This window comes from Shewanella vaxholmensis (assembly GCF_031932135.1).
GTDB lineage: Bacteria > Pseudomonadota > Gammaproteobacteria > Enterobacterales > Shewanellaceae > Shewanella > Shewanella hafniensis.
In genome coordinates this window covers 1-57,671 of record NZ_JAUOEV010000023.1, presented here as the reverse complement: position 1 = coordinate 57,671, position 57,671 = coordinate 1, and the positions used below count along the sequence as shown (strand labels likewise).

The following is a 57,671-nucleotide window of genomic DNA, read 5'->3' as shown; positions in this document are numbered from 1 at the left end:
GATGACGTTGAAGCCGTAGCAGCCGATTTTAGCGGTGTCGTGATTGGTGAAGTGGTGGAGTGTGGTCAGCATCCCGATGCCGATAAACTGCGCGTGACCAAAATCAACGTAGGTGGTAGCGAACTTATCGATATCGTCTGCGGTGCACCAAACTGCCGTCAGGGTCTTAAAGTGGCCGTGGCTATGGTTGGCGCCGTATTACCTGGTGATTTCAAAATCAAGAAAGCTAAGCTGCGTGGCATGCCATCAGAAGGCATGTTGTGCTCGTACAGTGAGCTTGGCATCAACGTCGAAAGCGATGGCATTATCGAATTGCCATTGGACGCGCCGCTTGGCACTGACATCCGTGATTATCTGCAACTTAACGATGCCGTTATCGATGTGGATTTAACCGCTAACCGTGCCGATTGCTTAGGCATGGCAGGCCTTGCCCGTGAAGTGGGCGTGTTAAACCGCCAAGCCGTGGTTGAGCCACAGTGGCAAGCCGTCACGCCAACGACAGATGCACAGGTCACGATTAACGTTAAGGCGCCAGCCGCTTGTCCACGTTACTTAGGCCGTGTGGTTAAAAACGTCAATGTGAAAGCGCCTACGCCATTATGGATGCAGGAAAAACTGCGCCGTAGCGGTATTCGCTCTATCGATCCTATCGTTGATATCACTAACTTTGTGTTGATTGAATTCGGTCAACCTATGCACGCTTTCGATCTTGCCAAGTTAACGGGCGATATCCAAGTGCGTTTAGGCACTGGCGAAGAGAAAATCACCCTGCTTGATGGCAGCGAAGTCACTATTCCCAGCGATACCTTAGTGATCGCCGATGATGCGCGTCCATTAGCCCTTGCAGGCGTGTTTGGCGGCGAATACTCAGGCGTGAGCGACACGACCCAAGACATACTGCTTGAATGTGCGTTCTTCGCGCCTCTTGCCATTATGGGTAAGTCACGTCGTTTAGGTTTGCACACAGACTCATCACACCGCTTTGAGCGTGGCGTTGACCCTGAGATGCAACACAAGGTTATCGACCGTGCGACCCGCTTAGTGCTGGATATTTGTGGCGGTGAAGCGGGCCCTGTAGTTGAGGCTAAATCAGAGGCTGATTTACCCAAACCAGCACAAATCGTGTTACGTCGTAGCAAGTTAGATAAAATCCTCGGTCACCATGTACCTGATAGCGATGTGGCTGAAATCCTCACGCGTTTAGGTTTTGCTGTCGTTGCAGCAGAGGGAAGCTGGCAGGTCACCACTGCGACTTATCGTTTCGATATGGCGATTGAAGAAGATTTGATTGAAGAAGTGGCGCGTATTTACGGTTATAACAATATCCCGAATATCGCGCCTGTTGCTGCGCTGCGTATGTCAGATCATAAAGAATCTAACTTAAGCCTAAAACGCGTGCGTGCCTTATTGGTCGCTCGCGGCTTCCAAGAAGCGGTAACCTACAGCTTTGTCGATCCCAAATTGCAAAATCTGGTTCACCCTGGTTTAGACGCTATGGTGTTACCAAACCCAATTTCCAGTGAAATGTCGGCCATGCGCCTGTCAATGTTCACCGGTTTATTGGCCGCAGTTGGCTATAACCAAAGTCGTCAACAGAGTCGCGTGAGACTTTTTGAAACTGGCCTGCGCTTTGTTCCTGATATCAATGCAGAATCCGGTGTAAGACAGCAAGCAATGCTCGCTTGTGTCATTACTGGGCTCCAAAATGATGAACATTGGGCTATGGAATCGAAAACTGTTGATTTTTTCGACCTTAAAGGTGATTTAGAAGCAATTATCGGCTTGACAGTTTCCGCATCAGAATTTAGCTTTAGAGGAGCGACGCATTCTGCTCTCCATCCGGGGCAATGTGCTGAAATATTGAGAAATGATCGAGTGATCGGTCATATAGGTGCAATCCATCCTAGTTTGGAGAAGCCTTTTGGACTCAATGGTAAAACCATCGTTTTTGAGTTGGAATTGGATGCTTTATTGCATACCAGTTTGCCGCTAGCCCAAGCTGTATCTAAGTTTCCAGCTAATCGTCGTGACATCGCAGTCGTAGTAGATGAGAGTGTATCTGCAGGTGATGTAATGAAATTGATAAGAAAAGTTGGCGAAAATCAGTTGGTTGGCATAAACTTGTTCGATGTATACTTAGGTAAAGGTGTTGAACCCGGCAAGAAGAGCCTGGCGATAGCACTTACATTACAAGACACTACTCGTACGCTTGAGGAAAAAGAGATTGCTGAGACCGTTGGTTCAGTCGTTTCTGCCCTTAAGTCCGAGTTCAACGCATCGTTGAGGGATTAAAGTATGGCACTTACCAAAGCCGAAATGGCAGAACATCTTTTTGAAACACTCGGAATGAACAAACGTGTCGCCAAAGAGATGGTTGAGTCGTTCTTTGAAGAGATTCGGGGCGCACTTGAAAGTGGTGAGCAGGTCAAGTTATCTGGCTTTGGCAACTTTGACCTTAGGGACAAGAATCAAAGACCGGGAAGGAACCCAAAAACAGGCGAAGATATCCCAATTTCTGCTCGTCGTGTCGTGACTTTCCGTCCCGGCCAAAAGCTGAAAACTCGTGTAGAAGCAGCAAACACGGGTAAGTAATTTCGTTTGTTTGATGGGAAAGCCACTCCTTAGAGAGTGGCTTTCCTGTTTATTTTTTTGTGCAATATCTCCATTATTTCTATCCACTGTCTGAGGTGAATTCTTTGTCAAGACAGCCCAAACATTTTGACCGTCGTTTTAAACCCGCCTTATTACACCCTAAATACTGGGCCACTTGGTTGGCGATTGGTCTATTAGTGATTTTCGGACTCATGCCCGCATGGCTGCGTGATCCCATTGCAAGATTATTGGCAAGATTAGTGATGCCGATTGCCAAAAAACCTATTCGCGTTGCAAGAGCCAACTTAATAGCTTGTTTTCCTGATAAGTCAGCCGCGGAGATCGAAGTATTAATCCGTGAGAACGTACAAAACTTTGTTTTGGTTTTGTTAGCACAGGGCGATTTGCTGGTGCGCTCAAAAGCGCATTTGCGTCGTCGAGTGAATTTAATCGGTTTTGAGCATGTGACGAAAGCACAAGCGGCGGGGCAACCGATCATTTTCATCATGCCCCATGTGTGGCCAATCGATTATGCTGGTTTACGCCTTAACCTTGAGTTGCCTATGGTGACTATGGCCAAAGCCCACAAAAACGGCTTATTCAATTGGTTTAGTAATCGTGTGCGTAGCAGCTGTGGTGGCCATGTGTATATGCGTGAGGCGGGGATTCGGGCGTTGTTAGCTGAGCTTAAGCGTGGTAACAGTTTCTTTTATCTACCCGACGAAGATTTAGGCCCAGAACAAAGCGTGTTTGCGCCATTTTTAGGCACAGTGAAAGCAACGCTGCCTGTCGTTGGGCGTTTAGCACAGGCGGGTAATGCCCAAGTGCTACCTGTAAAGATTGGTTACAACCAAGCGACACGTCAGTTTGATCTCACTGTGATGACGGCGGTTGCGCCCGAAGATATGGTTGGCAAAGAAAACGAGGCGTTGGCGCTGAACAAAGTGGTCGAGCAAGTTATATTAGCTTACCCAGAGCAATATATGTGGTTCCTACGGGTGCTCAAAACGCGCCCAGAGGGTGAAGCTTCTATCTACAGCTGATGTAGCGTGACTGAAAGTAGTGTGGTTTAAAATGGCTTTGAGCGCTGATTGCTCAAAGCCATTTTTTTGAGGAATATTCTTGCTGATAGGACTCTTTATTGATTGAAATCTTTATCGACTCTGCTGTTGTTAACAATGCAGATTACAAATGAAGGATTTAATCTTCCTCCTGCTCCATTTCAAGTTGCATCAGTAGCATATCTTCACCATCGAGTACGCGGGTGCGATAGCTTTGACACGCAGGGCAGATGACCGTGCGCTCACTCAGTACGGATTCAGTCTGGCAGTCTTGGCAAAGTATCACTAGCGGCTGAATTTGCATATTGAGTAGGGCTTCTTTGCAAATCCCATCGAGCTTAAACGTATCGAAGGCCGTTTGTAGCAGGCTAGGTTCAACTCCGCTCATGACGCCTAGTTTGATATCCACTCGGGTGATTTTATCGGCATGATTAGCCAGCGCGTGCTGCTCGCATTGCTCAATCAAGGCACTCACAATTGAATATTCGTGCATCAGCAAATCCTTGGCAGCAGTTCACCCTGGGGAAGATCGAGATAACGCTTGGTATTCCAAGGCGTTCTTAGCACGACTTTCCCTACGAGTTCATCACTCACAGTGCCGATTATCGCTGCATGCTCACAGTGGCCAAAGCGTTGCATGATTTCGAGCGCACCTAAAGCGATGTCGTTGGGGACGGCGAGGATGAAAGTACCTTCGTTGGCAAGATCCATGGCTTCGAAACCATAGAGTTCGCACAGACCTTTGACTTCATCGCTGACGGGAATACTGGCCTCATTCACTGTGATGCCGACATTGGAGGCGACGGCCCATTCGTTGAGCACTGCCGATAAGCCGCCGCGAGTCGCATCTCGCATCGCATGAATGGGAATATTGGCGGCAATCAATTGCTCGACTATCGGCCAGAGCGTGGCGCAGTCACTTTGTAATGCTGATTCGAGCGTGAGTCCTTCACGCGCCATTAAAATCGCTGCGCCGTGGCAACCAATATCACGGGAAACAATAATGGCATCGCCCACTGCAATGTTTGCCGCTGAGATATTCGGACGCAAGATGCGACCAATGCCTGAGGTATTAATAAATAAACCATCGGCGCAGCCCTTGGGTACGACTTTAGTGTCGCCGCAGACAATCCGCGCGCCACTTTGTTTGAGCTCTTTTGCCATGCTGCGGACAATAGCCGTTAAATCATTGATAGAAAAGCCTTCTTCGATGATCACGCTACAGCTCAGATATTGAGGCTCTGCGCCCATCATAGCGAGATCGTTGACTGTGCCTGCGATGGCGAGTTTGCCGATATCGCCGCCGGCAAAAAACAAAGGTGAAACGGTAAAAGAGTCAGTGGTAAAGGCGTTGGCGCCGTGCAAATCGAGTTTGGCAGCGTCTTCTTCGCAACGAAGGATTGGATTATCAAACTCGGCAAAAAAAAGATCACGGATCAGTTTATTCATTTCTTTGCCGCCACCGCCGTGGCTGAGTTGAATGGATTTATCTTTTAGCGTATCAGCCATGATGTGGCTCCTTGATATCGATACCTTGATAGCGGTAATAGGCGTTACATGCACCTTCGGAGCTGACCATGCAGCTGCCTAAGGGCGTTTCTGGATTGCAGCCGCGGCCAAAAACTTTACAGTCCTTTGGTTTAGCAAGCCCGCGAAGAATATCGCCACACTGGCAGGCTTTATGATCGTCAATTTCCTTCACGGGTAAGCAGTCTTTAAAGCGCAGTTCGGCGTCCCTGTGGGCATATTCGGGTTTGAGCTGCAGCGCTGAATTGGGGATAGGACCGAGGCCGCGCCAGCGAAATTGTGGTCTGACATTGAAGAATTGATTCACTTTGGCCTGCGCCGTGAGGTTACCGTCTTCCGATACCGCGCGGCTGTATTGGATATCGAGCTCCGCTTTGCCCGCGGCTTTTTGGCGCACAATCCGTAAAATCGACTCCATCACATCAACGGGTTCAAATCCTGCGACAACCACGGGCGTGCCATAGTTTTCGACTGTGCTGCGATAGATTTTGGCGCCGCTGATCACGCTCACATGGGCGGGGCCAATAAAGGCATTCACTCTGGCTTTCGGGTCGTGCATCACGGCATCAATAGCGGGGGGCACTAATACATGATTGATATGGAATAACAGATTTTCGAGTTTTTCGTGCTCGGCCAGCTGCAATAAAATCGCCGTCATTGGGGTTGAGGTTTCAAAGCCGATGGCAAAGAACACTACGGTTTTATCGGGATTGTCGCGGGCAATTTTGAGCGTATCTAAAGGATCATAAATCGGTCGAATATCGCAGCCTTTCGCCCTAAAGCTGGCTAAGGAACCCTTAGAGCCGGGCACACGGATCATATCGCCTAGCGTGACTAAGATGACATTTTCTTGGGAGGCCAGCGCCGCCGCTTGGTCAATGCGCTCTTTCGGCATAATGCACACAGGACAACCTGGACCGTGGATAAACTCAATATTATCAGGCAGTAAATCCAGTAAGCCGTATTTCATAATAGTGTGAGTATGACCGCCACAGACTTCCATGATATTGATTGGTTGCTTAACTAATTTAGCGGTTAACTGAATATCCCGCGCTAAATTGGTAATCGTTTGGGGATCGCGAAAGCCTTGATAGAGGTGTTTTAGTTCAAGCATGTTCTTTCCTCGGTGCACTCGATAGGGGGCGCGCCTTGCTACTCAATTTTGCACTGTTGATAGTCAGTGTATGGCTTCGTTTTCGAGTTTAGTGACGATTTCTTGGTATAGGTCAATGCTTAGCTGCGCATCTTCCTTATCAATTTTGTTCATCACAAAGCCAATATGGATCAGCACATAGTCGCCAATCTCCAGTGGCTCATTCATCAAATGACTGCTGACATCGCGGCGCACGCCTAAGGTATCGACCGTGACGCTCTGGCGCTCAATATCGACCGCCACCACTTGGGATGGTATGGACAAGCACATTATTGTGCACCTCGAATATTGTCTTTAAGCCAAGCGGCCACAGCCTGCATGGAGCCGCCATCTTTGATGGAGACTTCAATGATTTGAGTTGCTGGATTGAGTTTTTTAAGCTGTGCTCTGGCTTCGTCCAGCTTGAAATCAAAATAGGGCAGTAGATCGCACTTAGTGATAAACACTACATCGGCACGGCGGAACATCACGGGATATTTCTCAATCTTATCATCGCCTTCTGGCACTGACAGCAGCACGATATTTTTGTGGGTACCTACATCATAACTCGCTGGGCAGACAAGATTACCGACGTTTTCGACAAAGCAAATATCCAGCCCTTCAAGTGGCAGATGATGTAGGGCGCCGTGCACCATAAAGGCGTCAAGGTGACAGGCGCTGCCCGTTTGAATTTGATAGGCTGTAATGCCTTTCGCGATTAAGCGGTCGGCATCGCGGGAGGTTTCTAAGTCGCCTTCGATCACCGCATAGTTGAGCTTGGTGTATTCTTTGAGATTTTCTAAAAGGGTTGTTTTACCGCTGCCTGGGCTACTCATGATGTTGAAGGCCGTGATGTTATGTGTCTCAAAGTGGGCGCGGTTATGTCCAGCTTCGATATCATTTTTATCTAAAATTTTGTTGATCACTGACAAGGTTTTTTTATCGTTTAACTGAGGATTGGTGTGTAACTCTTGATGGCTATGCTCATGAGTATGTGAATGGTCATGATTATGCTCATGGCTATGGGCATGCGCGCCTAGATGATCATGATCGTGGCGGGTAAGGGAGCAGCCGCAGTCTTTACACATTTTACCTCTCCTTGAATTGGCAGAGTACGAGGACTTTGCCTGACGAATTGTGAATGCTGATATACGGATCGTTAATTTGGTTACGCTAATGTTGAGTGTGATACAAATTGCGCTGCAGATCTTTGATGTTCGTCAGGTTTATGGGGATAAAAAATGACCGCGCGATATTCGTCGGTCATTTAGTGTGATCGTCTATAACAGGTAGAGGTTCAGACTCAGTTGAGCAACAGTCATCTATTGAAAGGTGATAACTACTTTTGGTGGATTACTCGCAAGAACAAAGGTGCAGCAACAGAGTTTACTGGTATAAAGCATTGAATATAAGAATATTATTCAGGTTCTCCTGTTCGGTTATGTCATGAATTAGAGATGGTTTTTAACCGTTAAATTCACTATGCCATTACACATCAGCAAATTCTTATCAATATTTCAAAAATAATACACGGAGAAAGCTTAAGATCTAAAAATTAATTCAAAAGTATAATGTATCAATGCGTGATTATTCTGTTTATTAGGGTGAGGATTTGAGTCCAAGATAAATCTACAGGAGAGGCTTTCTTAGTTATTTGATTGATATTGTGCTAATTTTGATAATTGAATTTGGTAATTAAATTCCTTCTGTTCAATCTCATGTTTATTAATGTGTTTTAAGCGAATATGTTCAGTTTAAAAACTATGTTATTTACTTATTTCGTATTATTGACTCTGCCTCGTTCGAGCCTAAAATTACTCAGGTTAGGATATATTTAACATGGAATAGTGAGGTTTTTTAAATGCAAGAAATGATAAAAAATGTGTATGGTGATACCACTGCCGTTGAGTTCAAACCAGAAATTCCGTTTGATCTTGGTGGAGATCAACCGCTTGACTGTATTTCTGCTTACCACATTACGGAGCCAGTATCACATTGGTTGTATGTTACCGAAGGATTTAAGCAATTTGGCTTTGAGCTGACTTTTCGTTTGAAATCAAATGATGAAACAGCGCCAGAATGGCCTATTTCAATGCTAAATGGACTTGCTACTTACGTATTCACACAAGAAAGACATCTTACAGTCGGTGAGATGATTGACTTCAAAAGACCATTAGTCAATCAGCCAGATTGTTTTCTTACAACCTTGATGATGACTGCAGAGCCAAAACTTAAAAGTGCTGATGAGTCGGTTAAAATTTTACAAATCGTGCCTATTACCCCTGATGAAGCAATGGCTGCAAAAGGCTGGTTAACCGAAAAGTTTTTAAAACTGATTGAAATTCAGATTAAAGATGGACTCACTGATCTGAGACGTTTCAGTCTGTTAATTCAAGATAATATTGCTAATGCAATAGCACGGGGACGAGATAAAGACGGCTCAGATACAGATAGCGTTCCCTCATCAAAAATTTATTTTAATATTTCAGAGCCGCGTAAGGCTCGTGTTGAATTTGATGCTTTAGCAGGTTTCCATTTACTTTCTGTTATGCCAGGTCGTATTCCACATGAGAAAGAACTGCATATCATTAGTCCAGAGCACAATATTACTTTTATTCCAAGTGACGAAGGTATGGTTAAAGGCGTTAATGACACTTGGGTTGAAGTCTATATGACGCCGGGTATGTACAGAGAGTTCTATGAAAATCTTGAGGTAAAACGGAAGAAGTTTTACCTTTCAGGTTTTGATGGAATTGAGTTTGCCGTGAATGATACTTACTTGCGAGATCATGAAGGTTCTATCAGTGGCGTGCAACAGTGGCGTTAATTTTTTAGGAACGCTGTAGTGAGCACTCTGCGCCCGCAATTGTGTTGAAGAATAAAACGAGCCTCAATGAGGCTCGTTTTATTGTCTGTTAGCAGTGTCGATCCCACTTAGATAGAATCAAAAAGAGAACGCGCTTGCTGTGTTTATGTACTGAATTACAAACTGGTGTTTACGAATTTATACTATTAATTTATTGAATTATAATGTTTAATGTGTTTTTTATTCGTGATATTTAAGAGTGAATGCTTAAGCGTTAGCACGCTTTAATGCCATAGCAAATCACCAAAGGCTGAATCTGTGTTGAGTGTATCGCGCTTGTTTCTGCGCCTTGTCGAGTCTGTCTACTTGCGAAGAATTTAGCCGAGATTTCAACTTACGTTGTTGTTTTACTCATTTCATGCCGCATTCGGTATGTTATTCGTCGTGGTTCTTTTACGCGTTTGGATTAAGGTATAGCCGCCACTTAATACTATGAGTAAGCTCCCTAGAAGTGTTAGTAAATCTGGTGATTCTCCAAATATCAATATGCCTAACGCTAAGGCAAACAGTAAACGTGTATACCGAAAGGGGCTGACTACTGAGACATCTCCAGCGCGCATAGCGATTGTCAGCGCATTGTAGGCCATGACACCAAAGACGATGGCTCCCAGAATTTGTGTTGCCGCAGTGGTACTAAACTGTAAGGGCTCATTTTGGTACATCATTATGGCTAAGCCTGTCGGAATTAACACAAAAAAGCCATACACCCCGAGTTGCATGTTAGATAACACGGGTGATGCGGCACGGGTTGCTAAATCGCGTCCTGCAAAACCTAAGGTAGCGATAACGGCAAATAAAGAGGTAGCTTCAAAGCCATCAAGCCCTGGGCGAATGATCATCAGTACGCCCACAAAACCAACCAATACCGCAAGCCATCTTTTATGACCGACTTGTTCACCGAACAACAAGGCTGCGCCAATCATGGCTATCAGAGGTGTGGCTTGCAAAATAGCGGATGCACTCGAGAGTGGCGTTAAGGTGATAGCTAAAGCAAAACAGAATCGGCCGATAACTTCACACAGTGCGCGTAACAGTATGGGTCTCGACAATGCCGCAGGGTGAAGCACAGTTTCGCCCTTGCGCCAAGTTAACAGTATAAATATCAACATTCCACCAAGGCCAAATAACGCTAAAATGATGCCGATAGAGGTGGTTTCTGCTGCAGATTTGATGAGCATGTCTTCAATAGAAAATGCTGCCATAGCAGCAACCATAAACAGACTACCTTTTGTATTATTCAAAATCTCTTCCCAACATGTGTAGACTGCGTCTGTGAAAAAGTATCGACTTGAGAGTGTTGGCTCGATGGAGCAGATCGCTGAAGTCATGGTATAGCTTATTGTGACCCAAGTTAAACATCATGCGCTCTAAGTTAGACAGCATTTTATGCGCGCTACAGCAGGCTTTCTTTGCTCATCCTAATCGGATTAGCAGCCCAAGTTCGCAGTGTTCTTTGGCTTAAGAGCAAAGGGGATAATAAGAGTAAGCAAAATACTATAATAGATACAGAAATGGCTTTTTCATCTATATCAGATGGTTAATCAAACGCTGCTACGCGTATCTTGTATGTCCAATATCAGCAAATAGCATAGAGACAAGTTGTTTGGCTGTGGCGTTAATCAGCCGAATACAAAATACTTTTCCTAAATAGGGCAATAAGATGCCCTGTTTTTATGGGATAGTTTGGCTGAAGCTCGGTAACAGTAATTGCACTGCGCTATGGGCTCTATCTCGAATCGGTATTAAAGGTGTTTGCCTTAAAGCCAGTTCTCGTAGTGGTTCTGCAATGACCATGGCGAGTAGTAGATTACTCAGTATTTCATAATCTTGCTCACGAATGATGTGAAGATCGCTATGTTTAACCATCCATAGTTGTAAGATTTTTCTACCGCGTTGAATTCCCTGTTGCTGATAGCTTGCTATCAATTCATCTCTACCCGGAAAGTCAGACTGTAAAAGCCGGAAAAGACGAACAGCTTTAGGGCTCAGTACTTGTTCGCCAATCGTGACTAATCCGTCCTCAAGCTGCCGCATAAACTCATCGAGCGAAGCCGCATTTTTTTCAAAGCATGATTTAAATGAATCAGTCCAGCTACGCAGTGCTAATTGGATCAGCTCGTCTTTTCCTGAGGAAAATCGGTAGATTGTTTTTTTGGCGACGCTAGCTTGGCTGGCAATCTGATCTAGACTGGTTTTTTCATATCCTAATTCCAACAAAACATCCAATGTCGCCGCCACTATTTTCGTTTTTGTCTCTTCGCCGACCGTCGTGGGACGTCCGCGCTTCTTTATTTCGTTAGTGTTAATTGGCATCAATTCTCTCCCTTGACAACGCCGAATTATAAGCGTAATTTTTTTGGAAACCAACTCGGTTTCCAAAATAAATCAGGAGAAATAGAATGAATAAAATCGCAACATCAAAATGTTGGGTAGTGGATGATATTCATGATTTGCTCAACCCTGCACCACTAAAGCTTGAAATGGGATTTTCAAGGCTAGCCAGCGGTGAATTACTCGTTGCAGTAAGAACCGATATGCATGGTTGCAAGGGGGAGATGCTCGATTGGTGGTTCAGATATTTTGATTCAACACAAAAAATTAAATGGTGGCATCCTCATGATCATGTTGCTTTTAAAGGATGGGACGAGAAGTGGGTTAAAGGGGAGAATTATATTGGTGCAACCATTGAAGCTGTTGAGTCCCTTGCAGATATTCCTCCAGTCACGGCCAAACTTAAGTTTCATGCACCTACGGACTTTTTTGAATTAACGGCTTATGAGAAAGCTCAGGATAACAACTGGGTATCAGCCGCTATCTGCTCTACGATTGGTTTTGGTGATAATATTGTGGTAGATGCAGAAGGCGATCCTGTTAGTGGTGAGATGTGGTTCATTTGGCCCGAGATACGGAATTTGGTTGTGTATTAAGAAGTCGCTTTCTTCTCGGAAAACCGGAACCCGGTAAAAAGATAGAGGTCTCTGATGAGATAGGTTTGAACCTCATGCGACATTGTTATAACGAGTTCACTTATTTATCACGGATCTTACCGTCGCTGTATTTCGCTGAAGCAAAACCCGAAGCTGCGCCTACACCTTGGTAAATAATTAATTTCAAAACCGCTACGAAAAATAATAAATCGCTCAGCTAAAACTGAGCGATTTTTTATATCAAAAAAAAAGTCTTATCGTTTTAACGGTCAGCTTTGGATATTAATCGTCACTTTCTCGATAACTATAGGTTCGCGGGGCACGTCTTCGTGGCCAGCAACTGTGGTGGTTTTGACTTTTTCAATCTGCTGGATAATATCCATTCCCGCTGTGACCTTACCAAATACCGCGTAACCCCAACCGTTATTGGTGGTGGCAGTGTGGTCTAAAAAGTCATTATTGGCGGTGTTAATGAAGAACTGCGCCGTGGCCGAATGAGGCGCATCGGTGCGAGCCATAGCGATAGTGCCTATGGTGTTACTTAGGCCTTTGTTGGCTTCGTTCACGATAGGCTCGTGGGTCGGCTTTTCTTTCATTTTTGCGGTAAATCCGCCGCCCTGAATCATAAAACCTTTGATAACACGGTGAAAAATCGTGTGCTCAAAGAAGCCTTCTTCACAATAGCGGACAAAGTTTTTTGAACTGACAGGCGCATGTTCAAAGTCGAGTGCTATTGTGATGTCGCCTAAATTGGTGCTGAATGTAATCATGCTAATATCTTCTATCTTAATGAGTTTCTACTTTTAATAAGTCACGACTGGTACTAGATCATGACTTTTTACGGGATCATGACTTTGTATTAGGCCATCAGTTTGTTTTAGAACCGCTGTTCCACGGATTAAAGGGCGCACTGCGACCCGTAGTCTCGCTACTGTTATCAGTCTGCGCGGATTGTGGCCGCGCTACAGTGGCTTTTGCCTCAGGCTTTGATTTCGCGCTGCGATGCTTTTTCGCATGGGCGGTTTCAAAGGAGCCTTCTTTCGCGGGGCGTGAGGTTTTAGCCTCAGGTGCGCGTGCTTTAAAGGTTTTTGGCGTGGTATTTTTCGGCACAAAGTCGAGGATAGAAACTGGCACTTCTTTGTTCGGCACAAAGCCTTCAATTTCTTTACGCACTATGAGGTGGCCTAAACGGCGCTCGATAGCGCACAGATTTCTAAAATCATCTTTAGAAACAAAGGAGATGGCTTCACCGCAGGCGCCAGCACGACCGGTTCGGCCAATACGGTGAATATAATCATCGGCTTCGTCGGGCAGATCATAGTTGACCACGCGGGTGAGGGCGTCGATATCGATACCGCGGGAAGCCACGCCGGTCGCCACTAAAAAGCGCAGTTTTCCGGACTTGAAATCGACTAATAATTGCTCGCGTACCGCTTGGCTGCGACCACTGTGAATGGCTTCGGCGGCAATACCGCGTTTTTCGAGTTGGCTGACCAGTTTGGCGGCGCCTTGTTTAGTCTGGATAAAAATCAGCGCCTGTTCCCATGCTTGCTCAGTGATGAGCTTGCTTAACAGGGCAGACTTTTTGTCTTTATCGACAGTGATTAACCATTGGTCGATTTGTGGTGCGTTCGCACTGTCACGGGCAATTTCAATCTCAACAGGGTTTTCAACCGCTGTTTTCGCTAAAAAGCGCACTTGCTTAGATAAGGTTGCCGAAAACAACAAATTTTGGCGTTCTGTTGGCAGACGTTCGATGATCTTATTGATGTCCTCGATAAATCCCATATCGAGCATTCTATCGGCTTCGTCTAGGACTAATACCGAGAGCTCATCGAAATGAATCGCTCTTTGGGTGTACATATCGAGCAATCTACCGGGAGTCGCTACCAGAATGTCGACGCCTTCGATAAGACGTTGTTTCTGTGGTGCGGCATCGACGCCACCATACATGGCCATAGAGGTTAGCGGCAGGTATTTTGCGTATTTGGCAATATTGTCTTCTACCTGAACGGCCAATTCGCGGGTTGGCGTTAAGATCAAGGCGCGAACGCGTTTAGCCCGAATTTTCGGCATATCGGCGAACATTTGCAGTATTGGCAACACAAAACTGGCGGTTTTACCTGTACCCGTTTGCGCGCCGGCCAGCAGGTTTTTACCTTTCAAGATCACCGGAATGGCTTTTTCTTGGATCGGAGTAGGTTGTGAATAGCCGAGCTCGGTGATGGCTCTTAAAATCGGATCGCTTAATCCAAGTTTGGAAAATGGCATTGAATGTCTCAGGTAAAGGGTCAGGTCAATAATGTATAAGCAAACTGTTACGCTAAAGCATGAACAGTGGAGCAGGGCGATATTATAGCAGGAGGTGAAACAGAATAGGCGATTATCATTATCTGAGTACGTTTAGCAGAGCAGGGATTTTAACTCGAATAGGATAAGTGGCATAAATATCGATAACTCACAATTTTGTAACCGTAGATGTATTCACAGCTAACACTGCTGCAATTATTGGGACAATATGATTAACTTAGGTAATTTTTTGCATGCCTGATAAATATCAACAAAGGACTCATAATAATGAAAAAATCCGCTATTTCCCTTGCGATAGTGTTATCGCTGGCCGGCCTTGCTGGTTGTCAATCCCATACCAGTCAAACCGAGCCTGTGGTTGCACCTGAAGTTAAAGCCCCATCATTTGAGCAATTTTCAGCCTCCTTTATTGATTCGCTGTGGGAATTATCACCGACCTGGGCCTTATACAGTGGCAAGCATGTTAACGATGGCTATCTTGAAATCCCCGATGCGGCTGGTCGTGCGAAAACCCAAGCGTTTGTGAAGGCACAACAAGCCCAATTGACCCAGTTCGAGCAAAAGTCGCTGACGCCGAATGAACTGATTGATTACCATCTGATCGACAATTTACTCGGCAGCATGGCATGGGAAATTGACAGTTTTAAATCTTGGCAGTGGGATCCTTCAAGTTATAATGTATCGGGCGGTTTTGCCCAAATCATCAATGAAAACTTTGCCCCTTTAGATGACAGATTACGTTCGGTATTGGCGCGGTTAGAAAATGTTCCGGCTTATTATGCTGCCGCGCAGTCAAACATTAGTCAGCCAACATTGGAGCATACTGAATTAGCCGTGATGCAAAACCAAGGTGCATTTTCGGTGTTTTCCGATGACTTATTAAAACAGGTCGCCGATTCTGGTCTGACGGCTACGGAAAAAGCGTTATTTAACACACGGTTTGATGCTGCCACTGCCGCAATTAACGGCCATATCGCTTGGTTAGACAAATCAGTGGTTCAACTCAAAAAAGATGGTGCCCGTAGTTTTAGAATTGGCGAGGAACTATACGAGCAAAAATTTGCCTTTGATATCCAAGCGGGCATGACAGCAAAACAGCTGTATCAAAAAGCCGTGGCCGATAAAGACCGTGTTCAAGGGGAAATGGCAAAAATTACCGATAAGTTATGGCCTAAATATTTTACTACGCCAAAACCTGCTGACAGTAAGCTCGCTATTCGCCAGTTAATCGATAAATTATCGACTCAGCATGTTCAGCGCGATGAATTCGTGAATGAAGTGCGTAAGCAGATTCCAGAGTTAATTGAATTTGTAAATAATAAAAACTTAGTGACATTAGATCCTAACAAACCACTGGTCGTCCGTGAAACGCCGGAATATATGCGCGGTTATGCTGGCGCTTCAATTAGTGCACCGGGACCTTATGAAAAATCAGGAAATACTTATTATAACGTGACGCCGCTCGATGGCATGAGTGATGCGTCTGCCGAGAGTTATTTACGTGAATATAATCACTGGATCCTGCAAATTCTTAATATTCATGAAGCCATCCCAGGCCACTACACTCAACTCGTTTACTCTAATCAATCTCCAAGTTTAGTGAAGAGTTTATTTGGTAATGGCGCTATGGTTGAAGGCTGGGCGGTTTATACCGAGCGTATGATGTTAGAAGAAGGCTATGGCAACTTTGAGCCTGAAATGTGGTTGATGTACTACAAGTGGAATTTACGCGTTATCTGTAACACTATTTTGGATTACAGCATTCATGTGAAAGGCATGACTGAAGACCAAGCTATTGCCCTGATGATGAATGAAGCCTTCCAACAGCAAGCTGAAGCCGAAGGCAAGTGGCGCCGCGCGACGCTTAGCCAAGTTCAATTGACGAGCTACTATTCTGGTTATCGAGAAATTTATGATTTCCGCGAAGAATATAAGAAAGCGCAAGGCAATGATTTTGACCTTAAAACTTTCCATGAGAAGTTTTTAAGTTATGGTAGTGCGCCAGTGAAGTACATTCGTCAATTAATGCAAAACAAATAAGTTTATGCATAATATTAATTAGCAGAGCTCAGGCTCTGCTTTTTTATGTCGAATTGCGGCATAAACGAGAGTTGGATGTGAAGCTAAGTTGACACTGCTTATGACTAATATCATAAACGTTTTGCAAATAGCGAACCGCAAAATCTATTGCCATATAACTTAAAAACTATATATTTAGTTATATGGCATATGCAGTTTTAGCCAAATAATTTAGCGGCTTAATAATATAACCGGATAGCGTTATGTTTAACTTTTAGATTGAGATGCGGCCATTAGCGCTAGGACTTCATCGTAAGAAATGTTAAATTCTCTCGACAAGTTTATGATTTTTGTTTTGTAGGTTTGAATGTTTTCTTGCTGGGCTAATTGATGTTTCTTTTCTTCAACGAGCTCGTTAACGGTTTCTTGTAATATCAATAATCGACGTAAACTATAGTCGAGGGATTTAATATATTTACCCATTTGTTGCTTGTTACGTGCTTGCTCAAGATCCGTTGAGACTTTTTTATCATATCCATATTCATCAAGAGCCGCGATTGCGCTCTGTAAATCAATATCAGTAGTCATTTGGTTTTCGCTTTATAACAAAGAGGTGTGAGAACAGATTGATGAAACATTCTTATGAAACATTAACAGGTGTCATAGGACGTTAACTATCGCAGATTATAGTGCCTATGCCAATATACACCAAGCGTTTGCTGGTTAAAATTAAATAAAAAATGCTGATTTTGGCTTTGCCCTTGTCGGGGTCTACAATTATGGTTAGTCTAAAGTGATAGGCTATTATGGAGATTCAAATGCTTGATCTACTACCAGATTTATTTGACCACTATCCGTCTAAATTACAGTTACTTCCCCTCGCATTTAAACCCTATGGCGCTAAGCGGCTGTTTTGGGGCGAGATAGTCACAGTCAAGTGTTTTGAAGATAATTCTAAGGTAAAAGAAATACTTGCACAGGATGGGCATGGTAAAGTTTTGGTTGTCGATGGGGGAGGCTCTCTGCGCCGCGCCTTGTTAGGCGATCTTATCGCGCAAAGCGCGCTAGATAATGGTTGGCAAGGGATAGTGATCAATGGATGTGTTCGTGATGTGGCCCGATTAAATACTTTTAGTTTAGGTGTTTATGCCTTAGGTGCCATGCCGATAAAAACCGAGAAGTTAGATCAAGGCCAAATTAATGTTGCTGTCGATATGGGCGGCGTAATGGTTAAGCCCGGTATGATGCTGTATGCCGATGAAAATGGTATTGCAGTAAGTGATGAGATGTTGAACTTTGCATTTTTAAATTAACATTTTTAAATGAATTAGTCGCTTTAAATTCAAGTTGTTTTTGATAAGGATATTTGTATGAAATTCATTAAGTGGCTCTTGGCCTTAGTGGTGACGCTCATTCTTTTAGTCACCGTTTATCTCACCGTATTTTTCGACCCTAATGATTTTAAACCTGAAATAGTCGATGCCGTGAAAAAACAAACGGGTCGTGAATTAGTCATAACAGACGATTTATCTTGGACCTTTTTCCCTGTTATCGGCATTAATTTAGGTGGCGTGTCTTTATCTAATCCAGAGGGATTTACCCCTAAGGCTATGTTAGAAGTCAACAAAGCCGTTGCCGAAGTGGCGTTGATGCCATTGTTTAGTCAGAAAATTGAAATTGCCGAATTGAGTCTCGATGGCGCAACCATTAATTTAGTGACTCGCAAGAATGGCACTAGCAGTTTTGATGGATTAAGTGGTGATAATAGCAAACAAGCCGCAACTCCAGCGACCGAAATGTCCTCAAATGCCAAATTGAACGATATTAATATTGGCGGCGTTTCAATCACCAATACTCAAATTAATATGATTGACGAAGCGAAAAAGCAAACTCAAGTCTTTAGCTTAAAAAGATTCACCTTAGGTGAGTTTACTTTAGATACATTTGCGCCCATCGCCTTTGAATTTAGTGCAACCATGCCGGATATGACGATAAGTAGCGAAGGTAAAGGTGAGCTAAAACTAAGCCGAGACTTGACGCAACTCGTCGTCAATGGACTCAAAATTGACACTGTGGTGGAAGGTGAGAGTATTCCCAATAAGAAACTCGAAACATCGATTAGCTTAGCGACTCAAATTGCGTTGGATAAACAGCAATTATCCGTCGATATTGTGCAGCTTACCGCGGCGAGCATTACCGCTGCGGGTAAAGTTGGTGTGAATTACGCCACAAAAATTCCGCAAATCAATGCTGATTTTCAAGTCGGCGATATCGATTTAGATACGCTGTTAACTAAAACGGAGACCGCTGCCGTAACAGAACAAGTACCCGCGGCAAGCACGCAGGCAGTTGAGCCTGATTTATCGGCTCTTAAGCAGCTTGATGTAAAACTCAAGTTGACCGTTAAGTCGATTAAGGTCGCGAATCTGTCGACTCAAAATTGGTTGATGGACGTGGGGATTAAAAATGGCGTGTTAGATTTAACCAAATTGAATGCGGATTTATACCAAGGTCAATTACTGGTGAGCGCTCAGGTTGATGCGCGTCAAGCGGTGGCCAGTTATCAATTTGATAAGAAAGTGACGGGGGTACAAATTCGTTCTTTGCTGAAAGATGCGGCGGATGTGGATTTACTGGCAGGCACGGCCAACTTTGATGTGAAGGGTAAAGGTAAGAGTTTGATCCCTGAGCAGTTAAAGAAAAATCTATTAGCTAATGGTCATTTCGATATTAATGACGGGGCTTTGTACGGGGTTAACATTCCGCAGATGATCCGCAGTGCCCAAGCTAAGTTAAAGGGCGACTTATCGCCAGAAACCAAGGAAGAACGCAAAACCGACTTCTCGAGTCTGAGTGGCAGTTTCTCGCTGGATAACGGCGTTGCCACTAATCCAGATCTTGCCATGTCTTCACCTTTATTGCGTTTGGCGGGCAAAGGCACGGCGAATATATTGACTGAAGCCTTAGACTACCGATTAACGACTAGCCTAGTGAATTCATTAAAAGGTCAGGGCGGTAGCGACAAAGATGCGCTGGCGGGAATTGACATTCCGTTGGCGATTACCGGGACTTTCCAAAAACCTGAATATGCCTTGGATACTCAAGCGTTACTGAATAATCAGTTAAAAGAAGAAACCGACAAAGCTAAGGAAAAATTAAAAGACTCCTTACTGAAAAAACTAGGAGGTTTCTAATGGTTGCTCCAATGCGCTACGCATTGCTTGTTGGCGCGAGTGCTTTTGTCGGAGGGCAACTGGTTGCTTGCTCTGCGCCAGAAGCCGCTGATACGAGTTCGTCTACCAAGGGCGAGACGACAACAGCCAGGCTGTTCAGCCTGAGATCGTTCGCGCTGCCGATCTGGCGCTCGATGTTTCAGGCCTTAAAAGTACGCCGACATTAAAGGTTGAACCTATGATGACTGATGCTACGCCAGGACTGCTTCGCGGTGAGTTAGCCTTAGAGCCGTTTGTGGATTTCAAGCAGCCAGTTAAGGCAACGTTGACTGTGACCAATCCACAAACCTATGCCGTCGGCCTTCGATATAATTCAGGCATGACAGCGGATTTATGGCTGGTAACGCAGGAGGGCAAACGTCTGTGGGCATGGTCTGATGATATGATGTTTACCCAAGCGCTACGCGATAGCCAATTGGCAGCGGGAAAGGTGATCACTACTTCCTTTAGCATTCCGCCCAAAGCGTTTGCTGGTATACCCGCAGATGGTGCTCGTTTAGAAGCGCATTTTGCTGCTAAGGCATTAGAGTCTGATGCCGTTGTTATGGCGCCCGTTGTCTTATTACTGACAATGGAATAACGCCGGTTCTCATAATTGAAAAGGCCCTTAATAGAAAAAGGCAGTAATCCGATAGGGTTGCTGCCTTTTTGTTATCTGTTGCTCAAACTTGCTGACGCTTTAGAGCATTAATCAGCTCGAACTCTGTGCCTGCTTAGTTTTACGCGCTCAACTTACTTTCATCGACGACTAATTTGATCACTTGCCCTGGTTGCAAATATTGTGATTGCGCTAGGCTATTCCATTCTAATAGCTCGGCCACAGTCACGTTAAATTTGCTGGCGATACGGGCGAGGGAATCACCGGATTTGACCTTATAACTCACAGTGCGAATTTGCGCAGTTTGCTCAAGATTTTTCGGCGCTAAGATCACCAGTTTTTGACCATTTTGTAGCTTGTCACTCTTACCTAATTTGTTCCAAACGCTAAGTTGTTTCACTGTCACTTTATGGGCTTGGGCGATTTCAGAAAGTGTGTCACCAGACTTAACCTGATAGGCAATTTTTGTCGATTCAGTCGCAGCGTGCGATTTCTTCGGCAATTGTTGCTGAGTCGACAGGGCATAGAGCTGTTTGTCTTGCGCATCGACAGGAATAATCAAATGCTTGCCCGCGACTATGGTATTGTTTTTCATGCCGTTGGCGGCGCGAATTGCATTAATCGTCGTGTGGTGCTGCTTCGCAATTTTGCCAATACTGTCACCGGATTTGATCGTGTAGCGTAGCCAACTGATCCTATCTTCGGTTTCTGTTTCGGCGAGTGCTTTCTTAAATTCTTCCGATTTATCAATCGGCAATACTAAAGTGTGCGGCCCCAGTGGCGAAGTGGCCCAGCGGTTATAACCAGGATTGAGCTTTTGCAGCTCAAGTGTGGTCATGTTTGCTAAACCTGCTGCCATGGCTAAATCAATTTGGCTATCAATATCAACTACTTCAATTGAAGGATTGTTGCTGATTGGCGCTAAAGTGATGCCATATTCATCGGCGTGTTTAATGACTTCAGCTAGCGCCAGCAGTTGCGGCACGTAGCGTTCGGTTTCACTGGGTAAATCCAATGACCAAAAGTCAGTTTTTAAGCCTTTCTTCTCGTTACGTTTAATCGCATTGAGCACCCGAGATTCACCCGAGTTATAGGCCGCAATAGCATAAAGCCAATTGTTATTGGTTTTATCGTAAAGATATTCCAACATGTCGAGCGCTGCAGTCGTTGAAGCGGGCACATCACGGCGACCGTCGTACCACCAGTTCATTTCTAAACCGAAATGGCTGGCCATAGGCGTGGTGAATTGCCACAAACCCGATGCCGCACTTGCTGAAGACGCCGATGGATCAAAGGCGCTTTCTATAATAGGTAATAGGGCGATCTCAATCGGAAGATGACGCTTTTCAAGCTCTTCAACGATCAGGTACATATAAGGTGCAGCACGCTCTGAGATGATCTCTAGATGCTGCGGATTTTTGATGTACCAATCGCGATATTGATTCACCAATTTTTGATCGGGAACCGGTAACTGCATACCTTGACGAATTCGCTCCCACACATCGGTAATTTGCGCCGACGGAGCCTCGGTTGCGAGGTAATATTCTGGGACTGTATTTTCGGTTGTGACGGCTTCAACTTCTGTCTGATTAATGCCATGGTTGTCTAATGTTTGACAACCTGTGAGTAGGGCAAATCCCCCTACAACAACATAAAGTGATACTCTCATTGAAAACGGTAGTCCTCTGTTAGTGCATAGCTTTTCTTTATAGTAACAGTATGTTTTATATGAAGATAAAGACGACGCAGCGCGCAAAGTTTTCACGCAAAACGAGCCATTCTATGGGATCTTTTCGATCTTGTCCCTTAATTATCGTACATAATGTAAGGCCATTTTTGATTTACATCATCAAAAATGAGAAAAACTGTTTAAATTTCAATCTACAATATTGCTTTTGTGATCAAAAATTATCTTTCCACTGTCTGAGCAGGGTAAAACTGCTAAGTTCGTCTAAATTGGCATGATTTAGATCGCTAAAATGCTGTTTTATGCTGTCAACAATCTCAGTGTCGCTGGCACGTAAAAAGGGATTAATGGCGCGTTCTAAGGCGATGGTGGAGGGGATAGTCGCTTTCTCTTGGCGACTTAGCTGTATGGCGCGTTCGTTATAGTCTTGCAGCGCGCGATTGTTGGGATTGACCGCGAGGGCAAATTTGAGGTTTGAAAGTGTGTACTCATGGGCACAATACACCCGAGTGTCGGCGGGAAGCTGGGCAAGTTGCTGTAGTGAGTTGAGCATTTGCGCTGGCGTCCCTTCAAATAAGCGTCCGCAGCCACCGCTAAAGAGGGTGTCACCACAAAATAAGGCATCATCAATAACGTAGGCAATATGTCCTGCTGTGTGCCCTGGAACAGCTAAAACTTGCAGCTCGCTACTCATATAGTCGAGTGTTAATCTGGGCTGCGCTGCTGCGTGCAGTGGATGGGTGATGCCTTTAATCTTCTCATTGTCTGGGCCAAAGACCGTGAGCTGGTCTTGACTGTAGGCTTGAAGTTCAGCGACGCCACCCGTATGGTCATTGTGGTGGTGGGTCAGTAAAATGCCCGCTAGCGTGAGTTGATTGGCCTCGAGATAGTCAATAACTACATTCGCATCACCGGGATCGACAACATAAACCTGCGTTTGCGGCTGTTGTTGTAACACCCAGATATAATTGTCATTAAAGGCTTTAATCGCTGTTATAGTGAGCATAGAACTGCCTATGTCTGTATTTCAATTTGAAGATAAAGGTATTATCCATAAGTGAACAGCCTTTGGCGACCTTTGCCGCTTTTGCCCTGTGGCAAAATGGCAGTAATTTTTGACCCAATTGGATACTTGTCTACCAAGCTAACGGAGGAACTCTGTGTCGCATTTTAGTACTGAGCTCAAACCCGAACAATGGAGCGACTTGCCCAATGGTGAAGCGCTGCAACAAGCCGTTGCTAAGCAGCTTGAAGATTGGTGGCCAAGAGTCTTTGGTTATCATTTGTTAAAGTTAGGGCCTTTGAGTGCCGAATTATCGAGTATGGCATCGCCAGTGGCCCATCATTTTTCACTCTCGTCATCTCAAGGCGCCTCAATTGAAGGTGATTTTTGCCATTTACCCCTGCAAAATGCCGCGATAGATGCGGTGGTCATGAGTCTATTACTCGAATTTGAATCCGATCCTTACCGTATTCTTCGCGAAACCGACAGGGTACTCATCGCCGGAGGTTATCTTTTTATCATCGGTTTTAATCCCTTGAGTCCGGTATTTTTGGGTAAGTTGTGGCCTAAGTATCAGGATTGTCTCCCATGGAATGGCCGCTTCTTTATGCCATCAAGGGTGCGAGATTGGTTAGGTTTATTGGGTTATCAAGTGGTGGGCGATGAACGTTTGGTCTATCACCCTTTAATGGGCGATTTCACCCAAGGCAAATTTTTTCAACAGAGTTTAGCGTCATGGTTGCCTAGCGCGGGCAGTTTGTATTTGATTGTGGCACGCAAACTTGAGTCGCCACTCACGCCTATCCGCGATAAACGTAAGGTGCGGCAGACAAATTGGACCACGGCACCGACCGCGGGACGTTCAGGGCATTTATCAGAGCATTCGAAAAACGGATAAGCCTTTTCTATTTTAAGTACAGGTTTTTATATGCGTATCACCCTAAGACAATTGGCGGTATTTGAGGCTGTGGCGCGTAGCGGCCAAGTCGCAAAGGCGGCGGAGCAAGTTAATTTATCACCACCTGCCACTTCTATGGCCTTGGCAGAGTTAGAAAAACAGCTCGATGCCCGCTTATTCGAGCGCATTGGTAATCGATTACAGCTGAACTCGCAGGGTAATTTATTGTTGCCACTGGCGACGGATTTATTGCACCGTGTCGAGCAAATTGAGCAGGCATTTACCTACCATGGCGGCGATTTGGTTGGGCGGTTAAGTATTAGTGCCAGTTCAACCATAGGTAACTATTTGATGGCGAAAGCCGCAGTGGCATTTTGTCAGCAACATACTCAAACCCATGTGGATGTGGCGATTACTAATACTCAAGATGTGATCCAAGCGGTTGCGCAGTTCCGCTCAGAAATGGGTTTTATTGAAGGCCATTGCACTGACAATCGTTTGAGTGTCGAGGCATGGCATAAGGATAGATTACTGGTGTTTTGCCATCCGGCGCATCCTCTAGCAGGGAAAGTCGTTAAACCGGCGCAAGTGAGAGGCCAGTCTTGGGTGCTACGTGAAGAAGGCTCGGGCACTCGTGAGTATTTTGTCAATGCTGCCAATGAGTTGGATATGCAGCCAGAAGCTAAGTTCTGCTTTACTACGCCGGATGCAATTAAACTGGCGGTGAAACAAGGTGCTGGGCTTGGGGTGTTATCTGAGCTGGCGCTGGAGAAAGAAATCAGCCGCAAAGAGTTAGCATTAGTCACGATTGAGGGATTAGTGCTGGAGCGGCAGTTTTATCGTATTACCCATAAGAGTCGTCAGGCGACATCCTTAGGTCAAGCTTTTGTGCAGTTTTGTGAGAATTTTTTCAATATCGCAGGTGTAGAAGTTAAATAAACTTTTTATAGCAATGGCCCTTGTAAACAGTGAGCCTAAGCGATTTGTTTAAGAGGTTAATGTTGACGGTGGGCTTAAACGGTGAGATTAATCGCGAAATAAATCATCACGCCTCAGTATTTAGCTTAGGCGTGATGGCATCGAACTCACTTTTCTAATTCAGTTTTCTAACTTACTTTCGAATTTAGCTTGTATGAACTTGGGTTGTTCAAACTTAGCTCGTTTAAGTAAGGGCCACAGAGTTAAGGCTGGTAGCCTAAGTCGGGTTGGGTTGGTTTAGATTCTGCCGCAGTGCGAGCTAGCACGTCGCAACGTTCGTTTTCGGCGTGTCCTGCGTGGCCTTTAACCCATTGCCAGTCGATAGTGTGCATCTGTGAGGCTTTATCTAATCGTTTCCATAGATCAACGTTTTTGACTGGGGTACGGTTTGAGGTCATCCAGCCTTTTTTCTTCCAGCCATGGATCCACGTCATTATGCCTTGGCGCATATACTGACTGTCGCTGGTGAGCACGACTTGGCAAGGCTCTTTCAAGCTTTCTAACGCTATGATGGGAGCTAATAACTCCATGCGATTATTGGTCGTGAGCGCAAAACCGTCGGACATCTCCTTTGTATGGCCTTTATAATTCATTACAATGCCATAGCCGCCAGGACCGGGATTGCCTAAGCAAGAACCGTCGGTGAAGATGTGGATCAGTTTTAGTTCAGTCATCAAATTGTTACCATAGCCGGGAATTTCGGCCGAGTATAACCAAAAATTGTCATAAGAAGCGCATAAAAACATGAATATTATCTCTAATGCTAGCCGTCAGGTTATTTTGGATACCGAAACCACAGGTATGAACCAGGGCAGCGGCGCCATTTATTTAGGCCATAGGATCATCGAGATAGGTTGCGTGGAAGTGGTGAACCGTCGTTTGACGGGACGTTATTACCACCAATATATCAATCCTGGGCAAGCAATCGATCCTGAAGCCATCGCCGTTCACGGTATTACTGATGAGCGTGTTTCTAAAGAGCCGCGTTTTCATCAAGTTGCCCAAGAATTTATTAACTTTATCGACGGTGCAGAAATCGTCGCCCATAACGCGAACTTCGACGTGAGCTTCATGGATCATGAGTTTTCACTGTTGCAGCCGCGTGGACCGAAAACCGCTGATATTTGTCAGATCCTCGATACCTTAGAAATTGCTAAGTTCCTGCATCCCGGCCAGAAAAACAATCTCGACGCTCTCTGTAAGCGTTACGGTGTGGATACGTCTCGCCGCGAGTACCACGGCGCTTTACTCGATGCCGAGATCCTCGCCGATGTTTATTTGATCATGACAGGCGGCCAGACAAAGTTTAATTTGTCTAACGAAGAAGCGGGGCAGGAAGCGGGGGGGATCCAACGTTTTGATCCGCAATCACTTAATCTTAAAGTGATCGGCGCATCGGCCGATGAATTGACTATGCATGAACAACGCCTTGATTTAGTCGCAAAATCAGGTAAATGCCTCTGGAGAGGATAGAAAAATCATTATGCCGATGTCGTGCCATAAACTTATTTTAGCGCTTTGCCTTGCTGTCACTACACCGCTTGTGAGTGTGACGTCTGTATTGGCCGCCGACCAAGAGCCTGCCCAAAAAGTTGTTAAGTCGCCTAAGGCTGCCCCGATTGTAGGATTGGAGACGGCCTCAGAGCTGAAAAACCGTTTTCGTATCGACCATATGGTCGATAACATGACGCTGTTAGTTGAGCGTGAATACGGCTCTGCGCCAGTAGTGATAGTATTGCCCGATGGCAGTAAATGGTATGCCAATCGCCATCCCGAATCCGTTAAATGGGTCGATGGTATTACTGGCGATATTATTTACATTGAGTCGCCTATGCCTGGACCTTGGCAGTTGGTGGGTAAAGTCGTCCCAGGTTCGACCCTCAAAAAACTCTCTAAACTCGAAATCGAAGTGCAGCCTTTGCCGCAGCCGATATTCCAAGGTGAGCAAGTTAAAATTGTTGCCCAGTTGATGGGGGATGCCCAGCGTGTGCGCATGCCGGGACTCGACTTTCTGGTGGAGTGGACGGCTCATTTTGTGAGTAAGCACAGGGCCGGCGATGAGAATTTTGCCGCGGGTGACATTATTGTCGGCTCCTATAAAGACAATGGTGAAGATTATGATGAAAAACCTGATGATGGCGTATTTACCAGTAATATCAATGTAAAGCAGCCTTGGGGTGACTATGAGTTTGTGGTGCAGGCACGCAACAACGTGTTTGAGCGGCAGATTTCATTTCCGTTTAGATTATCACCGCGGCCAATTAATTTAGAAGTCATTACCCCAGACGATCCGTTAACAGGGCAATGGAAGATCATGTTGCACGTCGATAGTGCTGTGCTGCAACTGGCTGAAACGCATTTTTCCTTTGAGTTGGTGGGCCCTGCTGGCTTACAACTGCCTTTAACGGTGAATGGCCTTACTGAGCCGGACTCTGAACTAGATTTACCGACTGTGACTGAGTTTGGTAGTTATCGTATTAAAGGTTTTGTAGCAACGACAACGATTACTGGTCGAGAGATTGTGCTGGATTTACCTGAGCTATTTTTCAACTTAATTCAGCCACCAGAGCCACCGCCGAGCGCCGAAGAGTTAGCTGCTGTTGCTGCACAAAAAGCGGCAGAGGAAGAAGAACTTGCAAAGAAAGATGCGATGTTTTGGATCATCACAATCAACACTATCTTATTAGTCTTGGGCGTGGTGGGATTAATTGTGTGGCGTAAACGCCAAAGTCTAGCACAGGCCTTAGCTGCCGCTGAGTCACGTTTATTGGAAGAAGCATCGGCGAATTCAGCTGCAGCGCCTTCGTTAGATGAAATCGATCTCACTATGCCAGATGAAGCGGATAAAGACCGATAGTTCGCAGTCACTTAATGTGTTTGATTAATCACTTTGAACTGCGGTGTTTCAGCGATATTTGGTACATAAATCAAGCTCAACTATTGATTTGGTTTTTTTTTAATCAAATGAAAAATATAAGTAAAAAAACGGTTGACGCCTGCAGGGCTCGACCGTATTATTCTTCGCATCTTAAGCAGAAGCCTTAATAAGTCAGTTTGATTATAGTATTTCTGTATTAGCTTCAGCGGCCTGTCACGCTGAGGTTAGCGGGTTTAAAACTCGTCAGATATTAGATATGGAAGAATTTGGAGCGGTAGTTCAGTTGGTTAGAATACCGGCCTGTCACGCCGGGGGTCGCGGGTTCGAGTCCCGTCCGCTCCGCCAAATTAATAAAAAGGCCTTACAGCAATGTAAGGCCTTTTTATTTCTATCTTTTTCATCAAATAATTGCAGCATAAAATCGCTGCAGCTTGCAGTCCATCGCTGTTGCGCCTTGGTTTCACTTAGGTCATGCAGTCTTCGATAAACTTTATAGCGTTTATGCATTTGCTGCTATTGTTAAGCGAAATAGATAATTCCCGAGCCATTATCATGCTTATGTCATCTATTTCATTAAAGATAATGCGAGCTCATTGTTTTCCTCACCTAAAGGATTTTTTATGGTTGAACAAATCACGGGTATGTTAGCGCTGATTGGAGTGTTATCGCTTTTTTGTCAATGGCTTGGTTGGAAACTACGCTTACCGGCAATTTTGCCCTTACTGCTCTGTGGACTCACCCTCGGCCCCGGACTTGGTTTCCTCAATCCCGATGTGATTTTTGGCAATTTACTCTTTCCGATCATTTCTCTCGGGGTTGCCGTGATCTTGTTTGAGGGCGCTTTGACCCTCAACTTTAAAGAAATCAAAGATCATGGTCGTATGGTGACGCATCTTGTGACTATAGGGACAGTGATAACTTGGGCTTGTATCAGCACGGCCACCTTTTATTTACTCGATTTTAGTTGGGAAATAGCACTCCTCTTTGGCGCATTAGTGGTGGTGACGGGACCGACGGTTATCGTGCCTATGCTTAGAAGTGTGCGCCCTAAATCCCAACTTGCCAGTATTTTGCGCTGGGAAGGCATAGTTATCGACCCCATAGGCGCATTGCTGGCGGTATTAGTTTTTGAATACATAACTGTTTCAGGCGATCCCACGACACATGTGCTCTATGCATTAGGCTCTATGCTTTCGCTAGGATTAGGGCTCGGCGCTGCGGCAGGTTACCTCACAGGGCAAATATTAAGACGCAACCTGTTACCACATTATTTGCGCAATACCGCAGTCTTGACCTTAATGCTGGGTATCTTTGTCGGCTCTAACCTATTACAGGAAGAGTCGGGTTTACTGACTGTGACCGTTATGGGCATTTGGCTTGCCAATATGCGCGGTGTGGATATTGCTGAAATCCTCGAATTTAAAGAAACCTTAACCGTACTGTTGATTTCGGCACTGTTTATTTTATTGGCGGCGCGATTAGATTCTAATGCCATGCTCGACTTAGGTTGGGGTGGACTGGGCGTTTTAGCGGTCACTATGTTGCTAGCACGGCCACTGAGTATTTGGGTTTCTGGTATAGGCACCTCTTTATCGAGGGCTGATAAGTGGTTTTTATGCTGGATTGCACCGCGAGGCATTGTCGCTGCGGCGGTATCGTCATTGTTTGCGATTAAGTTAGAAGCCAACAATGTGCAGGGCGCTGATGCGATTGTGCCCTTAGTGTTTTTAATTATTATCGGCACGGTTGTTATCCAAAGTTTAACCGCGGGACGTTGGGCGCGATTCCTAGGTGTCAAAGCCGATTCTGCCCAAGGTCTATTGATTTTCGGTGCTTCTAAATTTTCCCGTGAGTTAGCTAAAATCTTAAAAGCCAAGGATATCAAAGTGCTATTGGCTGATAATAACTGGGATAACATACGCCTCGCACGTATGGATAATATCCCAGTGTATTTTGGTAATCCCGCATCGGAACATGCTGAAACCTATATGGATTTAACGGGGATTGGCCGCGTGTTGATCATTTCGCCTTATCGACAATTGAACCCTTTAGTGAGTTTCCATTTTCAAGATTTCTTTGGCACTAAGAAGGTCTTTGGCTTAAATAATACCGAGGTCGGCAGTGCGCGCCACCAGCTCTCAGAAAGTTATAAGCAGCGTTTATGTTTGTTTGGTGATGCCGTGTCCTATGCCAAGATAGCAAGCCTAATGGCGAGAGGCGCTCAGCTTAAAGTGACCAATTTAACTGAAAACTTCAGCTTTGAGCATTTCCGTAAGCGTTACGGTGAAACGGCTATGCCACTGGTTTATTTAACCAAGGAAGGTAAGGTCGTTGTAGTGTCTGGCAACGATACTGTGTTCCCGAATGGTATTGAGCTCATTAGCCTGCTACCGATTGAAGCCTTAGAAGAAGCCAAAGTACAGCAAGCGATTGCAGAGCGAGAAGCACAGGAAGCTCAAGAGAAAGCCGCAGCAGAAGCCGCTTTAGCGAAGATAAAAGCGGATGAAGAGGCTGAACAATTAAGGCTTGTACAGGCTGAAGCTAAAGTGGCTATTGAGGATAATACCGCTGATCCACTTCAAGCTGCAGATGAGACTTTAGCGAAGAGTTAACCCTGGATTAAAAAGGAGGCTAATGAGCCCAATGCCGCTCAGTTAAGGACATTGTTTGTCTATATTCCTAAAAAACCTGAGCCTGGAATAAGCAGAGCCGCTGAATAGGCATCTTTTCGGGCCTCTCTGCGTTGCTCTGTCTAATCATGGCTCGCTATGGCGTACGACAGAGCGCCTTGATATGCGCAAAAATCTGTGCATTCAGTCAGAAAATAGATTTTTCGCTTCAAGCTAATAAATTATATTATTGATTTGATTGTTAAATTTATATTTTTCGACATTCATTATCCCGAGTTCAGGTTAAAAAGATCAAAATCTGATAAGTTTTTGTCATCGGATTTTTATGTAACTTTTAAGTAGGAAAGTAAGTCATCGCTTCACACCACTGAATCCGCAGCTATTTTACTTTCTAGGCAATAGCTTTCGGGCGAGAGGTTATTTTGTAGATACGGTAGGTGTTAATGAAGAAATCATTAGACGATATGTGCGCCATCAAGATAAATAAGATCAGGAACATGAGGCTCAAGTCGTTGCAGATGATGTAGGTTCTTGGAACAGATCCTTCCAGGGGCGAGTTAAAGCCGTCTTCTAAGAAGGCGGATTCTTTACTTGATTCATCACTGTTACACGCTTAGGTTTTATCGTGATTAGTTTCTATGCATTCCATACCAAAGTTGACCTAGGGCGATGCCGCCATCATTGATGGGGATCTGTTTACTGGATAACACTTGATTGCCTTGAGCGCTGAGCTCGCTCAGGCAGTATTCCAAGAGGTATTTATTTTGAAATACGCCGCCGCAGAGCACGGTTGGAAGGTGTTTGTACTGGGCGGCATAGTCGCATATAGCATCACCTAATGTATGTAAAAAAGCGCGGGCGATGGCATAGCATCTATTGTCTGTTAGCGGTTTTTCAGTCATTAATTCAACAATCTGCTTGAACATTTCACTGCTGCGCCACTGGTCAACGTCAAGAGGTAAGTTAAGCGACATGGCTTCAAGGGCTAATGCATCGGCGCGATTGGCTGCGGCTTCTATTGCCATGCCTGCTTGACCTTCAAATTGTGTGGTTTCGATTAAGCCTAAGGCGCAGGCGAGGGCATCAAACAAGCGTCCGACCGATGAGCTTTTAAGTGCGCTACCGTTCTGCCAGATCTTATGTAAGTTAGTCAGAGTGTTTGGGCGCATGTTGTTTAATATAGGTAATTGCAATGCGAGTACAGAATCGAGGCTCATTTGCTCGAACAATAATGCCAGTAACAACCTCACGGGTTGCTTAATGGCTTGTTCGCCGCCCAGCAGGGCTATAGGCTCAAAGTGCGCCAGTCGTTTGGCTTTATCGAGCGTCGTTAATAGCACTTCACCGCCCCATAAACTGTCATCGTCGCCAAGCCCGGTACCGTCAAAACTAAAGCCCAATACGGGATCTCGATATTGATTAACCGCCATTACGCTGAGCACATGGGCATGGTGATGTTGCACAGTTAAACATTGGCTTTGGCTGGTATCGCTAAGTTTTACACTCGAGTGTGAGTGCATTTCAGCCCAGCGTGACGGGGCATAATCTGGGTGTTTATCGCGAATAATGAGATTTGGCGTAAAGTGATACAACCGAGCAAAAGTGGCTAAGGTGCGCTCAAAATATTGCTCGGCGCTGACACTGAACAGGTCACCAATATGGGGACTTAAAAACACATTATTACCAAAGCCTAAGGCGATGGCATTTTTTTGCTGCGCGCCCACGGCCAAAATTGATTGGGTTAGCGGTGTATCAAGTGGGAAACTTAACGGCGCATAACCACGGGCGAGGCGCAGCACTTGCACCTCTGCAGGCGAATCCACGTTGGGCTGAATGACTTGTACCACACTGTCATCACAGCCGTTAATAATCGGCCGATTATGATCGACTATTGCATCCACAACATGGCTTAAGTGGCGAATAAGCTCGTCACAATCTGTAATGATAGGCTCACCTGACAGATTCGCGCTGGTCGCGACTAATGGCCCTTTGAAGAGCCCTAACAGTAAATGATGTAGCGGTGTGTAGGGCAAAAATACCCCGAGTTTATTCAGATTGGGGGCGATAGCTAAGCTGAGATCATGCTCGTTTCGGCTACTCATCAGCACTATGGGCCGCTCCTGCGAACTCAATACTCGCCACTCGGCATCCGTCCCTGTGACATAGTGCTGCGCCATGGTGATATCCGCCATCATCACCGCTAGCGGCTTGGCTTGGCGCTGTTTTCGCAGCCTGAGTGCGTTGACGGCATTGTCACTTCGGGCATCACAGATTAAGTGAAATCCGCCCAATCCTTTAATTGCCAGAATCTGCCCTTGGCGTAATCTGTCTGCCGCAGCTTGAAGTACCGCAAGGTCCATACCCAATTCAGGTGCGCTGACATTTGAGGCATTGGGAAGGATGCATTCCCCTTGGGGCGTTTTTAAACTGAGTCTGGGGCCGCAAACGGGGCAACTGACTGGCTGGGCATGATAGCGGCGGTCGAGTGGGTTTTGATATGCTTTGGCGCACTCGGGGCACATGTCAAAATCGGCCATAGCAGTGTTGTGTCTATCATAGGGTAAGGCATTGATAATTGTATATCTTGGGCCACAATTTGTGCAGTTGGTAAAGGCATAGCCAAAGTGGCGATCATCAGGATTATGCATGTCATTCAAGCAATCTTGGCAGGTACTTTTATCCGCTGATACTGCCACCAGCGCACCCATTGATGAACTTGGGTCATCGTCCTCATGGCTGTCGCTTTTTATGATTTCAAATGTGGTTTCGCTTAATAAAATCGGCAGCAGTGTTTGGGTTATATTATCGATACGGGCCAGTGGCGGCGGGGTGGTATTGAGCGTTGTGATAAATTGCGTGAGGTTTTCTTCCGTGCCTTGCAGCTCAATGGTCACGCCTTTGGCATTGTTGAGCACAGTGCCCGTCAGTTGAAATTCAAGGGCATAACGATAGACAAAGGGGCGAAATCCCACCCCTTGCACTATGCCAGTGACGTGTAGCTGACAACGCTTTAGCGCGGCGCCCTTGTGGACAAGGTATTCCAATGCCAGCCTGCGCTTTATCTGCAGATCACTGTGCTTTTTGTGGCGACTATTATGTCTATGTGGCTGCATGCGTTGTGACTTAACTTTTGGCCTCCTAATCATGGGCATTGAGTTGGCGCTGCTTAACGTAAAGTGCGCCAACGGCTAAGTTATCGCCGTCTAAATCTAGGCTGCGATTGACCACTAAGGGGAAGTTCTTGCCTAAGCGTAAACTGATGCGTTTACACAGGGTTTCATTCGTTAACTCATTACCCGCTAAGGCAACATTGTGTACGCCGATATTTAAATCGATATGTTCTAACCAGTTAGAAAGATAATCTGCCAGCGAGTCTTGCATCGCAAAGGCAAGCTGACTCGGATCGTCATTCCCCGCAATACGAAAACTTAAGACAGTGCCTAAGGTTTTACACCAATTTAGGCTGCGGTGGGCTTCACCTTTGGTTAGCGGATAATCGATACGCGGTGCATTGGCACCGTGGTAGCGCATGGCGGCGGCCATGAGTGCATCGCTGAGCCTTGCTTGGCTTTGAGTCTCTTCTTGTGTATTAAGGCCAATTAATATGGCAGCAATCGCCCACAGGCTTTGTAAGTTGTCCCGTCTGCCGTGAAGCTTTAGGCTTAAAAGTTTTAGGTAATCTTCGGGGAATAGGCTCTTAAATTTTTGCGCTACGGCTTTTTGCGGACTGCTGTCCAGTTGATGGAAGATTTCGTAACCGTTATCGGGCAGCTCGGGCAGGGCGAAGAAAAGTTCAGTATCGCCCTTATTATCGCTGGTGACAATTTGACTGGCGTGGGTATGGCTTAAGTAAATGACCGCAGCATTTTTTGCCTGTTTATGACTGGTAAACTTACCGTTGAGCAGCGCACTAAATAGCGCAGCGTCTGCAAGGGTGTGATTTTCTGTGTTGACTGTATTTTGATTATTATCGCTTAGCATACTGGTGCAATGAATATCACTGTCTTCACTTGACGGTACTTGAGTTAATACTGCCACACTCAGTTCGCCTAGGTGCGATCGTGAACGTTTCGCCGCTTGCCATTGGGCTTGATAGCCGTGAAAACTGACTTTTTCCCTTAAGGGTTCTGGGGCGATAAAGTGTTTGGTTTGAGTCTGCGTTGAGCCTAAATCGTGACTGGCGATTTGTGCCCAAGCACCATCGACCCAAGCTAGCTTTGGCCTATTATGCGGCCCTTTAATGTAAACCCAATCGACCCCTTTTTGTCGTAATACTTCCCCGAGCACTAAGATCACTCGGCTGTAGGCAAAGCAAATGTCGTACAGTGGTGCACTGAGTTTGTCGTGTTCTTGCGTGGGTCTCGCACAGATAAGCGGCTTTTCAATACTCGAAAGCGCGAGTACCTGCGCATCGTTCAGACAAAAATGGGCATTCAGCGTATTGGGATTACAAATTAACAGTTGTGGCCGCTCGCCTAAGAGCTGAGCAAACGGTGTGAGACTAAGTTGCAGATTATCGGCGGCCGCTAATATCAGCGGGCCTTGTGTCAGCAGTCCCTGTGCCATGGCTTTAATATCTGACAAGGTTAACGCTTTTTGTGCGGACGTTAATTGTGTTTCGCCCTTGCAGCAAGGGCAAATTAAATCGAGTGTGCCAAACTTAGCCGACTGATTATCGCCAATCAACGGATAACAATGCTGGCAAAAAGGCACTATGGCAGGGCTCGATCCAGACTGTGGAAAGGGCAGTAAGGTTTTGCCGCCTTGGGGCTCGTCGATGGCTTTAATGCCGGAGTCAATCAACCAAGCGGAAATCAAAAAGTCCGCGGCAATGGCATCGGCCAGTTGCTCGAGTTGAGTCTGCTCGCCCTGGGCTTCAATAAAGTAACTGTGCTGACCAAAGTCCTGTTGCCCATCACAGCCTATGCTGATGTTCAGCGCATCGTAATTTAGGTATTGATTACATAAATGCGCGTACAAAGGCACCTGACGTGAGCAGGTAAAATCAAATCTGATGTTTTTCATCTTCTATATACTTTCACCAGTAGTAACGCCGCGTTTATAAGAGTCAGGGATCAGCGAGTCGATACTGTGATCTGCAATACGTGTCGCAGTGAACCCAAGGGAGGCTAAGTGGGATAACAATCTTGATTCCATTAACGGCACTGCGGCGGCGACTTTAGGAGTCAAGCCCAGCACCATAGGTTCGAGCACGGTTGGGGTGACGCCCAGCACAAAGGTCTTAGGTCTGTCGCCAACCATCTCCATCATATTGAGGGTTTGCAGCATTTCGACTTCATGGGCGCTGCCTTGCCAGTCGATTTCCTTCGGTGCCTTATCAAAATCGAAGAAGTAGACTTCGCCCGCTTCTACGCCATTGGCATTGACAGTATCGACTACGATTAAATAATCGTATTGGCAAATTATGGGAATGAGTCCCTGAGCCAAGGTGCCGCCATCGAGCAGCGTTAGCTGGTGAGACTCATGGGTAAACTGATAATTATCAGCTATATAATTGACAAAATGTACGCCGATGCCTTCATCGGCGTACAGGACATTGCCAATACCGAGTAGCAATATCTTCATTGGACTCCTAGTGGTGTGAGTCTGGCTTTGGGTAGTCATAGCCAGAGACAATCGAGTCAACTGAGTTATGTTTGAAGCGTATCCCTGACCAAACCGCCATATAGACGTGGATAACCACAAAGATAACAAATGCCCAAGTTAAGTAGTGATGGAAAATCCTAACTTGTGCCAGCCCACCCATTTGTGCCGTAATCCAAGCGGCGCTGCCCCAAAGCATCCCACCTAAACCTTGGTGATACACATTGGCGTACAACACCAGACCCGTTATACATATCACGAGAGCGACCAGTGAGATTGCTACATAAGTCACAAATTGCAGCGGTCCATATACACCCGCTTTATGTAAGTGACCCATCCATAAGTAAGATTTCAGCTGAGTGATCCAGCTTTTTACACTCATCACATCGCGAAATGAGCGTCGCTCAATGTCACTTCGACTGAAAAAATACAGGTAGAAGCGGACTAAGGTGATCGCGGTCAATACAAAACCGCAGATCAAATGAGCGAAGCGGATCCAGCCTTGTACGAGCACATCCGTACTTTCAGGCGCCACAAGAAACGGCCAAGCAATATAGAATCCGGTGATCACTAGCACTAAAATTGACAGTGCCCTGAGCCAGTGGAAAATCCGTATTGCCGGACTAAAAACCAGTGTCCGAATGCGGGTTGCAGAATGGTTCATTTTGCGTTCCCTCCCTCGATTATTGACCATTGGGACTGACACGGAACTCGCTCAATGCCTGACCTTTAAAATCCATCACGTGTACAGAACACGCCATGCAAGGGTCAAATGAGTGAATAATGCGTATCACCTCAAGGGGCTTAGTTGGATCTTCCAGTTTCAAGCCAATTAAAGAGGCTTCATAGGGACCCATTTTACCGTTGGCATCCACAGGTCCTGCGTTCCAGGTCGTCGGTACTACGGCTTGATAGTTCTCAATCACTCCATTTTTTATGCGGATCCAGTGGCTTAACATGCCGCGTGGCGCCTCAATCATGGCGTGACCTATGTACTCTTTGCTCGGGTCGATATTGGGTTTTACATAAGTTGATTCATCAGACTGGATATTTGTCAGCAGCGCATCGAAGGTTTTTAATCCTTCTTGGGCGACGATAACTGTCTGTAACATACGGGCAGCGGTGCGGCCTAAAGTGGTAAATAGGGCGGCAACGGGTAAGCCTGTGCGAGCAAGCAGGGCATTGACTGAATCCACAACCACTTTGTTACCACGGGCATAACTCACTAATAGGCAGGCTAATGGGCCCACTTCGACGGGTTCACCTTGATAACGGGGGGATTTCACCCAAGAGTATTTACCATCACCATCCAGTGTTGGCAATTTGCCGTAGACGGTATCGCGTTCAACAAAACCAGTGTAATTAGGAATCGTTGTACCGTCATAGGGATGCTGCGGCGCATCGGCGCTATACCAAGCATGGCTAACGTCTTCAGCAATCAGATCTGGGTTTACATCGCTGACACCGGCAAGGTCGCCATTCATGATCACGCCTTGATTGAACATGTATTCGCCATTGGCTAACACAAAGTCATCGGTCGCCATGAAGTTTTTCACATTCACGCCGCCCAGCACGCTTGGCTCAGTACCAAAGGCTTCGGCCGCCATTACGATATCCGCTTGATAAGCACGCAGGATAAAGTCAGTCACGGTCGCATGTTTTTGCTTCCATTCCTGCAGGCGAGCAGGGCTTAGCATGTCGCGCACCGACGTCACACCACCAACAACAACGGATTGTGGATGTGGAGATTTACCGCCAAAGATGGCCAGCATTTCTGCCGCAACACGTTGTACTTCAAGTGCTTTAAGGTAGTGAGACAGCGCGATAAGGTTTTGCTCTGGAGTAAATTTATAGGTGCCATTGCCCCAATAAGCGTTGGCAAAGGGGCCTAATTTACCGGTTTCGACAAAGCCTTTGACTCTTTCTTGCACGGCTCTTAAATCACCTTCACCCGCGGCTATGGGTTTGTCTGTGTATTGCAGCGCAACTTGTGCAGCTTTGGCCGGATCGGCGCTCAGTGCAGACACCACATCCACCCAATCAAGACCGTGTAGATGGTAGAAATGCACAATATGGTCATGCATGTATAAAGAGGTTTGCATCAATGAACGTAAGTATCTCGCGTTCAACGGAATTTGAATTCCCAGAGCGTGCTCAACCGCTTCAGTGCCGCAGCGGTAGTGGGAATAGGTACAGACACCACAGATACGTTGCACAATAAGGCCAACATCCATAGGTGTACGGCCCTTGAGAATGACTTCAATACCGCGCCAGAGTGTGGAGGATGACCAAGCCTTGCTGATGACGTTCTTTTCATCAACTTCAACTTCGATACGTAAGTGACCCTCGATACGTGTGATAGGGTCGATAACAACGCGCTTGCTCATGGGTTATTCCTCCAGCGGTTTGGCAAAAATACTGGCAACGGCATGGGCTCCAATGCCCACCACAGTCGCGCCTAAAATCACCGCACCAATAGTATCTGCGGTCGCATCCAATCCATGGAGGAGTTGACGGCCAAGGGGTTTTTCAAAGTCGGCCATGTCATCCCAGAAGTTAGGTTCTGAGCAGCCCATACAACCGTGTCCAGCAAGTACTGGCCAGCTGGTGTGATGGTTAAAGCGCTCGGTTGGGCAGTTGTTATAGGTGTATGGACCTTTACAACCGACTTTATACAGGCAGTAGCCTTCTTTCGCGCCGTGATCGCCAAATTCTTCAACGAATTCACCGGCATCAAAGCGGCCGCGACGTTCACAGTTATCGTGTACCCGTGCGCCGTAAGCCCATTTAGGTCTGTTAAACATATCCAGTGCAGGTAATTTGCCGAACATGATGAAGTACATCAAAGTGCCGACTATGTTCTTTTCGCTCGGTGGGCAACCGCCTAAGTTAATGACGGGTTTACTGACCACTTCGTGCACGCCTTTCGCACCCGTTGGGTTTGGATAGGCGGCTTGCACGCCACCAAATGCCGCACAAGTGCCGACAGAGATAATCGCGGCGGCGCCTTCTGCAGCATGTTTGATGATTTCTAATCCTGTGTGGCCTTTACAGCCCACAGTGAGGAAACTGCCGTTATTGGCGGTCGGAATTGCCCCTTCAACGGCCAGTAAATAGCGGCCCTTGTAGGTTTCGAGTGCATTTTCGAGGTTTTCTTCGGCTTGCCAACCTGCAGCAGCCATTAAGGTTTCGTGATATTCCAAGGAGATATGATCAAAAATCAGTGAATCTAGATTGGGGGTATCGGTACGAATTAAGGATTCTGAGCAGCCAGTACATTCGGCCATGTGTAACCAGATTAAGGGTACACGGTCGGCTAATTCGGCAGCTTCGGCTACTAAGTTACTAAAAGGGAGCGGCAATGCGAGCATGCTCGTCACCATGGCACTCCACTTCATAAAATCACGGCGACTAATGCCGTGCTGTTGCATTTTCTCAATCAGCGATTGTTGTTGACGGGGAGCGAATTGGCGTAACGCATCTAAGCGCGCCTTTCCCTGTTCATATAGGGCTGCATGTGTGTCCATGGGTCAACCTTTTTTGTTATTTAAATGTAAATTGGTAAGGGTTTACATAATTGACAGGGTCAGTTTAGGCCGTTGGAGTGTAAAGATTATTGATGTATATCAAGAATTTTCAAGAGATGTGATAGAACTGAATTTGACATTTAATTAACATGACGCAGATCTAATTTCACTTTTTCTAATGGGACAAAATGTCTCATATTTGCCATTTTGGATGAAATCGGTCACTTAATCGGCGCTCATGTTATTAAGGTTGCGCTGTTGAAAATGCCGACCTTAAGTGGGGGAGTCTGCGCATACGGCTTAATTGGACTTATATCAGCTTGTTTAAGAAAACCTTAAGATTCAGTTAATAGATTCAAAGGTAATCGTTAACGCGGAATATTCTATGAAGAAAATATTGTTGTTACTCAGTTTAATGGCCGCTGGCGTACAAGCCGCGCCGTCGTTGGATCATCAAGTGTTTAACGCGCAAAACCAAGCTGTTTCTCTGAGTGAGTTTAAAGGTAAAGTTGTCTATGTCGATTTTTGGGCCTCTTGGTGTGGGCCTTGCCGTAAATCCTTTCCGTGGATGAATGAGATCCAAAAAAAGTATCAAGATCAAGGTTTGGCCGTCGTGGCAATCAACCTAGATACAGATAACGAGTTAGCTCAAGAATTCTTAAAACAAGTCCCCGCCAATTTTTCAGTGCGTTTCAATCCCGAAGGAGATGTGGCGCGCAGTTTCGATTTGCTCGGTATGCCGAGCAGTTTTATGTTCAATCGCCAAGGTCAGCTAGTGCAGCACCATGTTGGTTTTTATACCGATAAAGCCGCTGAATACGAGCAAGAACTCGTCAATTTACTGAAGGAGTAATTTATGCTTAAACCCGCATTAGTCGCAGTCACACTCATTATAGGTTTGAGTGGTTGTTCAAATTTAGGGGTGCAGCCATGGGAGAAAGGCCAGTTGGCCCGCAGCGATATGGCGCTCGACAGTGAAAAGCTCGATCTGGCGCTCGATGATCATATTTATTTTAGTAAAGAAGGCAGTAGCGGTGGCCGTGCCTTTGCTGGTGGTGGATGTGGCTGTAACTAAACTCTCCGTTGGTGTTAGTTGCCCTTAGATGTAACGCACAAATGTAACGCGCAGATGTGCTTAAATCACGGGCGAAATCCCGCGGTATTGAATAGATAAAAGTGACCTACAGGTGTTGTCAGCTATGACCCAAAAAAACAATCAAATAAATGCAAGACAATCGAAACAGATTGCGGGTGCGTTAGCCTTAGCCAGTTGTGGGCTGTTTGCCACCAGTGGCCACGCGACTGAATTATCTAAAAAAGCTGACGACTGGAAGGTCGATGCTGCGCTAATGTATTACGGTGAGCAGGATAGAGTGCAGGCCGTTGAAGCCATAGGTACAGCGCAAAAAGCCTTTGGCGATGATAGCGTGCTGGATCTCAAATTGGTGGTCGATAGCTTAACCGGTGCCTCGGCTTCGGGCGCTGTGGCCCAAAGTAGCAGCCAAACCTTTACTCGTCCTTCGGGCAATGGCCAATACAGTGTGGCAGCGGGCGATACACCGCTCGATGACACGTTTCACGATACTCGCGTACAAGCCAATGTCGGTTGGAGTGAAGTGCTAACACCAGATTGGAAACTCAATGTTGGCGCATATGGCTCGAAAGAGTTTGATTATATGTCAATGGGGCTCAATGCCAGTATTGAACGCGGCTTCAATAAAGACAACACGACGTTATTTTTAGGCACAGCTTACAGCTTCGATGTGGTCGATCCTGTCGGTGGACGTCCGGTAGATTTATCCTCAATGGCGGTTCGCGATAACTTCGCCAGTGAAGAAGCATACCGCAGCGCATTTGATGCGACTCGTCAAAGTGGCAGCGATAACAAGCAAACCGCCGATGTGATGCTAGGCATCACCCAAGTACTGAGCCAGCGCTGGTTGTTGCAGGCCAATTATGGTTTATCGAGTGTGAATGGCTATTTAACCGATCCCTATAAAGTACTCAGTGTGGTGGATAACAATGGCATCACTCAGGATCTCTTGTATGAAAGCCGCCCCGATGCTCGCTTGAAGCATAGCTTTTACGTGATGACTAAAGGCGCGTTAGATGCGGGCGTGGTGGATTTTTCCTATCGTTATAATACCGATGATTGGGATCTCACATCGCACACCTTAGAAACCCATTACCGTTATTACTTTACGGGCAATTTTTACGGTCAATTGCATCTACGTTATTACCAACAAACGGCGGCTAACTTCTATCAACCTTTCTTGATGGCAGATGCGCCACTGCCCGAGTTTGCCAGTGCCGATTATCGTATCGGTGATATGTCGGCTTATACGATAGGGATTAAATTTGGCCATCGATTATCGGGCGGTCATGAGATGTCGTATCGCTTAGAGTATTACCAACAGGATCCGAAAAATAACGGCACTACTATCCCAGGAGAGCTGCAAAACTTTGATCTGTTCCCGACGCAGAAGGCGATAACAGCACAGTTTAGTTATTCTTTTTAATACGAAATAATGCTACTGACTCAGATAGCAAGGCGTTAAACTGTATGGGTAGCTTAGCTACCCATACTCAATTTACCCCTGAGCTTATTTAAGCTGAATCCCAGTGGGGTGCCATGTAAAGAGGTGATTTATGATGTCAACATCATCCCTAAAAACCGCACTTTATTCGCTGCAACGCCGTGATTGGGGTTATGTAGGCGAATTTAGAGCCATGGCGAGTCCCTGTGAAATACTCATCGCATGCGATCAACTCGATATTGCCGACGATATGTTGGATATGGCCGTCACTGAGGCGCTGCGTATTGAACATAAGTACAGTCGCTTTATTGCGCAGAATTGTCTGTGGCAATTAAACCATGCCTATGGTCATAAGCAGCTTATTGATGAAGAAACCTGGCAGTTATTGGCTTTTGCCAAACAATGTTTTCAGCTTAGTGATGGATTATTTGATATCTCTGCAGGGCCGTTAATGGAGCTGTGGCGCTTTGATCCCAAAGCCCAATTGCCTGAACATGCCCGCATACTTGCCGCGAAAGCCTTAGTGGGGTTTGAGCGTATCGAGTTTGATTCGCGCCATATTGAGATGCCATCGGGAATGAAATTGGATTTTGGCGGCATTGCTAAGGAATATGCAGTCGATAGAGTCGCCTATGAGTTGGCTGAATGTTATCCAGATATTCCTGTGCTAGTGAATTTTGGTGGCGATATCGCCTGTCCTGTGCCCAAAGTGAACCCATGGCAGGTGGGCATTGAAGATCCTCGCCATCTCGATCGCGCCGCCAGTGTACTGGCTATTAGCCAGGGCGCATTAGCGACCAGCGGCGATACACGGCGCTTTTTTGAAGTAGATGGAAAGCGTTACGGCCATATTGTCGATCCGCGTACTGGCTATCCCGTCGTCCATGCGCCGCGCTCCGTGACTGTGTTAGGGCCAAACTGCGTGACCGCTGGAATGCTGGCGACTATGGCCATGTTACAGGGCCAAGATGCGGAAGCATTTTTACAGCAACAAGATGTTAAGTTTAGTATTTTCCGTTAAGGGTTCTTTTAAAAGGCTCTGTTAAGGACATTGAATGCGTATTATGTTGGTTGAAGACAATGAGTTATTGGCCCAAGGGATTTGCTTGAGTTTGGCAAAGCTGGGCATGCAGGTTGATCACCTTAATAGTTATCAGCAAGCATTACAGGGTGTTAAAAATGAAAGCTTCAGTGCCATAGTGCTCGATCTGGGTTTACCCGACGGTAACGGTAAAGAGTTACTTAAAGCTTGGCGTCAGCAGGGAGTGTCAATTCCTACAATAGTCCTGACCGCCAATACTGATTTTGACACTAAGCTCGAATGCTTAGACATGGGCGCCGATGATTATCTCGGTAAACCCTTCGATGTGCGTGAATTGGCCGCGCGCATTCGCGCCATCGTCAGACGCCAGTACGGGCTCGATCACAACAGTTTGATTATTGGTGCGCTGTGCATTGATTTAAATACCCGCGAAGTGACCTTTCGCGATCAAAATGTGCTGCTTTCGCGGCGTGAATTCCAATTATTGCTTGAACTCGCACAATCAGCAGGGCGCGTATTGACGCGCAGCCAACTGGAACAGTTAACCTATGGCTGGGATGAAGTCGGCAGCAACTCGATTGAAGTGCATATCCATCATCTGCGTAAAAAGCTCGCCAATGAGCTGATTAAAACCGTGCGCGGAATTGGCTATACCTTGATTGAAATAAATTAATTCACTGAATTAAGTGACAATACTCACGTTTGTGGCTATTGATACCTCAGTGATTAGCTGAGGGTTAAACGTTAGGAAACTGAAGTGATTCGATTAAAGGGGCTGGATGTGTATTCACTGCGTTTGGTACTGACATTATTGATTTTGTCAGGTATTTCAGTGTCCGTTGCTGTCTCTAGCTGGTTGAGTACTCGGGATTCTAAGCATCAAATAGAAGAACTCTTCGATGCGCAAATGCTGCAAACCGCGAAAATGCTGGAGCTGTTTTATCACACTGAGCCCGGTGCGACGCCCCAGAGTACCGCGAGACCCCAAGTGCTCCACGTTCCCGATAGCCAGATCAGTTCCTTTGCCGAAAAAGCCGATGCCCTGAAACTCGCCTATGAGCATAAATTGGCGTTTCAAATTTGGAGTGAGGCGGGCGAAGCCTTAGTGCTGTCGGACAATATTGGCCATCAACCTATCACCCGATTCGTGCAGGGTTATCACAAGAAAGTGTTCGAAGGTGAACTCTGGCATGTGTTCAGTTTTTTCTCGGTTAAAAATCATGTTTGGATTGTCACCGCTCAGCAGGATGAAGTGCGCCAAGAGCTCGTATCACAAATCATGCACAACGCGGTTATCGTGCCCTTGATTGTGGTGCCTTTGACACTACTTATCGTTAGCCTATTGTTTTATCTATTGTTCCGGCCGTTAAAAACCTTTGAAAGGGAGCTGATTGGGCGGGCGCCGAACGATCTCACGCCGCTGACTATGTCGCTACCGAAAGAGCTCGTACCCGTTCGACGCGCATTAAACCTATATATCAATAGCATAGCTAGATTCATTGCCCGTGAGCGCCGTTTTAGCGCCGATGCTGCCCATGAACTGAAAACACCTTTATCTGTGATTAAATTACATCAACACGGTTTAGAGAGCCTGATTGACGATGATCCACAGCAGAAATTTCATCTAGCTGCGATTGATGCCGGCGTGGTGCACATGAGTCATACCGTTGAACAGTTACTCGTGTTAGCGAGGGTGGATTCGATAAATGAGCTCAATGTGTCATCCCACGCTATCTTGCCTATGGTTGAAGATGCGCTTAATCAATTGATGCCACAAATCACCGATTATGAATGGAATATCAATATCGCGCCCCAGCTGACCGTGACCTGCGATCGTTTTTATCTGCTGCTGGTGCTAAAAAATATTATTGAAAATGCCTGCAAATACAGCCCGCAGGAATCAGAAATCTCAGTGTCGGCCCATTCACTGGGTGATGAGATTAGTATCTGTATTGCGGATCGTGGCCAAGGCATGACAGAGGAGCAGATTGCTAATGCCACAGAGCGTTTTTATCGTGTGAATGAAAATGAAGGCATAGGTGCGGGTTTAGGTTTATCTATCTGCCATCACATCATTGAATTGCACCAAGGCCGTTTAGTGATCGCGCCAAGGGAGCAGGGCGGATTATCTGTGACTCTTTTTTTGCCGTAATAGTTCAGAAGTTAACATCTTAAAATAGATCCGCAGTTTAAGTGACATCACCTCAGTGGTTTTGATACATTTGGGTGAGTGTAATTGTGAGTTTGTCTGCTATCTTAGAAAAAATTCTTAGGTTTACCAACAGATTGGTTCGCTAATTGCGTTTTTTCATCTAAGATCATCCACACTAAGTTGAGACTTTAAAAAGTCTCATTTTACTTTCAAAAATGTAGCATTTGGATCACTTAACCTGCTTTTGTAACTGTGAAAGCAGAAATATGCATGATAATGTTATTTTTATATTCCTTTTAGGTATAAACTTATTCTCAAATAGTATTGTGTAGAAGGGGTTAACTGCATCTTTATTTATGAGTTTTTTTCTCCTTCTGATATCTTTCGCGATATGTAAGCAACTGTTTTTTTTCGCCCCTAAGCGAGGATGAAAAAAATTCACTGTATACATAAAAAACATTGATTTCTTAGTTTATTTTTTAGGTTACCTATCTATGGTTAGCTTGTTGCGTTGCCCATCGTCCAAACCTTATTCGTCACTCATTTGTTCACTGACGCTAGGCGCTGTTGTCGCCCTGTCTGGTGTCGCGTACGCTGAAGAGACAAAACCCGCCGAGACAGTTCCTGTGGTAACTCCGCCGAAAGTGATTTCTCAGCCCGCTACAAAAAATCAAGTGAGATTCACTAAAACAGGCGCTTTCGATAGCGATACTGTGGTGAAGATTGCAAAACGTTTGGCAGCGAAACCGTATGTGGCCCTTAAAGACCCGTTACCGGCCGGCCTAGCTAAATTGTCATACGATGAATACCGTGACATTCGTTTTAACCCGACTGCGTCTATTTGGCGTGATCAGGGCGTGCCTTTTCAAATGCAAATGTTCCACCGTGGCTTTTATTTTCAAGATCTGATCGAGATTGCGATTGTGGAAGGCCAGAACGCAACGCACTTAGCCTACGAGCCTAAGTATTTCACCGCGGGTGAAGTGATTACCCAAGCGTTACCCAATGACGACATTGGCTACTCAGGTTTTCGCATCCATAACCAACTGAATACTAACGGTGTGTTTGACGAACTTATGGTGTTCCAAGGTGCGAGTTATTTCCGCGCTTTAGGTAAAGGTAACGCCTATGGTTTATCTTCACGTGGTTTAGCGTTAAAAACCGCCGATGCCGAAGGGGAAGAATTCCCAATATTTCGCGCCTTCTGGGTTGAACGTCCATACAATGACAGCAACCTGATTGTTGTGCATGCCTTGCTAGATAGCCCAAGTGTGGCGGGTGCTTATACTTTCTCTGTCCGTCCTGGTGATAACACTTTAATTGATGTTGAAGCGACGCTGTTTCCAAGGGTTGAGCTGAGCAAAGTCGGTTTAGCACCCAGCACGAGCATGTTCCTGCATTCACTCAATGGTCGTCACGATACCGATGACTTTAGACCTGAAGTACATGATTCAGACGGTTTATTGATGTTAAACGGCCGTGGTGAGCATTTATGGCGTCCATTGGCTAACCCACGTCAATTACAGGTCAGTGCGTTTTCGGACAACTCGCCACAGGGTTTTGGTTTGATCCAACGTGAGCGTGATTATGCGTCTTACCAAGATTTAGAAGCACATTATGAACGTCGCCCAAGTCTGTGGATTGAGCCTGTGGGTAACTGGGGCCAAGGTTCTGTGGTGTTGACTGAAATTCCGACTGAGTCTGAAATTCATGACAACATCGTTAGCTACTGGAAACCTCGTCAGCCTATTCCTGCGGGCAGTGAATTCCATTTTGCCTATCGCATGAGCTGGGGTGATGAACCCGCGGCTAAAGTCGGTGCTGTACATGTGTCTCGCTCTGCCAGTGGCCGTGCTGATATCGCTAAAGCAACACCAAGACGTTTATTTGTGGTCGACTATCAAATTGAAGGTCCGATGACAGATGAAATGCCAGTTGCTAAAGTAGAAGCGTCTGGTGGTGTGGTCACCAATGTGGTGATTGCCCGTAATGCAGCCAAAAATGGCTATCGCTTAGCTTTTGAATTAGAGCCAGAAGATAAAGAACTTATCGAACTGCGCGCTGAACTCAAGTTCCCAACTCCTCGTCAGGTTGAAACCTGGCTCTATCGCTGGACGCTGTAAGGTTCATGACGGAGCAACATGATATGACTGTATCCGAAAACTCGGTACTCGAGACGGAAGTCCTCGTGGGTGGTAGTGCTATGCCAAATGAACGGCCTGGCGCTATGGAACCCCAAAATTTAAGTAAGATGCCAGAGGGATTCCCTCGCCGTAGCACAGTGGCTAATGGAGTACGTTCGCGTGCTTCGCGCCGCTTCTTAGTGGTTGGCGGTGCTTTATTACTGTCTTTATTCGCTATCTATGAAATGGGCGCGGTATTTAGTATTGGCGGAATTACGCCACTAGAATATCTCGTGTTGGCGTTATTTGCGGTTAACTTTTGTTGGATCGCCTTAGCGTTTTGTAGTGGTATTGCGGGTTTTTTAATTTTGCTGCGCAAACCGCGAGCAAAAGATCTGCAAGTAACTGAATTGCATACGCGCACCGCGATCTTAATGCCGACCTATAACGAATCCCCTGATAGGGTATTCTCTGCGGTTTCTGTGATGGCAGAAACCTTGTCGCAAACGGGTCATGGTCATGCTTTTGATTGGTTTATCTTAAGTGATACCACAGATCCCGATATCGCCTTACTTGAAGAGCAGGCGTTTTTGGTGTTACGTCAGGAAACCCATAAACATTCGCGGGTCTATTACCGTCGTCGCCGTAAAAACGTCGCCCGTAAAGCGGGTAACGTGGCGGATTTCTGTCGTCGTTGGGGTTCGCGCTACGATCATTTATTAGTGCTTGATGCTGACAGTTTGATGGAGTCTTCAACCATCACAGGTTTAGCCCAGCGTATGCAGGCCGATCCTGATGCGGGTTTAATTCAAACCATTCCGTCGTTGATCAACGGCACCACCTTAATGGCGCGTTTACAGCAATTTGCAGCGCGGATTTATGGTCCTGTCATTGGTACTGGTTTAGGTTGGTGGGTACAAAAAGAAGGTAACTTCTGGGGCCACAACGCCATTATTCGTACCGAAGCTTTCATGACCGCGGCAGGATTACCCAACCTTAAGGGTAAGCCGCCTTTTGGTGGCCATATCATGAGCCATGACTTTGTTGAAGCGGCACTTATTCGCCGTGCAGGCTGGAGTGTGGTCATTGCCTATGACTTGCCCGGTTCATACGAAGAATGTCCACCATCAATTATCGACTTAGCCGTGCGTGATCGCCGCTGGTGTCAAGGTAATTTGCAGCATTCACGTATTTTGCCGACCAAAGGTTTGCATTGGGTGAGCCGTTTGCATTTACTGACGGGCATCATGGCCTATTTATCATCACCTTTCTGGTTGATGTTGATTTTGACCGGTTTAATGTTAGCCCTGCAGGCACACTTTATTCGACCTGAATATTTCACCGATCAATTTTCACTGTTCCCCACTTGGCCCATCATGGACTCGGATAGGGCATTGAGATTGTTCTACATTACTATGGGTGTCTTGTTCGGTCCTAAAATATTCGGCGTCTTGTTACTGCTTAAAGACGGCGAATTTGCTCGCAGTGTGGGTGGCCGGATTAAAGCAATATTCAGTGTTATTTTTGAGGTCATACTCTCAGCGCTGATTGCACCTATCATGATGTTTATCCATTGTGGTGCCGTGATGTCTATTCTGATGGGCCGTGACAGTGGTTGGTCGCCGCAACGTCGTGATGATGGCAGTATGCCTTGGATGACGCTAATCTATCGTCACCGCTGGCATATGCTGGCGGGTGTGATGTTAGGTTATGCGGCGATTTTGGATTCTTTGACTTTGTTAGCTTGGATGAGTCCGGCGTTGATTGGACTCTGGATTGCCGTGCCTATTTCAGCTTGGACGGGTTCTGTTAAAATCGGCGAAGTGTTCAAGCGTGCGGGTATTCTTGCGACACCTGAAGAGCGTAATCCTGCAAAGATTTGCTTGCAAGCACAGGAAGCCCGTGCCGCTTACCAAGAACACATTGCTGAGCCTTGGACATTAGCACAGGTGCTTAAAGACCCTGAGTTGATGGAATTGCATTTGGCTATGGTAGATAAACAGCCTTTGCGCGCTGCGGGGACTCCGATTGAAGCGATGGAAGCCATAGTGCATGTAAAAGTGCATGAGGCTCGTTGCCAACAGAGCGCATTAGCTGTATTGAATCGCCAAGAAATGGCGATGGTATTAGCGAATCCTTTGATGTTACGTAGCCTGCAGAAATTACCCGAGCAATTTGTTGAAGAAGATCTGGTGTCTTTTTGCTAACGAATATCTAACGCACAGCGAACCAACACTAGCGCAGCGTTTGCTCGTAAATGGGTTTGGTAGTAATGAAAATGCCACTGACGACCTCAGTGGCATTTTTTCTTTTCATAATCTGCAGTTTTCCCCTAGTAATTAACTGATCCCCATGGAATAGTCGTATTACATGACTGACATGATCGCTGGTTTTCAGCTGACCTTAAATAGCGAAGGGAGTATTTATGGTATTGCACAAGATAATCCAGTATTTCCCCCGCTTTGTACGCGCATCGCACACTAAGCAAATACCCAAGAATTGCCGTTTTGGGCTGATAGTGCTGAGTGTTATTGCCTGGTTTCCTATTATGTTAACGACGTTGGCGATGGCCGCCGATGAGACTCAAGCCATTTCATCTGCTCCCAGTATTAGCGTACAGCCAAGCATGCAGCATGTGCAGCCAAGTACAGAGGGTAAAGCGGCTGAGCCCGATGCAGTCTTGCCACTTACGGCACTCGTACAACAGGTGTTGTTGCTGGATCTTGCAGGCGTTAATCCTGTTTTTGGTCTGCATTATCGTGAATTAACGCTATCACCAAATACCTTATCAGCGGCTGATGTGGCGCGGGTTAAAGCTGATGTGACGGGCTACTGGCGTTATATCAAGACCTTTACGCAATGTAATAACGGCGCACTTGTAGACACAGTATTAACCGTTATTCCAACGGATGCTCAATATCAGAGGGTGTTAAAACAAGTCGCCCATTTAGTGCAATTGGATGCGACTGAGCCTTGGGAAACCTTAGTGTTGGATGAAAAGTTAACGGCCGGAATGAGCCATCCACTCCTTGATATCATAGCTAAACGTTTGTGGCTTTTGGGTGATTTAGAAACAGAAGCAACAACGAACCTTGTCTATAGCGAAGAATTGGTGGTTGGTGTTAAACGTTTTCAACACAGGCATGGGTTAAAACAAGACGGAGTGATTGGTAAGCAGACCATGTATTGGCTGAATCAATCGCCAAAGGCTAGGGCTGTCTTACTGGCTAAAAATACCATTCGGCAACGAGTGTTTGAACGTAAGTTGGAGCCAAGCTACTTGCTGATTAACGTGCCAGCCTTTGAAATGACCTTAGTCGATAATGGCACCACAGTGCTTAATTCCAAAGTAATAGTGGGCAAGTCTTCACGGCAAACCCCGCTGCTGGATAGCCAGATTTCCAGCGTGGTCCTTAATCCCAGTTGGCGAGTGCCAAGCAGCATTTTACGCCGAGATATCCTGCCGCAAATTCGGCGAAATGGTCATTATCTTAATGAACGCCAATTTGATGTGTATGACTATAATGGTCAATTGGTGCAACACATGCCAGAAGAATGGCAGGCTTTAGCTAGCACTTCATTTCCCTATCAGCTAGTGCAACGCCCAGGGGCGAAGAATGCATTAGGCAAATATAAGTTCCACTTTGATAACAGTTTCAGTGTTTATTTGCATGGCACTTCTGAGCCAAGTCTCTTTAATAAGGATGATAGGGCACTATCATCAGGCTGTATTCGGATTGAAAAAGTCACTGAATTAGCTCAATGGTTTAAGGAACATTTAGTCAAAGATAAGCGTTTATGGGACAAATTAGCCCCAGATGTAACGCAGCCCCAGTGGTTTTCACTTTCTCAAAAGCTGCCAGTGCATCTGGTGTATTGGACTGCATGGCTGGATGACAGTGGGCAAGAGCAATACCGTAGCGACATTTATCATTTAGAAGCTGAGTTGACGAATGCCGTGCCTGCCACGGTTTTAGATCTCAATTAAGATTTTGCACGATAAAGCAGAATTAAGATAACAAATTGAACTCGCAGAGCATTTTAAAATCGTGGGCAGAATAGGGTTGGCAAAACTTGATCTTAGGGCCTATTCAGTATAATTTGCTTGATTAGTGACCAAAAAGCATGCAAAAGGTGATCATGTGACTTTGATATGTCCTGCCCGTAGGCAGTTATTGTTAGGCCTAAGTGGTGTGGCATTATGTTCTCTTATTCCCTCAAAAGCAGTAGCCAGTCGTTCAACCAAAGGGATCCGTGAGTTAAGTTTGTTTAATCGCCATACCGGTGAACGCGACGATGGCAGTTACTGGGTTGATGGTCATTATCAAAGTAAGGTATTAGACGATTTCAGCCATTTATTGCGCGATCACCGTCAGAATGTGGCAGCGCCCATGGATAAACGTTTATTCGATTTACTCTATTCACTTAAAACGACATTGAATGTCGACGATGAAATCCATGTGATTTCTGGTTACCGTTCACCCAAAACCAATGCCATGCTAGCGAGCAACAGTGGCGGCGTGGCAAAAAAGAGTTATCACATGCGCGGTATGGCTATGGATATCGCGATCCCAAGCGTTAAGCTTAAAACCCTCAGAGACGCGGCTTTATCCCTAAAACTGGGAGGCGTGGGTTACTATCCTAGCTCTGGCTTTGTGCATGTCGATTGTGGGCCAGTACGACATTGGTAGCTTGAATGATTTGTTGTTGGACTCGTTGATAGAATCCTTGCTCTAGGGTTTGAGACTCTGTCAGGTAATGCCTCAGCAGCGGGATAAATTGCTGGTTAAGTTTGTTCATTTCTCTATGTTGTTGCCAATCACAAATTAATAAACTTAAATGTTGTGAGAATTGATACTGTCTTTGTCTTTGTAATTCAATATCGACCGACTCAACAACCTGCATGAGTAATATTAAGCTGCGGTTTTTCTGTTGCGCACAAGCGAGCAATTCTAAGAATTTTAATTCGAGGGTATTTTGCTGGTAAGGAACGGTTTCGATAAGTGAGATAAGTTCACGGGCCAGTTGGCATGAAAGTCTGTTTTCTTGTTGTAACTGGTATAGTGCATGACGCATTTTTTGACACAGCAGTTATCGAAATTTGCCCGAGCTTATCAGGCTTCTTAATTTCCCAGTGTGATCTAGATCGCGTGTTTTTTGTTTGAGATCAAAGCCTTTTCTCAGCTGTAACAGCCAAGATACAAGTTCTTCAATTTGATAAATAGCTACCTTTTTTACTAACGCCGCGGCTTAAAAATTGGTGGGTTGCAGGATTCTTGTGTGCCTTGGGTATCTATGTTAGTATTCGCGCGCTTTATATGAGCCGTCATTGGTCGAAAATGTCGGCAACTTTTTACTCTAAATTTAAGTGAGAAACACATGTCTTACACTATCCAAGCACAAACCCGCACTGAAATAGGGAAAGGTTCGAGCCGCCGCCTACGCCATGCTGGTAAAGTACCTGCTGTTATTTATGGCCAAGGCAAAGAGCCAGTTTCTATTGTTTTTGATCACAAAGATATCATTAACATTCAAGCTAATGCTGACTTCTACACTTCTACTCTGACTATCGTTGTTGATGGTAAAGAAGTGGGTGTACGCGCACAAGCTATGCAACGCCACGTGTTCAAGCCAATCATTGAACATGTTGACTTCGTTTACGCTTAATTGTCGTAACTGAAGCAAAAAAGCGCCTAAGGGCGCTTTTTTTGTGGCTGATGCCCCATCCTAAATAGCATTGACGCTTTTCAAACTCATTTTGGAGAGTGTAATGACTTCAACAATTAAACGAACTCAACGTGATTATTCCCTCGCTTTTAAATTGGTCGTTGTCGACCAAGTGGAAAAGGCGATGACCTATAAGCAGGCTCAAGACAAGTACAGTATTCAAGATTCAAGGGTTACGTAAGCATGGAAAACTGGATTGACTGTCTACATCAATGCAGGGCATGCAATGACTATGCTCACCCACTCACTCCCGAGTAAAAAGATAATACCGATTACATTAATTAGCTGGTTAGAATTGCCCTATCACTATCACTTTCTTCTGAATAAAGCTATTCCACGTTATGGAACACTGTTCGATAATGTCGCCACAGTCCTTAACGCAACGATTAACATTTTGACGCAGTCGTTGCTATAGCTGCTTCATGGTATTCAATTCCGATGAATAAGCAGAAACATGAGGATAGTGAGCTTCGCTGAACCTTGTTGGATGCGTCGTCTATATGACCAGCGCGTGGTGTGCCTATATGATGGGAAATTGGCCTAAAAGTATAAAACGCCCGATAAGGTTTATCGGGCGTTTAGGTAGAAATAAGTGTCAACTTATTTCAGGACGAAACTTTTAAATCTTACTGAATGGATTACGCTGCGCGTTCCTGTGAAGAGGTTGAAACCACTTCTGGACGCAGTTCAGCAGGGTCAAAGTCATCAACGTTGATTGACTTCATACGACCGATTTCCGCTCTTTCTAGCAAGTTAACTTCATCGTCGCTCAGCACGCCCAGTGCTTTACCTTCAGCGGCTACTTTATCTAACCACATGAAGGGTAGACGTTTACCGCTCGCTTTACAGACTTTGTCATGCAGAGGCTCAGATGCAATGATGTCGAGCAGCGTTTGTTCTTGGATACCCACAGCATTATGCTCAGAGTTGGTCCAGAACTGGCCTTTACCTAAACGGTCACGGCTTTCACACGGTGTTTGCATGATCTTAGCGACTTTATGATCTAACACATCGCTTGGGCGTTTCAGTGGACGACCGAATGGGAACATCACCACGCGTAGTGCGCCGCCAAGACCCATAGGGAAGTTATCCAATAAATCGTCTAACGAGGCTTGTAACTTGTACAGCGCATCTTCAACCGCCCATTGCACTAATGGCAAGTCGTCGGTTTGACGGCCTTCATCTTCATAGCGTTTCAGCGTGGCAGATGCCAGATACAGTTGGCTCAGTAGGTCACCTAAACGGGCAGAGATACGCTCTTTACGTTTAAGGTTGCCGCCCAAGGTTGCCATGGCTAAGTCAGAGAGCAGGGCAAGGTTGGCACTGAAACGGTTCATCTGTTGATAATAACGCTTGGTTTTATCTGAATAAGGCGCGTTAGAGAAACGGCTTGATGTCAGACCTAACCAGAAGCTACGGATGAAGTTACTGGTCGCGAAACCAATGTGACCAAAGATGGCCGCATCGAAGTTAGCTAAACCTTGACCCGATTCGGTATCAAACGCTGATTCCATTTCTGCAAGCACGTACGGATGGCAGCGAATCGCGCCTTGGCCATAGATGATCATAGAACGGGTCAGGATGTTTGCGCCTTCAACGGTAATCGCGATAGGCGCAGCTTGGTAGCCACGGCCTAAGTAGTTATTGGGGCCAAGACACACGCCTTTACCACCGTGAATATCCATGGCATCGATAACGCATTTCTGCATTCTGTCTGTCAGGTGATATTTCACAATCGCAGAGATAACCGACGGTTTTTCACCTAGGTCGATACCTGTAGTGGTCAACGTGGTTACCGCATCCATCAGATAAGCGTTACCGCCGATGCGTGCCATTGGCTCTTCGATACCTTCAAGCTTGCCGATAGGCAATTTGAACTGACGACGAATGCGAGCATAAGCACCCGTTGCCAGTGCCGCGGTTTTCACGCCGCCAGCTGAGTTTGATGGCAGTGTGATACCACGGCCCACTGATAAACATTCCACCAGCATGCGCCAGCCTTGACCAGCCATTTTCGGGCCGCCAATAATGAAGCTTAATGGTACAAACACTTCGTTGCCGCGAGTCGGACCGTTTTGGAACATACAGTTGAGCGGGAAGTGACGACGACCGGTTTCAACTCCTTCCATATCGGTAGGGATCAAAGCACAAGTAATACCGAGTTCTTCTTTATCGCCAAGTAGATGCTCTGGATCGCGCAGTTTAAAGGCTAAGCCTAATACTGTCGCGACAGGGGCTAAAGTGATGTAACGCTTGTTCCAGGTCAGCTTCATCCCCAGAACTTCTTCACCTTCCCATAGGCCTTTACACACGATACCAAAGTCAGGAATAGAGCCAGCATCGCTACCGGCTTCTGGGCTGGTCAGTGCGAAACAAGGTACTTCTAACCCTTTGGCTAAACGCGGTAAATAATGGTTTTGTTGCTCTGGCGTGCCGTAATGTTGCAGCAGCTCTCCAGGGCCTAAAGAGTTAGGCACACCAACAGTTGATGCCAACTCACTGCTCAAACCTGCGAGTTTTTGTAACACGCGCGATTGGGCATAAGCTGAATACTCTAAACCGCCGTATTTTTTCTTAATGATCATGGCGAAGAAGCCATTATCTTTCAGATATTGCCATACGTCGGCTGGCAGATCGGCAAGTTGATGTGACACTTGGTGTTGATTCACCATGCGGCACACTTCTTCAACAGGGCCATCGAGGAAGGCCTGTTCGTCTGCACTTAAACGCGCAACTGGGTAGTTATGTAGTTTTTTCCAGTTAGGGTTACCCGCAAACAGATCGGCTTCCCACCAAGTGGTGCCGGCTTCAATCGCTTCTTTCTCTGTTGAAGACATTTCCGGCATGATGCCGCGATATACCTTCATCAGTGGACGACTGATCACATTTTGTCTAAATGCACTGATATTTAACGGCAAGGCTACCACAAGGAAAATGATCCAAGAGATAGGGCCGACAACATCAAGTGTCCATCCTGCTGTCATCACAACAGCGGCTGCAATAGTGGCAGTGAGCAAAGATACCCGAAGGTAAGCTAGGGCTCCTAGCACTAAGATCATGGCGATGATCCAAAGTAGGGTAGTCACTGTAATTCTCCTTAAATATGACCGAGTGCCAACCACAGGTCATAGAGTGTTTTGTTGATTGCGATCACAATTATAGTTTGTGGTCAGACCTGTGTCGCATAAAAGTTAAACCTAAGACAATTTTAATACAAGTATTTTTCAAACAATTGTTTAAATTATTTGTCAGCTTTGATCATTCCACAAATGTCATCAACTAGTTACAATGCCAGCAAGTGGATTTTTGATTGATGATAGGCGAGAAATATGTGCGAGTTACTGGCGATGAGCGCCAATGTGCCAACCGATATTGTGTTTAGTTTTACGGGATTAGCACAACGTGGTGGCGTAACCGGTCCCCACGTGGACGGCTGGGGTATTACGTTTTACGAGGGCAAAGGCAGTCGTACTTTTAAAGATGCTTGCCCGAGTAGCGAATCGCATATTGCAAAATTGATCAAATCTTACCCGATTAAAAGTGAAGTGGTGATAAGCCATATTCGCCAAGCGAATCGCGGCTGCGTATCTTTAGAGAACACCCATCCTTTTACCCGCGAATTATGGGGACGTTATTGGACCTATGCCCACAATGGCCAATTGACGGACTATCTGCCCAAGTTCAACGTTTCTCGCTATCAACCCGTTGGCGATACTGACAGCGAACTCGCTTTCTGCTGGATTTTGGAACAAGTTGCCCAGAAGTTTGGCGGCACTAAACCCGAGGATATGTTGGCTGTGTTCCATTATGTCGCGACGTTGGCCGAGCAAATCCGTGCCTTAGGTGTGTTCAACATGATATTGAGCGATGGCGAGCATTTGATGAGCTATTGCAGTAACAACTTATGTTATATCACTCGCCGCGCGCCGTTTGGCAAAGCGAAACTTATCGATACCGATGTGGTGATTGATTTTGATAAGGAAACCACGGCCCACGATGTCGTGACTGTGATTGCGACTCGTCCATTGACTGAGAACGAACAGTGGCATGTCATGCAGCCCGGCAACTGGAAGTTGTTTAGATTAGGCGAGCTGTTAATCGATCTTTGATGTTATCCAATAGTGCTAACACCAGCGCTAAAAAATGGGTGCGAGCAGATTTGCGGCTGATTTTGCTTTGTTCAGGTCACTTTTTAAAAAGATTGAGTCAGTATCTAACACATCTTCTAGCAATTAATGGTTAGTGATAGGCCATTAGCAACGAATTTGTTGCAATGAACTAGGGTCTGTTGATCTTTGCTGTGCAAATGTTGCTCAGCAATACATCGGCAGCCACATTAACATAAACGCCAGTGACACCATACTGGCGTAATTTCTTGCTAGCTTGTCATATCTTGTTGATATTGCTCGATAGTGCTTAATTCTTCCAAAAGCATTCTCCACTAAATGTCGATACCGATATAAGCACCAATCGACTCTTTCTTGAGGCGTATTCTTATAGCGGCGCCTTGGAATGACAGATTTCCCGCCTTTATTGGCGATAATTTCACGAAAAGCATCGCTGTCATAACCTTTATCTGCAATGACGGTATCAACCTGCTTCAGGTGCTCAATTAAGCTG

At 45.8% G+C, this 57,671-nt stretch carries 48 protein-coding genes, 1 tRNA gene and 4 pseudogenes (1 of these 53 running past the window's edge); 30 read left to right on the top strand and 23 right to left on the bottom strand.

The annotated features are described in order from the left end of the window. From pheT to lpxM, 3 genes are all read left to right on the top strand, one after another. Positions 1 to 2,292, top strand: partial view of a phenylalanine--tRNA ligase subunit beta gene (gene pheT, locus Q4Q46_RS17620; protein ID WP_311906625.1) — the 3' portion only. The gene continues 96 nt to the left of window position 1, outside the view; only the last 2,292 of its 2,388 coding nucleotides appear in the window; the start codon falls outside the window, past its left edge; it ends in the stop codon at positions 2,290 to 2,292. 3 nt (positions 2,293 to 2,295) lie between these two features. Then, on the top strand, positions 2,296 to 2,592 hold the full coding sequence (gene ihfA, locus Q4Q46_RS17615) for an integration host factor subunit alpha (protein ID WP_006081370.1): 297 nt from the start codon (positions 2,296 to 2,298) through the stop codon (positions 2,590 to 2,592). A gap of 104 nt (positions 2,593 to 2,696) precedes the next feature. After that, a complete protein-coding gene (gene lpxM, locus Q4Q46_RS17610) occupies positions 2,697 to 3,635 on the top strand; it encodes a lauroyl-Kdo(2)-lipid IV(A) myristoyltransferase (protein WP_311906624.1) in 939 nt (312 codons plus the stop codon). A gap of 157 nt (positions 3,636 to 3,792) precedes the next feature. On the opposite strand, the gene hypA is transcribed toward lpxM, so the two are convergent. The 5 genes from hypA to hypB all read right to left on the bottom strand — a co-directional run bounded on the left by hypA (position 3,793) and on the right by hypB (position 7,400). Then, positions 3,793 to 4,146, bottom strand: coding sequence for a hydrogenase maturation nickel metallochaperone HypA (gene hypA / locus Q4Q46_RS17605; protein ID WP_311906623.1), 354 nt, complete (start codon positions 4,144 to 4,146; stop codon positions 3,793 to 3,795). Continuing rightward, on the bottom strand, positions 4,146 to 5,162 hold the full coding sequence (hypE, locus tag Q4Q46_RS17600) for a hydrogenase expression/formation protein HypE (protein WP_311890794.1): 1,017 nt from the start codon (positions 5,160 to 5,162) through the stop codon (positions 4,146 to 4,148). Before hypE ends, hypA begins: the two co-directional genes overlap by 1 nt. Further along, on the bottom strand, positions 5,155 to 6,294 hold the full coding sequence (gene hypD / locus Q4Q46_RS17595; RefSeq protein WP_311906622.1) for a hydrogenase formation protein HypD: 1,140 nt from the start codon (positions 6,292 to 6,294) through the stop codon (positions 5,155 to 5,157). Before hypD ends, hypE begins: the two co-directional genes overlap by 8 nt. 63 nt (positions 6,295 to 6,357) lie before the next feature. Continuing rightward, on the bottom strand, positions 6,358 to 6,603 hold the full coding sequence (locus Q4Q46_RS17590; RefSeq protein ID WP_012587814.1) for a HypC/HybG/HupF family hydrogenase formation chaperone: 246 nt from the start codon (positions 6,601 to 6,603) through the stop codon (positions 6,358 to 6,360). Then, complete coding sequence (gene hypB, locus Q4Q46_RS17585; RefSeq protein ID WP_311906619.1) at positions 6,603 to 7,400, bottom strand: hydrogenase nickel incorporation protein HypB; 798 nt, start codon at positions 7,398 to 7,400, stop codon at positions 6,603 to 6,605. The genes Q4Q46_RS17590 and hypB overlap by 1 nt, the downstream gene beginning before the upstream one ends. Positions 7,401 to 8,173: 773 nt before the next feature. Between hypB and Q4Q46_RS17580 the strand changes: the two genes are divergently transcribed. Further along, positions 8,174 to 9,139 carry a suppressor of fused domain protein gene (locus tag Q4Q46_RS17580; RefSeq protein ID WP_300477076.1) on the top strand — a complete coding sequence of 322 codons (966 nt, stop codon included), beginning with the start codon at positions 8,174 to 8,176 and terminating at the stop codon, positions 9,137 to 9,139. A gap of 395 nt (positions 9,140 to 9,534) precedes the next feature. On the opposite strand, the gene Q4Q46_RS17575 is transcribed toward Q4Q46_RS17580, so the two are convergent. Together Q4Q46_RS17575 and Q4Q46_RS17570 are read right to left on the bottom strand one after the other, a co-directional pair. After that, entirely contained in the window at positions 9,535 to 10,506 is a 972-nt protein-coding gene (locus tag Q4Q46_RS17575) for a DMT family transporter (protein ID WP_311906617.1), read from the bottom strand. 343 nt (positions 10,507 to 10,849) lie between these two features. Continuing rightward, entirely contained in the window at positions 10,850 to 11,491 is a 642-nt protein-coding gene (locus Q4Q46_RS17570) for a TetR/AcrR family transcriptional regulator (RefSeq protein ID WP_259509967.1), read from the bottom strand. A gap of 86 nt (positions 11,492 to 11,577) precedes the next feature. Here Q4Q46_RS17570 and Q4Q46_RS17565 point away from each other — a divergent pair, with 86 nt between their 5' ends. Together Q4Q46_RS17565 and Q4Q46_RS21345 are read left to right on the top strand one after the other, a co-directional pair. After that, entirely contained in the window at positions 11,578 to 12,105 is a 528-nt protein-coding gene (locus Q4Q46_RS17565) for a DAPG hydrolase family protein (protein WP_311906615.1), read from the top strand. Further along, the gene (locus tag Q4Q46_RS21345; RefSeq protein ID WP_371833785.1) at positions 12,063 to 12,278 is read left to right on the top strand and encodes a DAPG hydrolase family protein; all 216 of its coding nucleotides are present in this window, start codon (positions 12,063 to 12,065) and stop codon (positions 12,276 to 12,278) included. Before Q4Q46_RS17565 ends, Q4Q46_RS21345 begins: the two co-directional genes overlap by 43 nt. A gap of 96 nt (positions 12,279 to 12,374) precedes the next feature. Here Q4Q46_RS21345 and Q4Q46_RS17560 read toward each other — a convergent pair whose 3' ends face one another. Together Q4Q46_RS17560 and Q4Q46_RS17555 are read right to left on the bottom strand one after the other, a co-directional pair. After that, positions 12,375 to 12,875: a peptidylprolyl isomerase gene (locus Q4Q46_RS17560; RefSeq protein WP_006081478.1), complete on the bottom strand. Its 501-nt coding sequence runs from the start codon at positions 12,873 to 12,875 to the stop codon at positions 12,375 to 12,377. 97 nt (positions 12,876 to 12,972) lie between these two features. Then, entirely contained in the window at positions 12,973 to 14,376 is a 1,404-nt protein-coding gene (locus Q4Q46_RS17555) for a DEAD/DEAH box helicase (protein WP_311906614.1), read from the bottom strand. 306 nt (positions 14,377 to 14,682) lie between these two features. On the opposite strand from Q4Q46_RS17555, the gene Q4Q46_RS17550 reads away from it, so the two are divergent. Then, positions 14,683 to 16,455, top strand: a complete 1,773-nt coding sequence (locus Q4Q46_RS17550; RefSeq protein ID WP_311906613.1) for a DUF885 domain-containing protein — start codon at positions 14,683 to 14,685, stop codon at positions 16,453 to 16,455. Positions 16,456 to 16,701: 246 nt separating this feature from the next. Here the strand turns inward: Q4Q46_RS17550 and Q4Q46_RS17545 are convergent, their stop codons facing one another. After that, positions 16,702 to 17,022 (bottom strand): hypothetical protein, encoded by a 321-nt coding sequence (locus Q4Q46_RS17545; RefSeq protein WP_311906611.1) that lies wholly within the window; start codon positions 17,020 to 17,022, stop codon positions 16,702 to 16,704. 230 nt (positions 17,023 to 17,252) lie between these two features. Between Q4Q46_RS17545 and Q4Q46_RS17540 the strand changes: the two genes are divergently transcribed. The 3 genes from Q4Q46_RS17540 (at position 17,253) to Q4Q46_RS21340 (ending at position 20,247) form a co-directional block, all read left to right on the top strand. After that, positions 17,253 to 17,747 (top strand): putative 4-hydroxy-4-methyl-2-oxoglutarate aldolase, encoded by a 495-nt coding sequence (locus tag Q4Q46_RS17540; protein ID WP_106650374.1) that lies wholly within the window; start codon positions 17,253 to 17,255, stop codon positions 17,745 to 17,747. A gap of 57 nt (positions 17,748 to 17,804) precedes the next feature. Beyond that, positions 17,805 to 19,628 (top strand): AsmA family protein, encoded by a 1,824-nt coding sequence (locus tag Q4Q46_RS17535; RefSeq protein WP_311906610.1) that lies wholly within the window; start codon positions 17,805 to 17,807, stop codon positions 19,626 to 19,628. 217 nt (positions 19,629 to 19,845) lie between these two features. After that, positions 19,846 to 20,247, top strand: a complete 402-nt coding sequence (locus Q4Q46_RS21340; protein ID WP_371824900.1) for a BsuPI-related putative proteinase inhibitor — start codon at positions 19,846 to 19,848, stop codon at positions 20,245 to 20,247. A 139-nt stretch (positions 20,248 to 20,386) separates the two neighbouring features. On the opposite strand, the gene Q4Q46_RS17525 is transcribed toward Q4Q46_RS21340, so the two are convergent. Further along, positions 20,387 to 21,934, bottom strand: coding sequence for a lytic transglycosylase (locus tag Q4Q46_RS17525; protein ID WP_311906609.1), 1,548 nt, complete (start codon positions 21,932 to 21,934; stop codon positions 20,387 to 20,389). A 232-nt stretch (positions 21,935 to 22,166) separates the two neighbouring features. Beyond that, positions 22,167 to 22,958, bottom strand: coding sequence for a hydroxyacylglutathione hydrolase (gene gloB, locus Q4Q46_RS17520; RefSeq protein ID WP_311906608.1), 792 nt, complete (start codon positions 22,956 to 22,958; stop codon positions 22,167 to 22,169). A gap of 154 nt (positions 22,959 to 23,112) precedes the next feature. Between gloB and Q4Q46_RS17515 the strand changes: the two genes are divergently transcribed. After that, positions 23,113 to 23,853 carry a class I SAM-dependent methyltransferase gene (locus Q4Q46_RS17515; RefSeq protein WP_311891775.1) on the top strand — a complete coding sequence of 247 codons (741 nt, stop codon included), beginning with the start codon at positions 23,113 to 23,115 and terminating at the stop codon, positions 23,851 to 23,853. A 30-nt stretch (positions 23,854 to 23,883) separates the two neighbouring features. After that, the gene (locus Q4Q46_RS17510) at positions 23,884 to 24,792 is read left to right on the top strand and encodes a LysR substrate-binding domain-containing protein (protein ID WP_311906607.1); all 909 of its coding nucleotides are present in this window, start codon (positions 23,884 to 23,886) and stop codon (positions 24,790 to 24,792) included. Between the two features lie 242 nt (positions 24,793 to 25,034). On the opposite strand, the gene rnhA is transcribed toward Q4Q46_RS17510, so the two are convergent. Then, positions 25,035 to 25,505, bottom strand: a complete 471-nt coding sequence (rnhA, locus tag Q4Q46_RS17505; RefSeq protein WP_006081489.1) for a ribonuclease HI — start codon at positions 25,503 to 25,505, stop codon at positions 25,035 to 25,037. 70 nt (positions 25,506 to 25,575) lie between these two features. On the opposite strand from rnhA, the gene dnaQ reads away from it, so the two are divergent. The 5 genes and pseudogenes from dnaQ to Q4Q46_RS17480 all read left to right on the top strand — a co-directional run. Further along, the gene (dnaQ, locus tag Q4Q46_RS17500) at positions 25,576 to 26,304 is read left to right on the top strand and encodes a DNA polymerase III subunit epsilon (protein ID WP_106650381.1); all 729 of its coding nucleotides are present in this window, start codon (positions 25,576 to 25,578) and stop codon (positions 26,302 to 26,304) included. 10 nt (positions 26,305 to 26,314) lie between these two features. Next, a complete protein-coding gene (locus Q4Q46_RS17495; RefSeq protein ID WP_311891773.1) occupies positions 26,315 to 27,688 on the top strand; it encodes a TIGR03503 family protein in 1,374 nt (457 codons plus the stop codon). A 289-nt stretch (positions 27,689 to 27,977) separates the two neighbouring features. Further along, positions 27,978 to 28,054 (top strand) — tRNA-Asp (locus Q4Q46_RS17490). A 275-nt stretch (positions 28,055 to 28,329) separates the two neighbouring features. Then, complete coding sequence (locus tag Q4Q46_RS17485) at positions 28,330 to 30,321, top strand: cation:proton antiporter (RefSeq protein ID WP_311906606.1); 1,992 nt, start codon at positions 28,330 to 28,332, stop codon at positions 30,319 to 30,321. A 412-nt stretch (positions 30,322 to 30,733) separates the two neighbouring features. Next, positions 30,734 to 30,826, top strand: a pseudogene (locus tag Q4Q46_RS17480) (IS200/IS605 family transposase); the annotation flags it as partial. 142 nt (positions 30,827 to 30,968) lie between these two features. On the opposite strand, the gene hypF reads toward Q4Q46_RS17480, so the two are convergent. Genes hypF through hyaA form a run of 6 tightly spaced genes read right to left on the bottom strand, consistent with a single transcriptional unit; the run spans position 30,969 to position 39,470 of the window. Next, entirely contained in the window at positions 30,969 to 33,485 is a 2,517-nt protein-coding gene (gene hypF / locus Q4Q46_RS17475; protein WP_371833786.1) for a carbamoyltransferase HypF, read from the bottom strand. Continuing rightward, positions 33,478 to 35,364, bottom strand: a complete 1,887-nt coding sequence (locus tag Q4Q46_RS17470; RefSeq protein ID WP_311906605.1) for a Kae1-like domain-containing protein — start codon at positions 35,362 to 35,364, stop codon at positions 33,478 to 33,480. Before Q4Q46_RS17470 ends, hypF begins: the two co-directional genes overlap by 8 nt. 3 nt (positions 35,365 to 35,367) lie before the next feature. Continuing rightward, the gene (locus Q4Q46_RS17465; RefSeq protein WP_311906603.1) at positions 35,368 to 35,925 is read right to left on the bottom strand and encodes a HyaD/HybD family hydrogenase maturation endopeptidase; all 558 of its coding nucleotides are present in this window, start codon (positions 35,923 to 35,925) and stop codon (positions 35,368 to 35,370) included. A 7-nt stretch (positions 35,926 to 35,932) separates the two neighbouring features. Further along, entirely contained in the window at positions 35,933 to 36,607 is a 675-nt protein-coding gene (gene cybH / locus Q4Q46_RS17460; RefSeq protein WP_006081382.1) for a Ni/Fe-hydrogenase, b-type cytochrome subunit, read from the bottom strand. A 19-nt stretch (positions 36,608 to 36,626) separates the two neighbouring features. After that, the gene (gene hyaB / locus Q4Q46_RS17455; RefSeq protein ID WP_311906602.1) at positions 36,627 to 38,330 is read right to left on the bottom strand and encodes a nickel-dependent hydrogenase large subunit; all 1,704 of its coding nucleotides are present in this window, start codon (positions 38,328 to 38,330) and stop codon (positions 36,627 to 36,629) included. Between the two features lie 3 nt (positions 38,331 to 38,333). Continuing rightward, positions 38,334 to 39,470: a nickel-dependent hydrogenase small subunit gene (gene hyaA, locus Q4Q46_RS17450; protein WP_006081384.1), complete on the bottom strand. Its 1,137-nt coding sequence runs from the start codon at positions 39,468 to 39,470 to the stop codon at positions 38,334 to 38,336. 385 nt (positions 39,471 to 39,855) lie between these two features. On the opposite strand from hyaA, the gene Q4Q46_RS17445 reads away from it, so the two are divergent. From Q4Q46_RS17445 to mepK, 10 genes are all read left to right on the top strand, one after another. After that, positions 39,856 to 40,323 (top strand): TlpA disulfide reductase family protein, encoded by a 468-nt coding sequence (locus tag Q4Q46_RS17445; protein WP_311906601.1) that lies wholly within the window; start codon positions 39,856 to 39,858, stop codon positions 40,321 to 40,323. Between the two features lie 3 nt (positions 40,324 to 40,326). After that, complete coding sequence (locus tag Q4Q46_RS17440) at positions 40,327 to 40,545, top strand: DUF4266 domain-containing protein (RefSeq protein WP_220775984.1); 219 nt, start codon at positions 40,327 to 40,329, stop codon at positions 40,543 to 40,545. Positions 40,546 to 40,669: 124 nt separating this feature from the next. Continuing rightward, a complete protein-coding gene (locus Q4Q46_RS17435) occupies positions 40,670 to 41,989 on the top strand; it encodes a DUF3570 domain-containing protein (RefSeq protein ID WP_311906600.1) in 1,320 nt (439 codons plus the stop codon). Positions 41,990 to 42,119: 130 nt separating this feature from the next. Further along, the gene (locus tag Q4Q46_RS17430; RefSeq protein WP_126492094.1) at positions 42,120 to 43,028 is read left to right on the top strand and encodes an FAD:protein FMN transferase; all 909 of its coding nucleotides are present in this window, start codon (positions 42,120 to 42,122) and stop codon (positions 43,026 to 43,028) included. Between the two features lie 34 nt (positions 43,029 to 43,062). Beyond that, positions 43,063 to 43,722, top strand: a complete 660-nt coding sequence (locus tag Q4Q46_RS17425) for a response regulator transcription factor (RefSeq protein WP_006081389.1) — start codon at positions 43,063 to 43,065, stop codon at positions 43,720 to 43,722. Between the two features lie 84 nt (positions 43,723 to 43,806). Continuing rightward, positions 43,807 to 45,201, top strand: coding sequence for an ATP-binding protein (locus tag Q4Q46_RS17420; RefSeq protein WP_311906598.1), 1,395 nt, complete (start codon positions 43,807 to 43,809; stop codon positions 45,199 to 45,201). Between the two features lie 494 nt (positions 45,202 to 45,695). After that, positions 45,696 to 47,324 (top strand): glucan biosynthesis protein G, encoded by a 1,629-nt coding sequence (locus Q4Q46_RS17415; RefSeq protein ID WP_011846652.1) that lies wholly within the window; start codon positions 45,696 to 45,698, stop codon positions 47,322 to 47,324. A gap of 23 nt (positions 47,325 to 47,347) precedes the next feature. Further along, complete coding sequence (gene mdoH, locus Q4Q46_RS17410) at positions 47,348 to 49,531, top strand: glucans biosynthesis glucosyltransferase MdoH (RefSeq protein ID WP_220592800.1); 2,184 nt, start codon at positions 47,348 to 47,350, stop codon at positions 49,529 to 49,531. Between the two features lie 218 nt (positions 49,532 to 49,749). After that, positions 49,750 to 51,312: a L,D-transpeptidase family protein gene (locus Q4Q46_RS17405; protein ID WP_311906597.1), complete on the top strand. Its 1,563-nt coding sequence runs from the start codon at positions 49,750 to 49,752 to the stop codon at positions 51,310 to 51,312. Between the two features lie 154 nt (positions 51,313 to 51,466). Next, positions 51,467 to 52,015, top strand: coding sequence for a peptidoglycan L,D-endopeptidase MepK (gene mepK / locus Q4Q46_RS17400; RefSeq protein WP_220592802.1), 549 nt, complete (start codon positions 51,467 to 51,469; stop codon positions 52,013 to 52,015). Here the strand turns inward: mepK and Q4Q46_RS17395 are convergent. Beyond that, complete coding sequence (locus Q4Q46_RS17395; RefSeq protein WP_220775979.1) at positions 51,966 to 52,400, bottom strand: hypothetical protein; 435 nt, start codon at positions 52,398 to 52,400, stop codon at positions 51,966 to 51,968. The genes mepK and Q4Q46_RS17395 overlap by 50 nt on opposite strands. Positions 52,401 to 52,703: 303 nt before the next feature. Here Q4Q46_RS17395 and rplY point away from each other — a divergent pair, with 303 nt between their 5' ends. Further along, a complete protein-coding gene (gene rplY / locus Q4Q46_RS17390) occupies positions 52,704 to 52,991 on the top strand; it encodes a 50S ribosomal protein L25 (protein WP_028760163.1) in 288 nt (95 codons plus the stop codon). 103 nt (positions 52,992 to 53,094) lie between these two features. Continuing rightward, positions 53,095 to 53,248 (top strand): annotated as a pseudogene (locus Q4Q46_RS17385) (IS3 family transposase); the annotation flags it as partial. A gap of 92 nt (positions 53,249 to 53,340) precedes the next feature. Here Q4Q46_RS17385 and Q4Q46_RS17380 read toward each other — a convergent pair. Continuing rightward, a pseudogene (locus Q4Q46_RS17380) lies at positions 53,341 to 53,496 on the bottom strand (IS630 family transposase); the annotation flags it as partial. A 193-nt stretch (positions 53,497 to 53,689) separates the two neighbouring features. Continuing rightward, the gene (gene fadE, locus Q4Q46_RS17375; protein WP_311906596.1) at positions 53,690 to 56,137 is read right to left on the bottom strand and encodes an acyl-CoA dehydrogenase FadE; all 2,448 of its coding nucleotides are present in this window, start codon (positions 56,135 to 56,137) and stop codon (positions 53,690 to 53,692) included. Between the two features lie 243 nt (positions 56,138 to 56,380). Here fadE and Q4Q46_RS17370 point away from each other — a divergent pair, with 243 nt between their 5' ends. Next, entirely contained in the window at positions 56,381 to 57,160 is a 780-nt protein-coding gene (locus tag Q4Q46_RS17370) for a class II glutamine amidotransferase (protein WP_006081496.1), read from the top strand. 204 nt (positions 57,161 to 57,364) lie between these two features. Here Q4Q46_RS17370 and Q4Q46_RS17365 read toward each other — a convergent pair. Continuing rightward, a pseudogene (locus tag Q4Q46_RS17365) lies at positions 57,365 to 57,671 on the bottom strand (IS5-like element ISSod6 family transposase); the annotation flags it as partial.

Coding starts and splice junctions, on each gene's coding strand:
- ihfA (WP_006081370.1), top strand. CDS start 2,296: ATGGCACTTACCAAAGCCGAAATGGCAGAACATCTTTTTGAAACACTC.
- hypA (WP_311906623.1), bottom strand. CDS start 4,146: ATGCACGAATATTCAATTGTGAGTGCCTTGATTGAGCAATGCGAGCAG.
- hypE (WP_311890794.1), bottom strand. CDS start 5,162: ATGGCTGATACGCTAAAAGATAAATCCATTCAACTCAGCCACGGCGGT.
- hypD (WP_311906622.1), bottom strand. CDS start 6,294: ATGCTTGAACTAAAACACCTCTATCAAGGCTTTCGCGATCCCCAAACG.
- Q4Q46_RS17590 (WP_012587814.1), bottom strand. CDS start 6,603: ATGTGCTTGTCCATACCATCCCAAGTGGTGGCGGTCGATATTGAGCGC.
- hypB (WP_311906619.1), bottom strand. CDS start 7,400: ATGTGTAAAGACTGCGGCTGCTCCCTTACCCGCCACGATCATGATCAT.
- Q4Q46_RS17580 (WP_300477076.1), top strand. CDS start 8,174: ATGCAAGAAATGATAAAAAATGTGTATGGTGATACCACTGCCGTTGAG.
- Q4Q46_RS17575 (WP_311906617.1), bottom strand. CDS start 10,506: ATGACTTCAGCGATCTGCTCCATCGAGCCAACACTCTCAAGTCGATAC.
- Q4Q46_RS17570 (WP_259509967.1), bottom strand. CDS start 11,491: ATGCCAATTAACACTAACGAAATAAAGAAGCGCGGACGTCCCACGACG.
- Q4Q46_RS17565 (WP_311906615.1), top strand. CDS start 11,578: ATGAATAAAATCGCAACATCAAAATGTTGGGTAGTGGATGATATTCAT.
- Q4Q46_RS17560 (WP_006081478.1), bottom strand. CDS start 12,875: ATGATTACATTCAGCACCAATTTAGGCGACATCACAATAGCACTCGAC.
- Q4Q46_RS17555 (WP_311906614.1), bottom strand. CDS start 14,376: ATGCCATTTTCCAAACTTGGATTAAGCGATCCGATTTTAAGAGCCATC.
- Q4Q46_RS17550 (WP_311906613.1), top strand. CDS start 14,683: ATGAAAAAATCCGCTATTTCCCTTGCGATAGTGTTATCGCTGGCCGGC.
- Q4Q46_RS17545 (WP_311906611.1), bottom strand. CDS start 17,022: ATGACTACTGATATTGATTTACAGAGCGCAATCGCGGCTCTTGATGAA.
- Q4Q46_RS17540 (WP_106650374.1), top strand. CDS start 17,253: ATGCTTGATCTACTACCAGATTTATTTGACCACTATCCGTCTAAATTA.
- Q4Q46_RS17535 (WP_311906610.1), top strand. CDS start 17,805: ATGAAATTCATTAAGTGGCTCTTGGCCTTAGTGGTGACGCTCATTCTT.
- Q4Q46_RS21340 (WP_371824900.1), top strand. CDS start 19,846: ATGATGACTGATGCTACGCCAGGACTGCTTCGCGGTGAGTTAGCCTTA.
- Q4Q46_RS17525 (WP_311906609.1), bottom strand. CDS start 21,934: ATGAGAGTATCACTTTATGTTGTTGTAGGGGGATTTGCCCTACTCACA.
- gloB (WP_311906608.1), bottom strand. CDS start 22,958: ATGCTCACTATAACAGCGATTAAAGCCTTTAATGACAATTATATCTGG.
- Q4Q46_RS17510 (WP_311906607.1), top strand. CDS start 23,884: ATGCGTATCACCCTAAGACAATTGGCGGTATTTGAGGCTGTGGCGCGT.
- rnhA (WP_006081489.1), bottom strand. CDS start 25,505: ATGACTGAACTAAAACTGATCCACATCTTCACCGACGGTTCTTGCTTA.
- dnaQ (WP_106650381.1), top strand. CDS start 25,576: ATGAATATTATCTCTAATGCTAGCCGTCAGGTTATTTTGGATACCGAA.
- Q4Q46_RS17495 (WP_311891773.1), top strand. CDS start 26,315: ATGCCGATGTCGTGCCATAAACTTATTTTAGCGCTTTGCCTTGCTGTC.
- Q4Q46_RS17485 (WP_311906606.1), top strand. CDS start 28,330: ATGGTTGAACAAATCACGGGTATGTTAGCGCTGATTGGAGTGTTATCG.
- hypF (WP_371833786.1), bottom strand. CDS start 33,485: ATGATTAGGAGGCCAAAAGTTAAGTCACAACGCATGCAGCCACATAGA.
- Q4Q46_RS17470 (WP_311906605.1), bottom strand. CDS start 35,364: ATGAAAAACATCAGATTTGATTTTACCTGCTCACGTCAGGTGCCTTTG.
- Q4Q46_RS17465 (WP_311906603.1), bottom strand. CDS start 35,925: ATGAAGATATTGCTACTCGGTATTGGCAATGTCCTGTACGCCGATGAA.
- cybH (WP_006081382.1), bottom strand. CDS start 36,607: ATGAACCATTCTGCAACCCGCATTCGGACACTGGTTTTTAGTCCGGCA.
- hyaB (WP_311906602.1), bottom strand. CDS start 38,330: ATGAGCAAGCGCGTTGTTATCGACCCTATCACACGTATCGAGGGTCAC.
- hyaA (WP_006081384.1), bottom strand. CDS start 39,470: ATGGACACACATGCAGCCCTATATGAACAGGGAAAGGCGCGCTTAGAT.
- Q4Q46_RS17445 (WP_311906601.1), top strand. CDS start 39,856: ATGAAGAAAATATTGTTGTTACTCAGTTTAATGGCCGCTGGCGTACAA.
- Q4Q46_RS17440 (WP_220775984.1), top strand. CDS start 40,327: ATGCTTAAACCCGCATTAGTCGCAGTCACACTCATTATAGGTTTGAGT.
- Q4Q46_RS17435 (WP_311906600.1), top strand. CDS start 40,670: ATGACCCAAAAAAACAATCAAATAAATGCAAGACAATCGAAACAGATT.
- Q4Q46_RS17430 (WP_126492094.1), top strand. CDS start 42,120: ATGATGTCAACATCATCCCTAAAAACCGCACTTTATTCGCTGCAACGC.
- Q4Q46_RS17425 (WP_006081389.1), top strand. CDS start 43,063: ATGCGTATTATGTTGGTTGAAGACAATGAGTTATTGGCCCAAGGGATT.
- Q4Q46_RS17415 (WP_011846652.1), top strand. CDS start 45,696: ATGGTTAGCTTGTTGCGTTGCCCATCGTCCAAACCTTATTCGTCACTC.
- mdoH (WP_220592800.1), top strand. CDS start 47,348: ATGACTGTATCCGAAAACTCGGTACTCGAGACGGAAGTCCTCGTGGGT.
- Q4Q46_RS17405 (WP_311906597.1), top strand. CDS start 49,750: ATGGTATTGCACAAGATAATCCAGTATTTCCCCCGCTTTGTACGCGCA.
- Q4Q46_RS17395 (WP_220775979.1), bottom strand. CDS start 52,400: ATGCGTCATGCACTATACCAGTTACAACAAGAAAACAGACTTTCATGC.
- rplY (WP_028760163.1), top strand. CDS start 52,704: ATGTCTTACACTATCCAAGCACAAACCCGCACTGAAATAGGGAAAGGT.
- Q4Q46_RS17370 (WP_006081496.1), top strand. CDS start 56,381: ATGTGCGAGTTACTGGCGATGAGCGCCAATGTGCCAACCGATATTGTG.